The following is a 54,646-nucleotide window of genomic DNA, read 5'->3' on the forward strand; positions in this document are numbered from 1 at the left end:
CGGGGGGCGGCGGCGTCACAGGCGGCTGACCCCCCGCGGGCGGCGGCGTGTACGGCGCGGCCGGGGCTGCGGGCCCGGCGGGCGGCGCGGGCGGTGCCGAGTAGCCCGCGGGCGGCGGCTGGTAGCCGGCAGGGGGCGCGTAGCTGCCGGGAGCCGTCGCCGCGTTGGGCGGGAAGCCACCGGCGGGAACCTGGTTCGGGATGCCCGACCACGTCGTGTTGTCGGCGAGGAAGTTGCCCGCCCACGGAGCCGCCGGGATCGCCGTGTTCCAGCGCGACTTGTCGAAGGCGTTGATGCCGAGCCACACGATCGAGAGGAAGAAGTAGAGGATGAGCCAGACGGCTTCCTTCTGCAGCTTCAGGCCGACGCGCCACGCGGCGAGGAGGGTGTAGATGAAGGCGGCGAGACCGAAGAGCTGCCCGACCACCGGGATCCAGCTGAGGAACGCGGTCGCGCCCCACAGGATCAGCAGCCACCACGGGTTGAGGTCGCCGAGTTTGACGAAGATCAGGGTGTTGTACACCGGCACCCATGCGCGCCACTTGCCCTGCACGCCCGCCTTCTCGAAGATCTTCATCAGGAACCACGACGAGATCACGTAGGCCGCGATCGCGAGGATGAACAGCAGGGGCGCGAGGACCAGCCAGACGGCGATCAGCCCTCCGATCCCGTAGTCGTCGTCGTATGACATGAACGTCCTCTCCGGAACGATCGTCGATGCGCACGCACATCGAGCGAGGCGCCTCGCCCCGCGCGACACATGCTAGCGATGCCCGTGCGCGCATGTCAGCAGAAACCGGGCGTTTCGGGGGCTGACCCCCGGCGCGGCTGTCGATAGCCTGACAGGACCAGTCAGCGGAAGGATCACCATGACCGACCCCACTCCCCCCGTCCCGCCCCTCCCCGAGCAGCCTGCCGCAGACGCCGCGCGCTCCGCGGCGACGCCGGGCGAGGCATCCGCTCCCGCCTACGACCCCGCGACCGACCCCGACGACACGGGGGTGCCGCGGTCGCTCGACGACGACGTCGCCGCCGTCGGTCGCGGCTTCTTCGCGGCGCTCTTCGACATCAGCTTCCGCACGTTCATCACTCGCCGGCTCGCGAGCGTCTTCTACGTCGTGGGCCTCATCGCGATCGCGATCGGCTTCATCGTGTACCTCGTGAACGGGATCGTCGGCGGCGCGTCACTGCTGTGGATCAACGTGGGCGCCGGCGTCACCGCGATCATCGCGACGATCATCATCGTGCCGCTCGTCGCGTTCATCGCGGTCATCGCGCTGAGGTTCATCATCGAGGCCGTCGTGGCGCTCATCGCGATCGCCGAGAACACGGAGCGCACCGCTCAGCACACGCGGCGCTGACCGAACGAACCGGAGGGCCCGGCCGGCTCAGGCGAACAGCTCGAGCTCTCCAGGCTTTCCGGAGCGCACGCGCAGGCCCGCAGCATCCGCCCAGTTCACGAATCCCGCGAGCGAGTTCACACGCGGCCGGTCCTCGGCCAGGCGACGCACCAGCGCGCCCTTCGCGTGCTTGTTGAAGTGGTTGAGCGCCCGCACGGCGCCACCCTCGGACTCCGACACGACCCGCACGTACGCCGAGGGCAGCGGCGCCGGCACGGGCCCGAGTGCGACGTACGCCTCGGAGCGCAGGTCGAGCACGAACCGGGGGCGCTCCTCCGCCAGCGCCGCGGTGACGGCATCCGCCCACACCTTCTTCAGGGAGGCGAGACCCGGCAGGGTCGCCGACGCGCCGAGTCGGTAGGACGGGATCGGATCAAGAGCGCCCACCGGTCCGAACGGAGCCGAGTGCACGCGGACGTGCGCGCCCAGCCACCGACGGGAGACCGCGGGAAGGGATGCCGCGTCCAGCGCGTCGAAGAGGACACCGGTGTACCGGTCCACGGCGGGCATGGTCGGCGCCTCGCGCAGAGCCGCGTTGACCGCGACCTCGCCCAGCTGCGTGCGGCCGAGCTTCAGCACCCTCGCTGCTTCCGCCTCGTCGGCCGAGAGCGCGACCAGCGCGTCGACGATGGCCTCGCGCTGCGGGGCAAGCGAAGGAAGGGCGAGGGATGCCGCGTCCAGCGGCCGCCCGCGCCCTCCGGCGCGCTTGGTCTCCGACGGCGGGAGAAGGATCAGCATGGCCCTCCGGTCGTGGTTCGTTCGCTCCCCGGCTCGACGGGCGAGCGGAGGGAGACGAAACGCCCCGAGTCCGCGAACGGACTGGGGCGTTTCGGTCTGAGGTTCGTCAGGCGATGAGCGCCGCGTTGCCTGCGACGATCGTCAGGTTGTCGCCCTCCATGGAGAGGAAGCCGTCCTGCGCGTTCGCGACGATCTTGGTGCCCGAGGTCTGGGTGATGCGCACCTGACCCTCGGCCAGGATCGCCAGCACCGGCTCGTGGCCCGACATGAAGCCGATCTCGCCCTCGACGGTCTTGGCGACGACGAGCGACGCCTCTCCCGACCAGACCTCCGCGTCGGCGGAGACGAGACTCACGTTGAGCGGCATGATCAGCCGTTCTCCTTCTGGATACGCGCCCAGTTCTCCTCGACGTCGGAGATGCCGCCGACGTTGAAGAAGGCCTGCTCGGCGACGTGGTCGAAGTCACCCTTGACGATCGCGTCGAACGACTCGATGGTCTCCTTGATCGGGACGGTCGAGCCCTCGACACCGGTGAACTTCTTCGCCATGTAGGTGTTCTGCGAGAGGAACTGCTGGATGCGACGTGCGCGCGACACGACGATCTTGTCTTCCTCGGAGAGCTCGTCGACACCGAGGATGGCGATGATCTCCTGCAGCTCCTTGTTCTTCTGGAGGATCTGCTTCACGGCGGTGGCCACACGGTAGTGGTCGTCGCCGATGTAGCGCGGGTCGAGGATGCGGCTCGTCGACGTCAGCGGGTCGACGGCCGGGTACAGACCCTTCGACGCGATCTCACGCGAGAGCTCGGTCGTGGCGTCGAGGTGGGCGAACGTGGTCGCCGGAGCCGGGTCGGTGTAGTCGTCGGCCGGCACGTAGATCGCCTGCAGCGAGGTGATCGAGTGGCCACGCGTCGAGGTGATGCGCTCCTGGAGCACACCCATCTCGTCGGCGAGGTTGGGCTGGTAGCCCACCGCGGACGGCATGCGGCCGAGCAGCGTCGAGACCTCGGAACCGGCCTGCGTGAAGCGGAAGATGTTGTCGATGAAGAGGAGCACGTCCTGCTTCTGCACGTCGCGGAAATACTCCGCCATCGTCAGCGCCGACAGGGCCACGCGAAGACGCGTGCCCGGCGGCTCGTCCATCTGACCGAACACGAGGGCGGTCTTGTCGAAGACGCCGGCCTCTTCCATCTCGTGGATGAGGTCGTTGCCTTCGCGGGTGCGCTCGCCGACACCGGCGAACACCGACACGCCACCGTGGTCCTGCGCGACGCGCTGGATCATCTCCTGGATGAGGACGGTCTTGCCGACGCCGGCACCGCCGAAGAGGCCGATCTTCCCGCCCAGCACATAGGGGGTGAGAAGGTCGATGACCTTGATGCCGGTCTCGAACATCTGGGTCTTCGACTCCAGCTGGTCGAAGTTCGGGGCCTTGCGGTGGATCGGCCAGCGCTCGGTGACCTCGATGGTCTCGCCGGGCTCGGCGTTGAGGACCTCGCCGGTCACGTTGAAGACCTTGCCCTTGGTCACGTCGCCGACGGGCACGGTGATCTGCTCGCCGGTGTCGCGCACCTCCTGGCCGCGGACGACGCCGTCGGTGGGCTTCAGCGCGATCGCGCGGACGAGGTCGTCGCCCAGGTGCTGCGCGACCTCGAGCGTGATCTCGGTCGACTCGCCCTCGATGGTGATCGTGGTCTTGAGCGCGTTGTAGATGTCGGGGATCGCGTCGTGCGGGAACTCGATGTCGACGACGGGGCCGGTGACCCGCGCGACGCGGCCGACGACCGCGGTCTCGGTCTTCTCTGCGGTGAGGCTCATGGCTTCTTCTCTTTCGTGTGGTCTATTTGCCCGACGCCAGAGCGTCGGCGCCGCCGACGATCTCGGCGATCTGCTGCGTGATCTCGGCCTGGCGAGCGTTGTTGCGCAGGCGGGTGTAATCGGTGATGAGCTTGTCGGCGTTGTCGCTGGCGGACTTCATCGCCTTCTGCGTGGCGGCGTGCTTCGCGGCGGACGACTGCAGGAGGGCATTGAAGACGCGGCTCTGGATGTAGACCGGCAGGAGCGCGTCGAGCACGGTCTCAGCGTCGGGCTCGAACTCGTAGAGCGGGTACACCTGAGCGGATGCCGCTTCCTCCGCCTCGACGACCTCGAGCGGAAGCAGGCGCACCGTCTCGGGCGTCTGCGTCATCATGCTGACGAAGCGGTTGTAGACGAGGTTGATCTCGTCGACGCCGCCGTCTTCACCACCGCGGTCGTACGCGGAGAGCAGCGTCGCCGCGATCTCCTCGGCCGTGGTGAAGTGCGGGGTGTCGGTGTCGCCCGTCCACTCCGCAGCCGCCTCCATGCGACGGAACTGGAAGTATCCGACCGCCTTGCGGCCGATGAGGTAGAACACCGGCTCCTTGCCCTGCTGCCGCAGCAGCTCGGCCAGCTCGAGGCCCTCACGGAGGATCTGCGAGTTGAACGCGCCGGCGAGGCCGCGGTCGGAGGCGAAGATGACCACCGCTGAGCGGCGGATGACCTCGCGCTCCGTCGTGAGCGGGTGCTCCACGTTCGAGTGCGTCGCCACGGCGGAGACGGCTCGCGTCACGGCTCGCGCGAAGGGCGACGACGCGCGCACACGCGCCATCGCCTTCTGGATGCGCGAAGCCGCGATGAGCTCCATCGCCTTCGTGATCTTCTTGGTCGTCTGAGCAGTGCTGATCTTCTGCTTGTAGACCCGGAGTTGTGCGCCCATGGTGTCTGTCCGGTGTCGCCTTAGCGGCGGCCCTTGACGATCTTCTCCTGGTTCACGTCTTCGGCCTCTGCCGCCGCGACCTCTTCGTGGCCCGGCTTCGAGATCGTCTGGCCCTTGCCGGCCTGGAACTCGAGGATGAACTCGTCGGTCTTCTTGCCGAGCTCGGCGACGGTGTCGTCGTCGAGGACGTTGGTGTCGCGGAGCGTGTCGAGGATCGTCGTGTTGCGGCGCAGGTAGTCCAGCAGCTCGCGCTCGAAAGCCAGCACGTCCTCGACCTCGATCGAGTCGAGCTTGCCGTTGGTGCCGGCCCAGATCGAGACGACCTGCTCCTCCACCGGGTACGGCGAGTACTGGGGCTGCTTGAGCAGCTCGGTGAGGCGCGCGCCACGGGCCAGCTGGCGGCGGGACGCGGCATCCAGGTCGCTCGCGAACATCGCGAACGCCTCGAGCGAGCGGTACTGGGCCAACTCGAGCTTGAGCGTGCCGGAGACCTTCTTGATCGACTTCACCTGCGCGTCACCGCCGACTCGCGAGACCGAGATGCCGACATCGACCGCGGGACGCTGGTTGGCGTTGAACAGGTCGGACTGCAGGAAGATCTGGCCGTCGGTGATCGAGATCACGTTGGTCGGGATGTAGGCCGACACGTCGTTGGCCTTCGTCTCGATGATCGGCAGACCGGTCATCGAGCCCGCGCCGAGCTCGTCCGAGAGCTTGGCGCAGCGCTCGAGCAGACGCGAGTGCAGGTAGAAGACGTCACCGGGGTAGGCCTCGCGGCCCGGCGGGCGGCGGAGCAGCAGCGACACGGCGCGGTAGGCCTCGGCCTGCTTCGTCAGGTCGTCGAAGATGATGAGGACGTGCTTGCCGTCGTACATCCAGTGCTGGCCGATGGCCGAGCCGGTGTAGGGCGCCAGGTACTTGAAGCCGGCCGGGTCGGACGCGGGGGCCGCGACGATGGTCGTGTACTCCATGGCGCCGGCGTCCTCGAGCGCGCCCTTGACGGCGGCGATCGTGGAGCCCTTCTGGCCGATGGCCACGTAGATGCAGCGGACCTGCTTGTTGACGTCGCCGGAGTCCCAGTTGGCCTTCTGGTTGATGATGGTGTCGATCGCGATCGCGGTCTTGCCGGTCTGGCGATCGCCGATGATCAGCTGACGCTGACCGCGGCCGACGGGGATCATCGCGTCGATGGCCTTGATGCCGGTCTGCAGCGGCTCGTGCACCGACTTGCGCTGCATGACGCCGGGCGCCTGCAGCTCGAGCGCACGACGCCCCTCGATGTTCGTGATCTCGCCGAGACCGTCGATCGGGTTGCCGAGCGGGTCGACCACGCGGCCGAGGTAGCCCTCGCCGACGGGGACCGACAGCACCTCGCCGGTGCGCGTGACCGAGTTGCCGGCCTCGATGCCCGAGAACTCACCCAGGACGACGACGCCGATCTCGTGCTCGTCGAGGTTCTGCGCGAGGCCGAGAGTGCCGTCCTCGAACGTCACGAGCTCGTTCGCCATGACGCCGGGGAGCCCCTCGACGTGCGCGATGCCGTCGGCGGCGTCGATGACGGTGCCGACCTCGGTCGCCGCAGCCCCGGTGGGCTCGTAGGCGGCGACGAAATCCTTCAGCGCGTCACGGATGACGTCGGGGCTGATTGACAGTTCTGCCATGGTCTTCCCTTTGTTCCAAGTTCTGTGTGTGGGGCGGTGGGCCCCGAAGTCTCCGCCTGCGGCGGGAAGTCTGTGCTAGCCGGCCAGCCTCTGACGGAGATCCGCCAGCCGGGCCGACACGCTGGCGTCGATGACGTCGTCGGCGATCTGCACGCGCAGCCCGCCCACCACGGTCGGGTCGACCACGGTGTTGATCGACACCTGGGTGCCGTAGCGCTGCGAGAGCGCACCGGCGAGGCGGTCGGCCTGGGCCGCGCTCAGCGGCGACGCGGCGAACACCGTCGCGACCTTGCGGCCGCGCTGGTCGGCGACGAGGCGGGTGGCCCGCGAGAGCAGCCGGCGAACGCGGCGCTCGCGCGGCTGCTGGACGAGGGATGCCGCGATCAGCGTCGTCGCCTTGCTCGCGCGGCCGGCCAGCAGCGTGTCGATGAGCGTGCCCTTCGCCGAGGCATCCCCGAGGCGGCTGCCCAGAGCGAGCTCGAGCTCGGAGTTCTCAGCCACCGTGCGCGAGAAGCGGAAGAGCTCGTCCTCGACGTCGGCCGACGGCTCGGCCACCACCGCGGCGCGGATGGCGAGCTCTTCGATGGCGTCGACGAAGTCGGACGCCGACGACCAGCGCTGCTCGACGGCGGTCGTCAGCAGCGACACCGTCGTTGCCGAAACCGAGCCGCCGAACACGGCCGTGACGACCTGGCGACGGGCTTCGACCGGAGCTGAGGAGTCGGCGAGCGCGCCGCTCAGCTGCGACGAGTCGCCCACGGCGCGCGCCGCGGCGAAGAGCTCGCCGGCCACGTCGAGGTCGACGCCCGACGCGGCGTCGAGCGCCTTCGTCGTCGCCGCCAGTGCCTGAGTGGTCGCGCTGCCCATTACTTCGACGCCTTCTCTGCCTCGAGCTCGGCCAGGAAGCGGTCGACGACGGCCTGAGCCTTAGCGTCGTCGGACAGCGTCTCACCGATCACGCCGCCGGCGAGATCGAGGGCGAGCGTGCCCACCTCGCTCCGCAGCGACACGAGGGCCGTCTGGCGCTCGGCTTCGATCTGCGAGTGCGCAGTCGCGGTCAGGCGCGCGGCCTCTGCGGCAGCGGTGTCCTTCGCCTCGGCGACGATCTTCTTGCCGTCCTCACGGGCGGCGTCGCGGATCTCACCGGCCTCCTTGCGCGCGTCGGCGAGCTGGGCGGTGTACTCCTCGAGCGCCGCCTCGGCCTTGCGCTGGGCCTCGTCGGCCTTGGCGATGTTCCCCTCGATCGCGGCGGAACGCTCGTCGAGCAGCTTCTTCATCTTCGGAAGGGCGACCTTCCAGAAGACGAGAAGAATGACGATGAAGCACACCGACGACCAGATGATGTCGTACCACGCGGGAATGAGCGGGTTGGGTGCAGCACCCTCCTCCGCGGCGTACGCGACAAGAGCGTTCAGCATCCTGTCTCCTTAGGTCGAGAGTTGGCGATCAGAAGCCGAAGATGAAGCCGGTCGCGATGCCGATGAAGGCGAGCGCCTCGGTGAAGGCGATACCGATCCACATCAGGACCTGCAGACGGCCGGCCAGCTCGGGCTGACGGGCCACGCCCTCGATCGTCTTGCCGACGACGATGCCCACGCCGATGGCCGGGCCGATGGCGGCGAGACCGTAGCCGACGGTGGCGATGGAGCCGGAGACCTCGGCGAGAACCGTAGTTGCGTCCACGGGGGTGTTTCCTTTCGGTTGTGGGCGGCCTTCCGGCCGTCCCGTATCAGTGCTCTTCGGCGACCGCGAGCTGGATGTAGACCGCGGTGAGAAGGGCGAAGACGTAGGCCTGGAGGACAGCCACCAGGATCTCGAACAGGGTGAAGACGAAGCCGAACGCGAGGCTGCCGGCGCCGAGGACCGACCACCAGCCGCCCATGTCGACGATGAAGAACTGCGTGGCGGCGAAGAACAGCACCAGGAGGAGGTGGCCGACCATCATGTTCATCAGGAGTCGGAGCGTGAGCGTGACGGGGCGGATGACGAAGGTCGAGATGAGCTCGATCGGCGTGACGATGATGTAGATCGGCCACGGCACGCCCGACGGGAAGAGCGAGTTCTTGAAGAAGTTCTTGGGGCTCTTCTTGATGCCTGCGTAGATGAACGTGATATAGCTCACGATCGCGAGCGTCAGCGGCACCGCGATGATGCTCGTGCCGGCGATGTTCAGGAACGGGATGATGCCCGTGATGTTCATGAACAGGATCATGAAGAACATCGTCGTGAGGATCGGGAGGAACCTCTGGGCGTCCTTCTTCCCGAGGAGGTCCTCGCCGATGTTGACGCGGACGAAGTCGAGACCCATCTCGACGAGGCTCTGGAACCGGCCGGGCACGACGCGCATGCGGCGAGTGCCGAGCCAGAAGATCAGCACGACGGCGATCGTCGCCAGGAACTGGATCAGGTGGATCCGGTGGATCGGCACCCCCGCCAGCGTGAAGAGGATCTCAGGGAAGAACTCTTCGATCGAAGGGCCGTGGAACTCCGGCGGCGCGTCGGCGGCAAGGGGGGCGATCAGGGTCGCAGCATGAGTAAACAGCGCTGGCTCCAGCTTCGGGGCACCGGTCGAGAACCGTTGCGACGATGGTCGATGAGCGTCACTCCGCAAGTGCTCGCTAGGCGAGCAGGCGGGCGCAGGAAGAGCCTATCAAACTTGAGAGGTGCCTGAATCCGCCCCGGGGCGACCGCGCTCCCCCTCCTCGGCGTCATCGCGTCGGTCGCCGGCCTCGGGGTCGGTCGGCAGCGTGACGTCGCTCACGTGGGGCACGCGCATCCGGAGCAGCACGATGACGTCGACCATGAGCGAGGCGAGCACGCCCACGACGACGGCGAGGAAGAAGACCATCGGCTCGATCCACGGCTGACCCCGCAGCACCAGGAGCAGAACGATGAACAGGACGAACTTCAGGATCCAGCCGCCGAGCACGATCCCGAAGAACAGCGGCACGTAGAGCGGGTCGCCGTACCACCGGTTGGCGATCAGGATGCTCGCGACGGTGATGAGGAGGAAGGCGGCAGCGACCAGAACGCCGACGAGCGCGCTCCACAGCCCGTCCGTGCCGGCGACGAGGAACCCGATGAGCCCGCCGAGCACTGCCAGCGCGCCGGTGACGACCCCTCCCCACACCAGGACGGTGCGCAGGATCGGCGTGCTCGAGATGGGGTTGGTGGTCATTCGGCGTCCTCCAGGACGGTCTCGGGAGCCGGCGCAGGCCGGCGGGAAGGCAGCAGGGTCACCACGAGGCACGCGACGACCCCTACGAGCCCGAACGCCACGCCGAGGAGGTAGTCCCCCGGCCAGCCTTCGGACGTGCCGATGTACATGAGCAGGACCGACAGGCTGACGATCGTGGTCCAGGCGTAGAAGATGAGCACCGCACCGAGGTCGGAGTGCCCCATGTCGAGCATCCGGTGATGCAGATGCTTGCGGTCGGGCGAGAAGGGCGACTTGCCCTTGCTCATCCGCCGGATGACTGCCAGGCCGAAGTCGAGCAGCGGCAGCAGCACGATCACCACCGGCAGCAGGATCGGGATGAACGCACCGAGCAGCTGCGAGCGGCCGAACTCGTCGTTGTCGCCGACCATGGCCGGCGTGATGCTGCCCGTGACGGCGATCGCCGAGCAGGCCATGAGGAGGCCGAGCATCAGGGCGCCGGAGTCGCCCATGAAGAGCTTCGCCGGCCGCCAGTTGAGCGGCAGAAACCCGATGCACACGCCGATCAGCACGGCCGCGATGAACGACGCGAGGTTGAAGTAGCTGCTCTGGCCGGTGTCGCGCACCAGCATGTAGGAGTACGCGAAGAAGACACCGTTCGCGATGAGGCACACGCCGGCGACGAGTCCGTCGAGTCCGTCGATGAAGTTCACCGCGTTCATGACGACGACGATCGAGAACACCGTGAGCGTGAAGCTGACCCAGCTCGAGCCGACCGCCTGCCCGCCGATGGGCAGCGAGTAGATCTGCAGGTCGCCGAACCACGTGATGATGCCGGCGGCGAGGAACTGCGCGCCGAGCTTGATCATCCAGTCGAGGTCCCACAGGTCGTCGGCGACACCCACGACCACGATCAGGCACGTCGCCCCGAGGATCGCCCACACCTGCGCGGGCTCGTTCCACACGATGGCGAAGAAGGGATGCTGCGACGAGACCAGGAACGCGGCGACCACCCCCAGGAACATCGCGATGCCGCCGAGGCGCGGGGTGGGCGTCTTGTGCACGTCGCGTTCGCGGATGCCCGGATACAGCTTGTACTTCAGCCCGAGTCGCCAGACCGTCCACGACAGCGCGAAGGTGACCGCCGCGGTGAAGAGGATGGTGAAGACGTACTGCTTCACGGCCCGCCCGGCTCGTCGGGGTTCGCCGCGGGCTCGGGCTCGACTGCCTCGGGCTCGACTGCCTCGGGCCCGTCGGCCTCGGGGTCGGGCTCGAGCAGGTCGCCGAGCACCGAGCGCAGCTGCTCGCGGCTCACCGCGCCCTCACGCAGCACCCGGACGAGTGGCTCCGCTTGGCCGACGAGGCTGGTGGCGTCGATGATCGTCGACGAGATCCCCGTCGTGGACGGACCGTCGCTGAGGTACACCGCGACGCTGTCGCCCAGCATCCCCTCCGAGTCCTCCGCCGTGATGCCGGCCGCCTTGCCGGTGAGATTGGCGCTCGAGACCGCGAGCGGGCCGGTCTCCTCGAGCAGCTCGAGGGCGATGCGGTGTGCGGGCATGCGCACGGCGACGGTTCCCCGCGTCTCGCCGAGGTCCCAGGAGAGCGACGGCTGGGCCGGGAGGACGATCGTGAGCCCGCCGGGCCAGAACTCCTCGACGAGGCGCTCGATCTGCTCGGGAACGTCGGCGACGAGGGCGCGCAGCGTCGCGGTGCCGGCCACGAGCACGGGCGGCGGCATCTGCCGGGTGCGCCCCTTCGCGTCGAGCAGCTTCTGCACCGCCTTCGCGCTGAATGCGTCGGCGGCCACGCCGTAGACGGTGTCGGTGGGGATGACGACCAGGTCGCCGCGGCCGATGGCCTGGCGCGCTTGACGCATGCCGGAGAGAAGCTGTGCCTCATCGCGGCAATCGAAGATGGGGGACATGTCGCGCACAGTCTAATCAAGGGCGCCTGGGGATCCGCGGCGCGCGGGGAGCGGGTGTCAGGGGCGGATCGCGGTGGTGGCGCGGTCGCGCATCGTGAGATCGGGATGAGTGGATGCCGCGCGCCAGCCGTCGGCGGTGAGCAGGTCGCGGATCGCCTCGCCCTGCCACTCGCCGTGCTCGATGACGATCGTGCCGCCCGGGTGCGCCAGCCGCAGCCCCACAGCGCTGAGGATGCGCACCACGTCGAGGCCGTCCTCGCCGCCGTAGAGTGCGGCGGGCGGGTCGAAGAACCGCACCTCCGGATCGCGCGGGATCGCGGCATCCGGAACATACGGAGGATTCGACGCGACGACCGACACCGTGCCGTCGAGGTCGGGGAACGCGTGAGCCAGATCGATGAAGGCGAGCGTGGCATTGTCGGCCCCCGCACGCTCGAAGTTCTCCTTCGTCCAGACGAAGGCGTCGACCGAGTTCTCGGCCGCGAAGACCCGGGCGTGCGGAACCTCGGTGGCCATCGCGAGGGCGATAGCGCCACTTCCGGTGCCGAGATCGACGGCGATGGGAGAGGGGGATGCCGCGGCGGCGAGCGCGTCGATCGCCAGCTGCGCCACCATCTCGGTCTCGGGCCGGGGCACGAAGACGCCGGGTCCGACGCGCAGCTCGAGATGGCGGAAGGGGGCGAGACCGGTGATGTGCTGCAGCGGCTCACGCGTCGCGCGGCGCTCGACCAGCGTCTCGAGCTGCTGCGCCGCCCCGACGGGAAGGGCGTCTCCGCGGATGGCGGCGGCCTGCACTCCCCCGCGGCCGGTCTGCAGCGCGAATGCGGCGAGCAGCTCGACGTCGACGTCGGGGTCGGGCACGCCGGCGTGCGCCAGGCGCGCGGCGGCATCACGCAGCCAGGCGGCGACGGTCGGGGGTGTCTCGGGTGAAGCCATGGGCCTATCCAGCCTAAGCCCGGCAGAGTACTCGCCCGTGGCCAGGCCGCTGTCACACAAGGACTCACGGCGGGGGAGTCCCCATAGGCTTGTGCCCACCCGCAGACCACCGCTGAAAGGCCCGACATGACCGGCATCCACCCCGACATCACCTCCGCCTTCGGAAACACCCCCCTCGTGCGCCTCAACCGCACCGCGGAGGGCCTCGGCGGCAACGTGATCGCCAAGCTCGAGTTCTACAACCCGGCGTCGAGCGTCAAGGACCGCCTCGGCATCGCCATCGTCGACGCCGCTGAGAAGTCCGGCCAGCTGCAGCCCGGCGGCACGATCGTCGAGGCCACGAGCGGCAACACCGGCATCGCGCTCGCCATGGTCGGCGCCGCCCGCGGCTACCGCGTCGTGCTCGCGATGCCCTCGTCGATGTCGATCGAGCGTCGCCTGCTGCTCAAGGGCTACGGTGCCGAGCTCGTTCTCACCGACCCGGCCGGCGGCATGAAGGGGGCCGTCGCCAAGGCGGAGGAGCTCGTCGCCGAGATCCCCGGCGCCGTTCTCGCGCGCCAGTTCGAGAACGAGGCCAACCCGCGCGTCCACCGCGAGACCACAGCAGAGGAGATCCTCCGCGACACCGACGGCGCCGTCGACTACTTCGTCGCCGGCATCGGCACGGGCGGCACGATCACCGGCGTCGGTCAGGTGCTCAAGGAGCGCGTGCCCGGCGCGAAGGTCATCGCCGTCGAGCCCGCCGACTCGCCGCTGCTCACCAAGGGCACGCCCGGACCCCACAAGATCCAGGGCATCGGCCCGAACTTCGTGCCGGCGGTCCTCGACCAGGGAGTCATCGACGAGGTCGTCGACGTCGAGTTCGCGGACGCGATCGACACCGCGCGCGCGGTGGGCACCAAGGACGGCATCCTCGTCGGCATCTCGTCGGGCGCCGCGATCTGGGCCGCGCTGCAGATCGCCGCGCGCCCCGAGGCCGAGGGCAAGAACATCGTCGTCATCGTGCCCTCGTTCGGCGAGCGCTACCTGTCGACTGCGCTGTTCGAGAACCTGCGAGAGGATTGAGGCACACCGCTCCAGAAAGGCGCCCCGTGCCAGGGATCCATTCCGACATCACGACCGCGTTCGGCGAGACCCCGCTGGTGAGGCTCAACGCCCTCACGGAAGGTCTCCACGGCGAGGTCCTCGCCAAGCTCGAGTTCTACAACCCGGGCTCGAGTGTGAAGGACCGTCTGGGCTACGCGCTCATCAGCGCCGCGGAGGCGGCGGGCGAGCTGAAGCCCGGCGGCACCATCGTGGAGTCGACCAGCGGCAACACGGGCATCGCGCTGGCGCTGATCGGGGCGGCACGCGGCTACAAGGTGATCCTCACGATGCCCGCGTCGATGTCGAAGGAGCGGCGCACGCTGCTGAAGGCCTACGGCGCAGAGCTCGTGCTCACCGACCCGTACAAGGGCATGACCGAGGCCGTCGCGACCGCGGAGCGGATCGTCGCCGAGACACCGGGCGCCGTGCTGGCGCGACAGTTCGAGCACGAGGCCAACGCCGAGATCCACCGTCGCACGACGGCCGAGGAGATCTGGCGCGACACCGACGGCACGGTGGATTACTTCGTCGCGGGCTCGGGCACGGGCGGCACCATCACGGGCGTGGGCCAGGTGCTCAAGCAGCGCAACCCCGACGTGAACATCGCCATCGTCGAGCCGAAGGACTCCCCCATGCTGTCGGAGGGCCGCGCCGGCGGTCACCGCATCCAGGGCATCGGCCCGAACTTCGTGCCGCAGGTGCTCGACCGGTCGGTCATCGACGAGATCTTCGACGTCGAGTTCGACGACGCGATCCGCGTGGCACGGGACCTCGCCGTGCGCGAGGGCATCCTCGGAGGTATGTCGGCGGGCGCGGCGGTGTGGGCGGCGCTCGAGATCGCCGCGCGCCCGGAGGCCGCGGGCAAGCGCATCGTCGTGATCATCCCCGATTCGGGCGAGCGCTACCTGTCGACCGCGCTGTACGAGCACCTGCGCGAGCCCGAGAAGAGCGCGTCATGAGCCGCGGAGAGGGCTTCTTCGCCCGCATCCGCGAAGACGTCGTCGCGGCACGGCTGCGCGACCCCGCTGCTCGGTCCGGCGTCGAGATCGCGCTCCTCTATCCCGGCCTGCACGCGATCTGGGCGCACCGGGTGTGGCACGCGCTGTGGGTGCGCAAGGCGCGGTTCGTCGCCCGCGCCGGGTCGCAGGTCACGCGCTGGCTGACCGGGATCGAGATCCACCCCGGCGCGCAGATCGGCCGCCGCTTCTTCATCGACCACGGGATGGGCGTCGTCATCGGCGAGACCGCCGAGGTCGGCGACGACGTCATGCTGTACCACGGGGTGACGCTCGGCGGCCGTCAGCGCGAGGGCGGGAAGCGGCATCCCACGCTCGAGGACGGCGTCGCCGTCGGCGCCGGCGCGAAGATCCTCGGACCGATCACGATCGGCGCGGGATCGGTCGTCGGTGCGAACGCGGTGGTGACGAAGGATGCCCCGGCCGACAGCGTGCTCGTGGGCGTTCCCGCCAAGCCGCGCCAGCGTCGTGAGGGCGAGGACACCCGATCGATCCTGACCACGCCCGAGTATCCCGAGTACCACATCTGACGCGAGCGGCGCCTTCGTCGGTGCCAGGCCGTGCCGCCCCAGCTCGCGAGACTGCACCGGTGCACCGAGACTGCTGCTGCCGGGTGCTGTCTCGGTGCACGGATGCAGTCTCGGCGGAGTCGGCCGTGCGCAACCGCCGGTGGTGAGGGCTACTCTCGGCGGTCCTGAACGCGCTTCCTGATGAAGAGCGGCGGCAGCAGCCAGGTGGCGAGCGCCGTGACGAGCCACACGATGAGCGTGCCGATGATCCACGCCACGGGACCGTTGATGCCAATGCCCGCCGCCGGGATCAGCACCGCGATCAGCAGCGCGACGAACGTCGACAGCAGGCCGATTCCGCCGATCAGCGCGTTGGCGTGACGCCGCGTGATCGTGAACAGCCACGGCGCGAGGATGCTCTGCAGCACCGCGAAGATCACGACGGCCAGCAGGATGCCCCACCAGTCGTCCCAGTGCAGCGTGAAGCCGGGCAGGATCAGGTCGGCCGCGACGAGTCCGAGGAACGCCGAGACGAGGAAGATCGCCGCTCGGATGAGAAGGGTGAGCACGAGCCGAGCCTAGCGGCGCGGCATCCGCTCGCCCTGTCGCGCCACGGCCGCTGAGACCTGGGATCCGGGGCGGCGACGCGGGGCGGGCGGGCGACTCCGCGAGACCTGGGATTCGCGACGAGACCACGTGCGAGAGACGCCGTCTCGTCGCGAATGCCGGGTCTCGGCGAACGAAACGAAGGCGGGGCGTCAGTCGTCGGAGCCGAGTGCGGCGAGCCGGGCCTCTTCGTCTGCGGCGATCGCCGACTCGATGATGGGCTCGAGCGCGCCGTCCATGACCTGGTCGAGGTTGTACGCCTTGTAGCCGGTGCGGTGGTCGGCGATCCGGTTCTCGGGGAAGTTGTACGTGCGGATGCGCTCGGAACGGTCCATGCCGCGGATCTGGGACTTGCGGGCATCGGATGCCGCGGCCTCGAGCTCCTCCTGCTGCTTGGCCAGCAGGCGGGCCCGGAGCACCCGCATGCCGGCCTCGCGGTTCTGCAGCTGCGACTTCTCGTTCTGCATCGACACGACGATCCCGGTCGGCACGTGTGTGATGCGCACCGCCGAGTCGGTCGTGTTGACCGACTGCCCGCCGGGACCCGACGAGCGGAAGACGTCGATCTTCAGGTCGTTCGGGTCGATGTGGATCTCTTCGGGCTCGTCGACCTCGGGGAAGACGAGCACGCCCGTCGTCGAGGTGTGGATGCGCCCCTGCGACTCGGTGGCCGGCACGCGCTGCACGCGGTGCACGCCGCCCTCGTACTTGAGGTGCGCCCACACGCCCTGCGCGGGGTCGGACGACGAGCCCTTGATCGCGACCTGCACGTCCTTGTAGCCGCCCAGGTCGGACTCGTTGCGCTCGAGGAGCTCGGTCCTCCAGCCCTTCGATGCGGCGTACTGCAGATACATCCGCAGCAGATCGGCGGCGAACAGCGCCGACTCGGCGCCGCCCTCGCCCTGCTTGATCTCCATGATCACGTCACGCGCGTCGTCGGGGTCGCGCGGGATCAGCAGACGCCGCAGGCGCTCCTGCGCTTCGGCGAGCTTCGCCTCGAGGGCGGGAACCTCCTCGGCGAACGCGTCGTCCTCACGGGCGAGTTCGCGCGCGGCTTCCAGATCATCGGATGCCGCGACCCAGTCCTCGTTCGCCTTCACGATGCGAGACAGCTCGGCGTAGCGGCGGTTGACCCGCTTGGCGCGTGCCGCGTCGGCATGCACGGCGGGGTCGGAGAGCTCCTCCTGGACCGCCTTGTGCTCTTCGATCAGCGCCTTGACGGAGTCGAACACCCAGTTCCCTCCGAGACTCAGCGGATGCTGTTGTCGTCCGCGTGGCTGCGCCCACCGTGACCGGTCGACGGCGCCGGGATCGACTTCTGCATCTGCACGAGGAACTCGACGTTCGACTGCGTCTCCTTGAGCTTGCCGAGCACGACCTCGAGGGCCTGCTGGGGCTCGAGACCGGCCAGCGCGCGGCGGAGCTTCCAGGTGATCTTGACCTCGTCGGGCGACAGCAGCATCTCTTCGCGGCGGGTGCTCGACGCGTTCACGTCGACGGCCGGGAAGATGCGCTTGTCGGCGAGCTGGCGGTTCAGGCGCAGCTCGCTGTTGCCGGTGCCCTTGAACTCCTCGAAGATGACCTCGTCCATCTTGGAGCCGGTCTCCACGAGAGCCGTCGCGAGGATCGTGAGCGATCCGCCGTTCTCGATGTTGCGTGCCGCGCCGAAGAAGCGCTTCGGCGGGTACAGCGCCGACGCGTCGACGCCACCGGTGAGCACGCGGCCCGAGGTGGGCGCCGAGATGTTGTACGCGCGGCCGAGGCGGGTGATCGAGTCGAGCAGCACGACGACGTCGCGGCCGAGCTCGACCAGGCGCTTCGCCCGCTCGATGGCGAGCTCGGCGACCGTGGTGTGGTCCTCGGCGGGGCGGTCGAAGGTCGAGGCGATGACCTCGCCCTTCACCGTGCGCTGCATGTCGGTGACCTCTTCGGGGCGCTCGTCGACGAGCACGACCATGAGGTGGACCTCGGGGTTGTTGGTCGCGATGGCGTTGGCGATCTGCTGCAGCACGATCGTCTTGCCGGCCTTGGGCGGCGCGACGATGAGCCCGCGCTGGCCCTTGCCGATCGGCGCGACGAGGTCGATGATGCGCTGCGTCAGCTTCTCGGGGGCCGTCTCGAGGCGCAGGCGCTCCTGCGGGTAGAGCGGCGTGAGCTTGCCGAACTCGACGCGCGTGGCGGCATCATCGACCGAGAGGCCGTTGATCGCGTCGACCTTGACCAGCGCGTTGTACTTCTGGCGGCTCGACTGCTCACCCTCGCGCGGCTGCTTGATCGCGCCGACGACGGCGTCACCCTTGCGCAGGTTGTACTTCTTCACCTGGCCGAGCGAGACGTAGACGTCGCTGGTGCCGGGCAGGTAGCCCGACGTGCGCACGAAGGCGTAGTTGTCGAGGACGTCGAGGATGCCCGCGATCGGGATCAGGACGTCGTCCTCGCCGATCTCGGTCTCGAACTCGTCGCCCGACTGCGTGGCGCCACGGCGCTTGTTGCGCTGGCGGCCGCGCCCCGACCCCTGAGCCGGCTCTTCGTCGGACTCGGGCGTGGACGCGGGCGCGTTGTCCTTGCCGCCGTTCTGCTGCTGGCCGTTCTGCTGCTGGCCGCCCTTGTCGCCCTTGTCGTTCTGGTTGCGATTCCGGCTGCGGCTGCGGCTGCGGCTGCGGCTGCGCGACGGAGTCTCGTCGCCGGTCTCCTCGGCTGCGTCGCCTTCGGCGGGCTTCGCCTCGGCCTCGGCGGGCTTCGCGTCGGCGGATGCCTCGGCCTTCGCGTCGGCGGGCGCCTCGGCCTTCGCGTCGGCCTCGGCAGGCACGCCGGCGGAGGCGGCCTCCGCCGGAGCGTCGCCGGCAGCCGGCGCCTCGGCGGCGGGAGCGTCGGCGGAAGCTTCAGCCGGGGCGGCCTCGGCGGCCGGCGCGGCCTCCGCCGGCGCCTCGACCACGGGCTCGGGGGTGACGGCGTCCGCCGTCTTGGCGCGGCGCGGCGCACGCTTGCGCGGCGCCTTCACGGGCGCAGCAGCCTCGGGCTCCGCGGCCTCAGCCTCAGCGGCCGGAGCCTCGGGCTCAGCCGCAGGCGCGTCAGCCGGAGCGGCTTCGGCGGCGGCCTCGTGCTCAGCAGCCTCGGCGGCGGCCGGAGCCTCAGCCGCGGCATCCGCTTCAGCCTCAGGCTCAGCAGCCTGCGCGGTCGGCTCGGCGGCGGCCTCGGTGGTGGTGTCGACGTTCTCGACGGCCTCGGGCGCTTCCGTGCGCTCGTCGGCCGTTGCGTCGCTCTGGATCTCGGAGATGGACTCCACGAGTTCTCCCTTGTCAAACGAATGGAAATGCACGTCCGCACGAGGCGCGCTGGTAAGCAGGCGTCTTGCCCGACCCTTCGACGTTCAAGGCCCTGAGATGGACTCGAGAACCGCGATGGCGCTCAGAGACCGTCAGCAGGATGTGGGGGGTCGTGCGGGGTTTCGCAGAATGCGAACGGAGGCCAGATTCACGATTTACGTGGAACCCTCCGCGTACTCCCTCACTGTACCACCCTTGAAGTCGACGGCGAGCATGAGCGCCTCCCACGGGGTGTCGGATGCCGACGACGCGAGGGCGGCGGCCTCGAGGCGGCGTCCCGGCCCGTCGGCGAGCACGAGCACGCTCGGTCCGGCGCCCGAGACGACGGCGGCGAACCCCTTGGCGCGCAGCATGCGCACGAGGTTGTCAGTGGCCGGCATCGCGCTCGCGCGGTAGTTCTGGTGCAGCTTGTCTTCGGTCGCGGCCTGCAGCAGCTCCGGGCTCTGGGTGAGCGCAGCGATCAGCAGCGCCGAGCGCGACACGTTGAACACGGCGTCCTCGCGCGGCACCTGCAGGGGCTGCAGGCTGCGGGCGACCTCGGTCGACATGGTGAACTCGGGCACGAACACCAGGGGCGAGACACCGCGGTGCACGAGCAGCTTCTTGTGCTGCGGACCGTGCTCGTCGACCCACGCGATCGTCAGGCCGCCGAAGAGCGCCGGCGCGACGTTGTCGGGGTGCCCCTCGAGCTCGGTCGCGAGCCGCAGCAGGGTGTCGGGCCCGAGCTCGATGTCACCCTCGAGCAGCCCCTTGGCCGCGAGGATGCCCGACACCACCGCGGCACCCGACGATCCGAGGCCGCGGCCGTGCGGGATCACGTTGTGCGCGTGCAGCCGCAGGCCCGGCATGCGGCGCCCGACCGACTCGTACGTGTATGCGATCGCGCGCACGACGAGATGCGAGGCGTCGCGCGGCACGTCGGCCGCACCCTGGCCGGTGACCTCGATCTCGAGCTCCCCGGGCGGCAGGGCCGTGACGTCGAGCTCGTCGTAGACGCTCAGCGCGAGGCCGAGCGTGTCGAAGCCGGGTCCGAGGTTGGCGCTCGTCGCGGGCACCCGCACGAGCACACGACGCCCCGGAGCCGGGACGACGGCTGCGTTCACGCGGTCGCCGCCGCAGGCGCGAGATCGAGGACGGATGCCACTTCCGACGTCGTGGCGTCCACCACGGTCGGCTCGACCTGGCTGCCATCGGCGTTGCGCAGCGCCCACTGCGGGTCCTTGAGTCCGTGGCCCGTGACGGTGAGCACGACGCGCGCGCCCTGCGGCACGACGCCGGCCTCGACGCGGTCGAGGAGACCCGCGACGCTGATCGCGGACGCAGGCTCGACGAAGATGCCCACCTCGCCCGCCAGCAGCTTCTGCGCGGCGAGGATGCGCTGGTCGTCGATGGCGCCGAAGTAGCCGTCGGTCGCCTGGCGCGCCTCGAGGGCGAGCTCCCACGAGGCAGGGTTGCCGATGCGGATGGCGCTGGCCACGGTCTCGGGGTTCTTCACGACCTCGCCGCGCACGAGCGGCGCGGAGCCCTCGGCCTGGAAGCCGAACATGCGCGGCACGCGCGTGGACACGCCACCCTCGGCCTCCTCGCGGTAGCCGCGGGTGTAGGCGGTGTAGTTGCCCGCGTTGCCGACGGGGATGAAGTGGAAGTCGGGCGCGTCGCCGAGCTGCGCGACGACCTCGTAGGCGGCGGTCTTCTGGCCGTCGATGCGGTCGGGGTTGACCGAGTTGACGAGGTGCACCGGGTAGTTGTCGGCGAGCTCGCGCGCGATCTCGAGGCAGTCATCGAAGTTGCCGCGGATCTGGATGAGCTGGCCGTTGTGCGCGACGGCCTGGCTGAGCTTGCCCATCGCGATCTTGCCCTCGGGCACGAGCACCGCCGCGGTGATGCCGGCGTGCGCCGCGTAGGCCGCGGCCGACGCCGACGTGTTGCCCGTCGACGCGCAGATGACGGCCTTCGCACCGTGCTCGATCGCGCGGGAGACGGCGACGGTCATGCCGCGGTCCTTGAACGACCCGGTGGGGTTCATGCCCTCGAACTTGACCCACACGTCGGTGCCGGTGCGGCGCGACAGCGAGGGTGCGGGCAGGAGCGGAGTGCCGCCCTCGCCGAGGGTGACGACGGTCGAGGCATCCGTGACGCCCAGACGATCCCCATATTCGCGCAGGACTCCGCGCCAGACGTGTGCCATGTCAGTCTCCTTCCACACGCAGGACCGAGACGACGCGCTCGACGACGCCGCTCGCGGCGAGACGGTCGACCGTCTCGCTGAGGTCCTGCTCCAAAGCCTTATGCGTGCCGATCACCAGGCGCGCGGTGCGGGCGTCTTCGCCCGCGACGGTCTGCTCGACGTTCGCGATCGACACGCGCCCGTCGCTGAGGATGCCGGCGACCGTGGCGAGCACGCCGGGCTGGTCGTCGACCTCGAGGGTGATCTGGTAGCGGGTGGTGACGCGGCCGATCGGCACGATCGGGAGGTTCGCGAGGGTGGACTCCCCTACGCCGACGCCGCCCGCGATGTGGCGGCGCGCGGCCGAGACGACGTCGCCGAGCACGGCCGACGCGGTCTGCACGCCGCCGGCGCCCGCGCCGTAGAACATGAGGTTGCCCGCGGCCTCGGCCTGGACGAACACGGCGTTGTTCGCGCCGTGCACGCTCGCGAGGGGGTGGGCGCGGTCGACGAGCGCCGGGTACACCCGCACCGAGATGGATTCGTCGGCGCCGCCGTTCAGCCGCTCGCACACCGCGAGGAGCTTGATGACGTAGCCGGCGTGGCGCGCGGCATCCATCATCGACTTGTCGATCGCCGTGATGCCCTCGCGGTGGACCGACTCGAGCGGCACCGTGGTGTGGAAGGCGAGGCTCGCGAGGATGGCCGCCTTCTGAGCGGCGTCGTAGCCCTCGACGTCGGCCGTCGGGTCGGCCTCGGCGTAGCCCAGGCGCTGGGCGTCGGCGAGCACGTCGGCGAACTCGGCGCCCTCGGTGTCCATGCGGTCGAGGATGTAGTTCGTCGTCCCGTTGACGATGCCCATGATTCGCTGCACGCGGTCGCCGGCGAGCGAGTCGCGCAGCGGACGGATGATCGGGATCGCCCCGGCCGCAGCGGCCTCGTAGTAGACCTCGGCGCCCACCTGGTCGGCGGCGTCGAAGATCTCGGGGCCATGCGTGGCGAGCAGCGCCTTGTTGGCGGTGACGACGTCGGCGCCGGAGTTGATCGCGGCCAGCAAGTGCGTGCGCGCGGGCTCGATGCCGCCCATGAGCTCGATGACGATGTCGGCGCCCACGATGAGCGACTCGGCGTCGGTCGTGAGGAGCTCGCGGGGCAGGTCGACCTCGCGCGGGGCGTCGACGTCGCGCACGGCGATGCCGATCAGCTCGAGTCGCGCTCCGGCGCGGTCGGCGAGCTCGTCGGCGTGCTGACGCAGCAGCGACGCGACCTGCGAGCCGACGGCTCCGGCCCCCAGCAGCGCAACGCGAAGACGGCGGTAGTCGGTCACTTGTCCTCGCTCCGGTCGCTCAGTACAGGCATGTCGATCCCTTTCTCGGGGTGGCCGGTGAGACCCGCGTCGCGCGAGAGCAGATCGTCGATCGACTCGCCCCGCACGATGACGCGCGCCTCTCCCCCGCGCAGCGCCACGACGGGCGGGCGGGGGACGTAGTTGTAGTTGCTCGCGAGCGAGAAGCAGTAGGCGCCGGTGGCCGGGACGGCGAGGAGATCACCGGGAGCCACGTCGCCCGGCAGGTACTCCGCGTCGACGACGACGTCGCCCGACTCGCAGTGCTTGCCGACCACGCGCACCAGCACCGGCTCGGAGTCGCTCGCGCGCGACGCGATGCGCGCAGAGAACTCCGCCCCGTACAGCGCCGGGCGCGGGTTGTCGCTCATGCCGCCGTCGACGCTCACGTAGAGGCGCTCGCCGCCGTCGACCTCGACCGGCTTGGTCGTGCCGACCTCGTAGAGGGTGACCCCCGCGCGCCCGACGATCGCGCGTCCGGGCTCGAAGGCCAGATTCGGGATCGGGATGCCCCGCACCTCGCACTGCCGTGCGACGGCGTCGGCGATGCCCATCGCCAGCTCCTCGATCGGGGTCGGATCGTCGACCGATGTGTAGGCGATGCCGAAGCCGCCCCCGAGGTTCAGCACCGGCAGCTCTCCGCCCGCGAGGAGCTCGGCGTGCAGCTCGACGATGCGCGCCGCGGACTCCTCGAACCCGGCGGTGCCGAAGATCTGCGAGCCGATGTGGCAGTGCAAGCCGACGAGTTCGAGCCCCGGGAGCTCACGGATGCGGGATGCCGCGGCCGCGGCATCCGTCAGCGTGAAACCGAACTTCTGGTCTTCGTGCGCCGTCGCGAGGAAGTCGTGCGTCTCGGCGTGCACGCCGCTGTTCACGCGCAGCAGCACCGACTGGCGGACTCCGCGGCGGTCGACGATCGCGGCGAGGCGCTCGATCTCGATGAGGCTGTCGATGACGATCGAGCCGATGCCGGCGCCGACGGCCGCCTCGAGCTCGGTGACGCTCTTGTTGTTTCCGTGGAAGCCCAGCCGGGCGGGATCGACGCCCGCGGCGAGCGCGACGGCGAGCTCACCGCCGGTGCACACGTCGACGGCGAGACCCTCGTCGGTCACCCAGCGCGCGACCTCGACGCTCAGGAACGCCTTGCCTGCGTAGTACACGCGCGCCTGCACGCCATGCAGGGCCGCCGCCGCGCGGAAGGCGTCGAGAGTGCGGCGTGCGGTCGCGCGCACCTCGTCTTCGTCGAGCACCCATAGGGGCGTGCCGAAGTGCTCGCGCAGCGCGGTCGCCGGGATGCCGCCGAGCCGCAGCACTCCCTCGTCGTCGCGCGTCGCCGCCGTCGGCCACACGAGCGGCGCGAGAGCGTTGGCGTCGTCCGGCTCGGCCAGCCATGCCGGTGCCAGGGAGCGGGACTGCGAAGGGGCGGACACGGAGAGGACCAATCGGTTCGGGCTTCGGCGCGGGATCGTCCGGTGGACCGGATCGGCGCGAATCAGCTCGGCGGACGCGCCGGCCGCGCACTCGATCCGGCGGCCGCGTTCACCCGTGAGTTCCCGCGCCGGACGGTCCTTGCAGTCTAGGGCACAGCCCATGCCGGGCCCGTGATGTGTGACGCCCTGCGAGGGTCAGTCGCAGGTCCCGGCGGCCTGCAGCGCGGGGTCGTTGACGATCGCGCCGTCGACGTCGGCATCGGCGACGAGCACGTCCCCATCGACCTGAACGTCGGTGAGCGTCACACCGGCCGGGATGTACTCGGCGAGGCAGAACGTCCAGTCGCGCACGACGATGTCCGCGAGCTGCCCGAACTGATCCGAGAGTCGCGAGGCGTCGATCTGGGCGCCCGCGAGTTCGAACGACGTCGGGGTCAGCACGATGTCGCCGTCGGCCACCGAGGGGGCGAGCGTCACCCCGACCGGGAAGCCGGCACCGAACAGCTGCAGCTCGGTGGCCACCCTGATGTCGGGTTCAGCGAGGCTGACGGTGTCTGCGGGGAAGTCCTCCACCGCGGAGAGAAGGCCGCGCAGCTGCTCTTCGTCGAGGGCCACCGTCGCGGTGGCGCCGCCCATATCGGCGCCCTGCTGGATGGGCACATCGGTCGCCCTGACGGTGACGTCGCCCTCGTACTCGCCGACGGGCACATCGTCGGACGACACGGTGATCTCGTCGAGGCTGCCGCCGATGAGCTGCGGGATGAGCACGCCCGGCACGGTCACGTCGATCGGGTGATCGGCGGGCAACGAGAGCCGTTCGCGGATCTCCTGCTTGACGGTCTGCTGCACGAGGTCGCGGGCGATCGCCTCGGCGACGAACCAGGCGACGACGGCGAGCCCGACGACGATGATCAGGGCGATGATCCACGGCCACGCACGGCGTCGGCGACGGGGCGCCGGCGCCTGCTCCCACTCGGGCAGCGGCTGAGTGGGATGCGCGTCGGCGGCCGTCATCGTGTCACATCCGTTCCGGCGCACCCACGCCGAGCAGGTCGAGGCCGTTGCGCAGCACCTGGCCGGTGGCGTCGTTGAGCCACAGGCGTGTGCGGTGCACCGGCTCCACGGGGTTGTCGCCGAGCGGGATCACGCGGCAGTTGTCATACCAGCGGTGGTAGAGGCCGGCGAGCTCCTCGAGGTATCGCGCGATGCGGTGCGGCTCGCGCACCTCGGCCGCGTAGGCGACGATGCGCGGGAACTCCTGCAGGGCACCGAGGAGCGCCGACTCGGTCTCGTGCGACAGCAGTTCGGGGGCGAACTCCGAGCGGTCGACGCCGGAGTTCGCGGCGTTGCGGGCCACGTTGTGGGTGCGCGCATGGGCGTACTGCACGTAGAAGACCGGGTTGTCGTTGGTGCGCTTCTGCAGCACGTCGAGGTCGACATCGAGATTCGAGTCGGTCGAGCTGCGTACGAGCGCGTAGCGCGCAGCATCCTTCCCCACGATCTCGACGAGGTCTTCGAGGGTCACCACCGTGCCGGCGCGCTTCGACATGCGCATCGGCTGGCCGTCCTTGACGAGGTTGACCATCTGACCGATGAGGATCTGCAGGTTGACGCCCGGCTCGTCGCCGAAGGCCGCGCACATGGCCATGAGGCGCTGCACGTAGCCGTGGTGGTCGGCGCCGAGCATGATGATGCAGCGGTTGAAGCCGCGCTCGCGCTTGTCGAGGTAGTAGGCGAGGTCGCCCGAGATGTAGGCGGGCGTGCCGTTGGAGCGGATGACGACACGGTCGCGATCGTCGCCGAAGGTCGTGGAGCGCAGCCAGACGGCGCCGTCGTCCTCGAAGATGTGACCCAGTTCGTCGAGCCGCTTCACCGCGCGCTCGACGGCGCCGGACTCGTGCAGGTCGTTCTCGTGGAAGTACACGTCGAAGTCGACGCCGAAGTCGTGGAGGCTCTTCTTGATCTCGTCGAACATGAAGCCGACGCCGAGCGCACGGAACGCCTCCTGCTTCGCGTCGGCGTCGAGCGCGTCGATGTCGCCCTCGTAAGCCAGCGCCACGCGGCGGGCGATGTCGACGATGTAGCCGCCGCCGTAGCCGTCCTCGGGGGTCGGAAGACCCTCGTGCGCGGCGACGAGGCTGCGGGCGAACCGGTCGATCTGCGCGCCGTGGTCGTTGAAGTAGTACTCGCGCGTCACGGCCGCGCCCTGCGACGCCAGGATGCGGGCGAGCGAGTCGCCCACCGCCGCCCAGCGGGTGCCGCCGAGGTGGATGGGTCCGGTCGGGTTCGCCGAGACGAATTCGAGATTGATGACCTCGTCGGCGCGGCTGGTGTTGGTGCCGAAGGCGGAGCCCGCGTCGACGATCGTCTTCGCGAGGGCGCCCGCGGCCGCGGCATCCAGTCGGATGTTGATGAAGCCGGGTCCGGCGACCTCGACCTCGGCGATGCCGTCGACCTCGGCGAGGCCCGCGGCGATCTCGGCCGCGAACTCACGCGGGTTCGCGCCGATGCCCTTCGCGAGCTTGAGCGCCGCGTTCGAGGCCCAGTCGCCGTGCTCGCGGTTCTTCGGCCGGTCGAGCACGAGGTCTGCCGCGCTCAGCCCTTCTGCCGCGCCGGGTCGTCGCGCCTCCGCGAGCGGTGCGATGACGGCGAGCAGGGCGGCGGAGAGCGCTTCGGGATTCATAGCCCGCCAATTCTACGGGCGTATGCCTGCGTGCCCGCTTCGCGCTCGTCGCCGGCGGTCGTCCCCGCCGATCGTTGATCGAGTGAAGCGAGGCGAAAGCTTCGTGGCCGCCGAGGAGCCTCTTACGCCAGCTGCACCAGTTCGACGAAGTCGTCCGCCGACGGATCCGCGGCCTCGACTTCGATCCGCGCCGCTCCCTCGACCCCTTCGACGTCGTCGGGCACGACCCATGCGTCGACCCGCATGCGCTGCAGTCCGACGTACCCGCCGTGGTAGCTGAGGAAGGCGCAGTCCGCGGCATCCCTCCCCGTCGCGATGCGGACGAGCGACCGGCGGTTTGCCAGACGTGTGCCGTCGATCACGTACCAGGCGCCGTCGAGATAGGCCTCGGCCACCGCGTGGAAGTCCATGGGCTGGAGACCCGGCGCGAAGCAGGCGGCATAGCGGGCGGGCATGTCCATGGCACGCAGGAGCGCGATGACGACGTGGGCGTAGTCGCGGCAGACGCCCTGGCCGGTCATGAGGGTCGTGACGGCGCTGTCGGTGCCGTGGCTGAGGCCCGGGGTGTAGGTGGTGCTCGTCGCGACGAAGTCGGACACGGCGGCGATGAGGTCGTGCCCCTGGAGGCCCTTGAACTGCCGGCGCGCCTGCTGGAAGACCTCGTCCGACTGGCAGTAGCGGCTCGGACGCAGATAGGTGATGGCCTCGAGGTCGCTCGTGCGGCTCGTGGCGGCCTGGCCATCGACGGTGGCTTCGTAGCGCACTTCGAGTCGCCCGGACTCGCCCATCAGGCGGTGCAGGCGGCTGCCGGACTGGTCGACGATCTCGGTCGGCGTGTAGACGCGGTCGCCCTGAGTGAAGGTCAGATGCTCGCTGACGAGAGGCACCGCCTGCGCCGCCGTGATCTGGAAGATGAGGTCGACGGACGACCCCAGATCGAGGTCCAGTTCGGCGGTCACGACGCGTTGCACCGAAGTATCCTCGCATGCCCGGAAGGGTGCTTCCTGCGCTTGTGCACAGAGCCCAGGTGCGGGTGCTCATCGGCCCGATCGCTCAGGATTCGCGCGACGTTTCCCCACCTTTCCGGCCGGTGGTCAGCGGGCCCCGAAACGTGACGTACCCTCGGTGCATGCACGCGCCCGGACGCCTCCGCGGACGGCGTCCGTGGCTGCCGATCATCGGCGCCGCGCTCGCCGTCGCTGCGGTCTGCGCGCTCGGCATGTGGCGTCCGTGGGTCGTTGCGTCGGCGCCGGTCGCGGTCGAGGCGGAGTCGGTCGCCGTGGCCTCGGGCGCCGCTCCGCTGTCGCTGCCCGACGCACCGCGGGTGCTGGTGTTCGGCGACTCGTGGGTCTACGGCTCGGCGGCGATCGTGCCGAGCCTCGGCTTCGCGTACCGCCTCGCCGACCACCTCGGCGGCGAGACGATCGCCGACGGCGTGCGCGGCAGCGGCTACCTCAAACCGGGACTCGATGGCGGCTCGTACGGCGAGCGCGTCGCGATGCTCGACCCGGCGCTCGATCCCGACCTCGTGATCATCGAGGGCTCGATCAACGACCGCCGGCTGTATCCGAGCGGGTATCGGGATGCTGTTCTGGGGGTGTGGGATGCACTGGCGGCGCTGTATCCCGAGGCGGCGATCGTCGTGCTGGGTCCCGCGCCACAGGTGCTCCCGGTCGAGCCGGCGACCGCGCGCATCGACGGCGACCTCGCCGCCCTCGCAGCCGAGCGCGGCTGGTGGTACATCTCCCCCATCGCCGAGAGCTGGATCACGCCCGACAACTACCTCGAGGTCATCGACACGAGCGACACCGGCCGCGATCACCCGTCGAGCGCCGGCCATGCCTACCTTGCAGAGAAGGTGGCGGACGCGATCGCGGGCATGACAGAGGCGACGGATGTCGTGGCCGACGCCCCGCTCGATGCGGACGTCGTGACCCCCTGACTGGCGCGGAACCGGGGTTCGCGGATGGTAACCTCGATCGGCACGCCTCCGTAGCTCAGGGGATAGAGCGTTGGTTTCCGGTACCAAAGGTCGCAGGTTCGATTCCTGTCGGGGGCACCACAACACACACACCGAAAGAGACCGACCCCGACGGGTCGGTCTCTTCTGTTTCCCGCCGATGAGGAAAGGGCGCTCGAAGGGCCCCGACTGCAGCGAGCGCTGACCGCTGAGGAGCCAGTCCCACACGACCGCGCTCGACGGAACCGCTGGGTTGGGCCGCCCTCGTCCGTCCTTCCCGGCGCAAGTGCCCGGCTCGGATGGCCGGCCGCCAGCGAGCAAGTCATCCGACGGCTCCTACGCACGTCGCGGCCCCGCGACACGGTATGTTCTCTTGCGTCTTGCACCAGTCGAGTCCACGTGCGAAGGCCGGCCCGCAGGGGGACCGGCTTTAGCGCGGAGATCGAGCGCCCAACGACCCTCGGGCAACAGCGTTGGCCTTGCAGCCGGGACGTTGGTGTCAGCGTTGCGCCCGGAATGTCTCACCGATCGCGTGGAATGTCTGCGGCAGCGAGATTGCTTCAACACATGTGAACAACGATGTCACCACCGCTCTGCACCGAAGTCAGCTCATCGACCTGACGACGACCGGTCGCCGTAGCGGGCTACCTCGTCGAATCGAGATCTTCCTGCACGATGAGGACGGCGTGCTGTTCATCACTGGGATGCCGCGCCGAGATCGCACCAGGGACTGGATACACAACATCACCGCGGACCCCCACGTCGTCGTGCATCTGAAGAAGGGCATCCACGCGGACGTTCCTGCCACGGCGCGGGTCATCACCGATCCCCACGAAGCTCGGCCGCTCATCGAGGCCGCCGCACGCCGATGGCGCAGAGACGATGTCGACGAGATGATCGCGCACAGTCCACTCATCGTGTTGACTCCGGCCACTGCGCCCGCCGCCCCCAGCACCCCCAACGAACGCTGAGCGACCGATGGCGTGCAACGGTCTGCGCGCAATGTGGCCGCCGAGGGCGAAGCGGTGTCAGTATCGAGCGTGACCATTCGGGATGCTGATCGACCGCCCATTCATGGCCGGAGGATGGCGGCGATTGAGTGGCTGCAGAGGCCTGAGTACCGCGTAGCCGGACTCAGCGGCGAGGTTGCGTTCAGCGTCGCGTACACGGAACAGTCCTTCGATCCGGGGCCGGCTGAACTACAAGATCTTTTCTGGCCCACCGGATCTGAAGTGTCGTGGCTGGGTGGCCCGGCTGGTGGAGTCACCGAGGACGATTGGCCACGGCGTGCTGACGGCAGACCCCTGGCGCACGTGGCGACTTTCGATCTCGCCGACGCTTACAACACCATCGACGCGGAGAGCCGCTCGGACTGGCCGCCCGGCCAGGAAGGTCTCCCACATCATGGGGTCCTACAGATCTTCCACGATCTCACTGATACGTACGGCTACGAGCCGGACGATCGCCTCACCCGAGGCTGGAGAGTGCTGTGGGACCCCCAGCCAGACCGAAGCCTGCTCACCACCGGACCCGCGGATCTGGAGCTGCCGACCGACGCGTGTCAAGTCATCCTCCCGCTGGCGACCTTCACGGTGCCGTCCGCTGCCGACGCGATCGGCGCGCCGACCGCGGTGTTCGAAGCAACCGATGCGGCCAATGACCAGCTCCAGCGCATGTGGGCCTGGCAGCGCACACTGAACCGCGCAGCCGAACCTATTCCATTTACCCACCTCTACGGGCACGCCCAGAACGGCAACCGCCACGCCGCACTGAATGTCCTGCCCACCTGCCTTCCCCTCACCATTCCGGGCGACCGGTACCGACTGGTCGCGGAAATCGAGGGCCAGACAACCCTCGAAGGCTGGTTCGGAGACGGCTCCCCGCTCGAAGTATGGATGCGCGACAGCGACCTGCGGGCACGCGCATTCGACGCCGCTTGGTGCATCATCCGGAGCGACTGATCAGCCTCAGCCACGAAGGCAGACGACTACCACGCGGCTAGCCCCTCAACAGCGGCGCGGTGAAGGATCGAGGTGGGCGCCACACTGTACTGCTCGAGTCGGTTGTCAAAGCCCGCGTCGCTGACTAGATTCGCTATCCCGAGGGAAGGACACAGACTATGAGCCGCGATCACTGAGATACCCAAACGAGCCCCCGCCCGACCTTGTCGCGCGGGGGCTTCGTATTGTCAGTGGGCCAGCCCTCCGGCGACCCCCATCGCGCGCTCGGCCCGAACGTGATCGTCCAGATCCGGGCAGCCCGCAGAGAAGGATCCGCATCGAGTGCGGCATCCTGCCTTCACCAACTGATCAAGACCTGACGTCCCAGCGCGACGCCCTGTTGCGCATGGGAGTTCGCGACGTGGACATCTACGTCGACCGCGGGCTGACCGGCACGAACCGTGCAAGCCAGGACTGCGAGAGGCCTTCGCCGCTGTGCGCGAAGGCGACACGCTCGTCGTCACAAAGCTCGGACCGGCTTGCCCGTTCGCTGCGTGACGCGCGCGACATCGCCGAGGAGCTGACCGCGATGGGTGTGGCCCGGGAACTGCAGAGGCGCCGGACGGCGTTCCTGTCTGTTTGCGAGGCACACATCTTCTGATCGATCGTCGGCCTTCATGCCCCCGCCGGAGCGTACCCCGCGCCCCAGCGCAGCATCCAGGCCCCGGCGTCGCTGATGCGCTGGAATCCGAACTGCTCGTACAGGCCGTGCGCGTCCTCGGTGAACAGCGCCGTGCGCTTCAGCCCGAGTGGCTCGAGGTCGGCGACGACTCCGGCCATGATGCGCTTGCCGACGCCGCGTCCACGCGCCTCGGAGGCGACGAAGACGTCGGCGATCCAGGCGAAGGTCGCGCCGTCGGTGATCGCCCGGGCGTAGCCGAGCTGCTCGCCGCTGGCGGCGTCGAACACGCCGTAGTTGCGTGAGCCCGCCATCGCGGCCTCGTGGGCCTCGCGCGTGCGACCGCCCGCCCAGTACGACTCCTCCGCCAGCCACCGATGCACGCGCTCGACATCCATCGCGGCGGCATCGGTCGAGAACACCAGACCATCCGACATCCCTCGATCCAAGCATCCGCTGGACTTCCGCAGACGGGGCCGCTCGTGCAGAAGTGGACCGGCGCAACCGCGCGCGAACCCGACGGACCCGCTGCGAAGAACACACCCCCGTCGCGGCATCCGTCGCTCGATTACCCGGCGAAGTGCGCCAGCATCCTCGCGACGACCTCTGCACGGGCGGCGTCCGACTCGAGCTGCTCGAGACCGAAACCGAAGAGCAGCGTGTCGGGAGTCGCGGTGACCGCCAGCACCTCACCAAGGCCGTCGGCGATCTCGAAGTCGCTCACGTTCTCCGGACTTCCGTCGGGGGCGCCGAGCACCGACCGGGCTCCGAAGTCGGCTTCGAAGCCCTCCGCCTGGGTCGGTGCTCCCCCAACGAATCGGGCCGGCCGTCGTCGGGATCGCATACTCGTTCGCATTTCTCGGTGAGCGGATGCCGCAGCCAGTGCACACTGGGCGTCATGACACTCTCCGCCGTCGAGACTCAGCTGCTTCGTCAGGCGCTCGCGCTCGCGACACACGCTCGCGAGGGCGGCAATCCGCCGTTCGGGTCGCTGCTCGCCGACGCGAACGGCGCGGTCCTCCGGGAGGAGACCAATTCCACCCTGACCGACGGCGACATCACCGCCCACCCCGAGCTCAAGCTCGCACGATGGGCGGCGAGTGCGCTCTCACACGAGGAGCTCGAGGGAGTCACGATGTACACGAGCTGCGAGCCGTGTTCGATGTGCGGTGGCGCGATCGCGCGATCCGGCATCCCACGAGTCGTCTTCGCGCTCTCGTCGGCGCAGCTCAACGATCTCAAGGCGGCGAGTGCGATTCCTACCGTGTCCGAGTGGACGTCGGACGGCCCGCACCTGCACCCCGACAGCACTGCGCCCGTCGCCGGCTACTACGCCTGACCGCCGCCGCGACGACACCCGAAGCGGCCCCCGGTCGCCGCGAGTTGACTTCCTGTGGAAGCGGGCTATGGTCATGGGTTCACCCGCCAGCCGTCAGAAGGGGAAGCGAGTCCATGTCTGGAAAGTCGCCGCAATCGCGCGGAGCCAAGAAGGTCGCACAGCTCTCGATCAAGGAGAAGCGCGCAGCCAAGCGCGCCAAGCAAGAGCCGACCGCGTTCATCAAGCCCCGCAAGGGCGCGAACGCCTGATCCGCAGCCGCCCGGTCCCTGGCTCGCCAGCGGACCGGGCGGCGTCCAGCGCGCATCGGCGTCGGACCCGCAGCGCGTTCGATCCTGGGTGGGATCGCCTCCCGGCACGCCAGGTCAATCAATCCGACACTGTGTCGGTAAGATACCGACCATGGAGATTCTCAAGAACCTGATCCTCGCCCTGCACATCATCGGAGTCGTCGCGCTGCTCGGCGGCGTGATCTACCAGATCAAGCCGATGCGCGAGGGCAAGGGCCGGATACTTCCCGCGATGATGCACGGCGCGTGGACCATACTCGTCACCGGATTCCTGCTCGTTGGCTTGCAGTACCCGCTGGGGAACGACGTCAACAACGTCAAGATCTCCGTGAAGCTCGTCGTGCTCATCGCGATCATCGTCATCGCCCTCTTCAACCGAAAGCGCGACGCGGTCGCAGGTTGGGTGCTCCCGACCATCGGCGGACTGACGGTGCTCAACGTCGTGCTGGCGACCGTCTGGAGATAGTGTGACGGCGCCGGCCGAACCCGCCGGCGCCCCATCGCGGAGACAGCATGATCGAGAACGACCTGCTCTGGCTGAACCTCGTGGCGATCGTGCCCATCACGATCATCGGATCGCTCCTGCACTTCGCCTACGACTGGTCGCGCCACAACCGGGTCGTCGCCGTGTTCGCCGCTGTCAACGAGAGCTACTGGGAGGACATCAAGATCGCGTACTGGCCGGTGCTGGTCTGGTTCGCCGTGCAGTTCGCGCTCGGCGGCTGGACAGTCCCCGGATTCGTGCCCGCGGCAACCATCGCGCTGTATGCGATCCCGGTGACGATGATCGCGGTGGTGTTCGGCTACAAGCAGCTCATCCGGCGCAATCTGCTCTGGATCGACATCCTCGCGTTCTTCCTCACCGTCGCCGTCTCGCTCGCCGTCTTCGCACTCATCGCGACCGAGCTCGCGGCGAGCGGCTGGACGATCGGCCTGAGCGGGCTCTTCCTGCTGGTGCTCGGCGTCGCGTTCACCCGCTACACGCTCTCGCCGCCCGAAGAGCCCGACGTCTTCGTCGACCCGCTCAATAAGCGATACGGCTTGCATGCTCACCCCGACAACTGACGGCGAAGGACACCCACCACCTCATCTCGACGAAGCAGCCGAAGTCACGCGTCGCATTTGCTGAGGTCGGTCTCGGCGAGCGGCTCGCCCTCGGGGATGACGTAGGTCACCCACAGCACGACGTCGACATCACCCTCGTTGACGCCTCGTGGATGTAACCCGACTCGGGCACGAGCGCTTCACGGTCGTGGGCCACGACCGCGGCAGCTACGTCGGCCTGCGCCTCGCACTCGACCATGCACACCGCCTCGATCGCGCGGTGCTCATCGGCGATCAGGCACCGGGCAACGGCTGACGCCTGTCAACCCGTGGCCTCGACCCGTCGCGGCTCGATAGCCTGCGGCATCCGATCATGAAAGGAAGCACGCCATGAGCGACGGCATGACCGACGAGGAGAAGCGCCGCGACCAGCTGCTGGCCGCGCCCGACGCCGTCGAGGAAGACGCGGCGCCCCGCATCGACGTGACCCAGCGCGAGGGCAACGTGACGCGCATCGACATCCGCGACGACGCGCCCGTGCGTCCCGGCAACCCCGAGGAACAGCCGGCCGACGACTGAGCCTCCGCGCTCACTCCTCGACGAGCTCCTCGAGCAGCGCGAGCGCGGCATCCACCGTCTGCTCGAGCACCTCTTCGGGTGAGCCGGAGAAGGCGTGGAACCGGTGACCCGAATCGTCGGCGGTCGCCCAGCCGAGGTACACGGTGCCTGCCGGGTGGCCGTCCTGCGGGTCGGGCCCGCCGACACCGGTCGTGGACACGGCGATGTCGACGCCGAGCACGCGCTTCACACCCTGCGCGATCTCGACGGCGCACTGCGATGAGCAGGTGTCGATGCCGGGCGTCATCCCGAGCACGGACTCTTTCACCTCCGTGCGATACGCGACGACGCCGCCGGCGAACCAGGCCTCGGCATCGCTCCCCGCGCCGATCGTGCTCGAGAGCAGGCCGCAGGTGAGCGACTCGGCCACCCCGACCTGCAGGTCGCGGTCCTTCGCCGCCTGCGCGATGCGCTCCGCCCGGTCGACCATCAGCCGCGCTCCACGTGACGCGCCAGCCCCGCCAGTTCGTCGCCGGTGAGGCGCTGCGTCGTCCACTCGTCCATCGGCGCCGCGCCGAGCGAGCGGTAGAACGACAGCGCCGGAGCATTCCAGTCGAGCACCGTCCACTCCAGCCGCGAGTACCCGCGCTCGACGCACTCCGCAGCGAGCGACGCGATCAGCGCCTTGCCGTACCCCTGCCCGCGCTCGGCGTCGTCGACGTAGAGATCCTCGAGCCAGATGCCGTGCGTGCCGGTCCACGTCGAATAGGTCACGAACCACATCGCGATCCCGACGATCGTCCCCTCACGCTCGACGACGTGCGTGAAGACGCGCGGCTCGGGCCCGAACAGGCTCGCTGTGAGCGCGTCGACGGTGTTCTGAACAGCGTCGGGCTCGCGCTCGTACACGGCCAGCCCGTGGATCATCGCGAGAATGCCCGCTTCATCGCCGGGGCGCGCTGCGCGCAGCGTCGCTCCATCTGCAAGGTCGATAGGTGTCACGGGTCCGAGCCTACGGGGCGCCCACCAAACGTCCTGCGCGAACCCATGTCGCTGAGGGGTGAGAGAGTGGGGGGATGGATGCCGCCCCCGACGTGATCGTCGCGGGCGCGGGCCCGAGCGGCCTCATGGCCGCGACCTGCCTCGCCCGCCTGGGCGCACGCGTCGTCGTGCTCGACGGGAAAGCCGGCCCGACGCGGGAGTCGCGCGCGCTCGGCCTGCAGGCGCGGTCGATCGAGATCTACGACCAGCTCGGGTTGGCCGAGCCCGTGCTCGCGCAGGCGACGCGCGCGACGACGGTGAACCCGGGCTACGGGCACACCGTGTTCGGCGCGGTACCGCTCACCCAGCTGGGGCGCACGGTCACGCCGTACCCCGGCGTGTTCATCCTCGAGCAGAGCCGCAACGAGCAGATCCTCAGTGACGCATTCCTAACGCTCGGCGGCACCATCCTGTGGGAGCACGCGCTCGTCTCCATCGAGGGCGGGCGCGGCGGAGCGCCGGTGACGGTCACGGCCGACGGGCCCGACGGCCCGGTCACGCTGCGCGCGCCGTGGCTCATCGCGGCGGACGGCGCGTCCTCGACGGTGCGCAGGGCACGCGGCATCCCGTTCGAAGGCTCCACCAGCCCGCTCTCGTACTTCGTCACCGACGCGCTCGACGCAGAGGGCGTCGTCGAGGGCGGAGTCAACCTGCGCATCGAGGGCGACGACCTGATGCTCGGGTTCCCCATGGGCGGCGAGGGCCACCATCGCCTGCTCGGCATCGCCGAGTACGTCGAGGGCGAGACCGACGCGCAAGTCGAGGCGCGGGTGCAGCGCATGCTCTCCGAGAAGTTCGGCGTCGAGTACACGCAGTCGTCCTGGTTCTCTCGCTACCGCACGCACCACCGCCTCGCGGCGCGGTTCCGAGACGGTGCGGTGTTCCTCGTCGGCGACGCAGCGCACGTCCACTCCCCCGTCGGCGCGCAGGGCATGAATACGGGGCTGCAGGATGCCCACAACCTGGCCTGCAAGCTCGCGCAGGTGATCTCGGGCGGCGCGCTGCCCGAGATCCTCGACGAGTACGAGGCCGAGCGGCGCCCGGTAGCCGAGCGCCTCGTGCGCACGACCGACGCGCTCTTCTCGCGGATCACCTCGCGCGGCGGGTGGGCGCGGTTCGTGCGGACCAGGATCGTCCCGGCGGTCGGACCGGCGGCGGTGCGGATCGTCCCGCGCGCGGCTCGCGGCGAGCGCGTCTACGGCTACCTGTCGCAGACGCGCATCCGCTACCGGATGCCCGGGGCCCGCGGCCGCGAGCACGTGCTGGGTCGCCGGCTGCCGTGGACCGGCGACAACTTCGACTCGCTGCGCGACTTCACGTGGCAGCTCCATGGGTACGGCGTCGACCGGCCGGTGGTCGAGCGCATCGCGCGAGCCCTCGACGTGGAGCCCGTCGCGCATGCGCGCGACCCGCACGGTCGCCTGGCCGCCGACCGCGTCTACCTCGTGCGCCCCGACGGATTCGTGGCGGGCGTCGCCCCGCCGGATGTCGCGGTGGCCGCCCTGCACGACGCGGTGCGGGCGATCACGCGCGTCCCGGTCTGATCCGACCCGCAAGCCCCGCGAAACTCCTGCTGGCACAACGAAGATCGCCCCGGGGCCGAAGCCTCGGGGCGATCATCATGCGATGTGCGGTTCCTGTTTCCGTCTCCCTTTCGGGTTCCTTCGTTTCCGTTTTCTCTTCGCAGGACCGAATGTACTCACTCACCCCGGGTGGGCGTCAAGAGCTCTCGATCAAGTCATATCGACCTGAGGTTGAAGGTGAAATCCGGCGTCACTCGTTGCCGACGAGCTTGAGCCCGACGACGCAGCCGACGAGCCCCACGATGAGCAGCATCTTGACGATCGAGAACGCCTCGTCGCCCGTGATCATCGCGTACGCGACGGTCAGCGATGCGCCGATGCCCACCCATACCGCGTACGCGGTGCCGGTGGAGATGTCGCGCATCGCCCACGCCAGCCCGCCCATGCTCAGGACGAGCGCGACGCCGAAGACCACGGTCGGCCAGAGCTTGGTGAAGCCCTCGGTCTTGCCGAGCGCTGTCGCCCAGACGGCCTCGAGGATGCCGGAAACGATGAGGATGACCCACGCCATGACTGTGCTCCTGGCCAGTCTTGTCGCTCACCGGGTACTGATCCGTCGTCCGGGGATCCGGTCGGGATCCACGAGCCAGTCTAGCGATCCGGCCTGGGCACCCCCTGGGCAGCCCGCGCCAAGGGGCGAGAACCACTCAGACCAGGAAGAGCCAGTCCATCGGACCGGGGTTGTGCGCGTGGACGAGCACCGCGAACACGACCGCATCGAACAGCAGGTGCACGGTCACGACGTACGCGAGCGAGCGCGTCTTCATGAAGATGTAGCCCATCAGCAGAGCGAACGGGATCGTCAGCACCGGACCCCACGCCCGGTAGCCCAGCTCCCACAGGAACGAGACGAAAACGATCATCTGGAGCAGGTTCGCCTGCCAGAACGGGAAGTGCCGGCGCAGCAGCGCGAAGCACGTGCAGATGAAGAACAGCTCGTCCCAGATGCCCACCGCGCCGACGCCGACGAACAGGCGCGCGATGAGGTCGGGGGTGTCGACGACGGGCCAGTTGAGGTAGACGCCCGAGGTGATGAAGTAGAACGGCAGGATCAGCCAGCCGAGCACCAGCACCGCCGCCAGCCACGTCCACTGGAACGCCGTCCACCGCCCGCCGCCACGCCATGGGAACCGGATCGCGTAGTCGCGGTAGGCCCACCGTGAGATGACGTACGGCACGGCGACCGCGCCGCCCAGTGCGAGCCCGAACCGCAGGAACGCGACGTTGTCGAGCTCGGCCTCGAGCGGGATCGCGCTGACGATGAGCATTCCGACCGCGATGAGAGACAGGTCGCGAAGGATGCTCGGGCACCGCGCCCCGGACTCTGGGACGTCATCACCGGGGCCGCGGGTCGCAGCATCCGACCGCTCCATCATCAGCGCCACCGCGAGGCCGGCCGCCAGCAGCACCCAGCCCACCCACGGCACGCGCAGCACGAAGAACGCCGGCGCGGCGAGGCACACCAGGAGCGCGGGCGCGAGATGCCACGACCAGGCGGGCAGCGTGGCGACGGGGGCGGCGGCAGGAGAGGCGGGCATCAGTGATCCAGGGGGTGGGCGATCTCGTCCTGCGGCATGCGCGCGGCGAAGATCGCGATGAGTCCGAACAGCAGCGGCAGGATGCCGGCCACGATGAAGATCGTCTGCAGCGAGACGACCTCCGACAGGGGGCCGGCGACGGCCATCGACAGAGGCATGAGGGCGAGGGAGACGAAGAAGTCCAGGCTCGACACCCGGCCGAGCATGTGGCGCGGCACCCGGCGCTGCAGCAGCGTTCCCCAGATGACGTTGCCGTAGCTGAATCCGAATCCGATGATGAACATCGAGAGGAGCATGAGCCAGTACTGATGGGTGAGGCCGACGATCACGAACGGCAGGGTGCTGACGCCCCACACGACGTTCATCACCGTGAGGTACCGGCGCGGCAGCTTCATCGACGAGACGACGATCGACCCGACCACGCCGCCGAAGCCGTAGACCGCGAGCAGGAAGCCGAACCACCGCGGGTCGGTGCCGATGCGCTCGCGCAGCAGGAAGGGCAGCAGCACCTCCTCGGGACCGACGAACACCAGCACCCACCCCGTCGCGAACAGCAGGGTGGCGAAGAGCCAGGGGGTGCGGACGGTGAAGACCACGGCCTCCTTGAGATCGTGGAAGACGGATGCCGCACGCTCGGGCTCGTCGTGCGGCGCAGGTGGCTCCGCCCGCAGGAACAGCAGGCCGACGAACGCGAGCCCGTAGGCGACCGAGATGACGACGGCGGCATGGCTCGGGATGAGCGCGGCCAGCAGCATTCCCGCCGCGGCCGGCCCTGCCGCCTGCTGCAGCGCCGGACGGATCGCGCCCTCGAGCCCGTTGGCTGCCAGCAACTGACCCTGGGGCAGGATGCGGGGCAGGATCGCGCTGTACGCGGGGAAGAAGAACCCTGCCCCCGCGCCGAGCACGAACGCGACGATCGTCAGGTGCGGGATGGTGACGGTGCCGACCATGCCGGCGACCACGATCGTCGTGATGGCGACGAAGTTCGTGAACTCCACGACGCGCACGATCGTACGGCGCGAGACGCGATCGGCCACGATGCCGCCCGGGATCGCGCAGAGCAGCAGGCCCGTGGCGTTGGCTCCGGCGACGAGCGACAGCCCGAGCGGACCGCCGCCCGCGTCGATGACGGCGTACACCATGACGACCGCCCACATGCCGGCGGCGAAGATCGACAGCACGACCGCGCCGAACAGCACCCGAAAGTCGCGGTGGCTGAGCGGGCGCACCACCCGCCAGCGGTCGCGGGTCGCGGCATCCGCTCGCTCCGTTCCCGGGGCAGGCGGCGTCGCCGGCGGCTCGGAGGGCTGGGTCACGGCCTCGGCCTTCGCCGATACGCCAGGTCGCGGATGTCGCGGCCGACCCGCGCGCCCTTGCGCTCGAACGCCGTGAGAACGCGGCCGTCGAATCGCGGCGCCCACTCCCCCTCGAACGCCGGCTCGAAGTCGGCGGCGTCGCCGAGCACCGCGCGCATCTGGAGGGCGTAGTCCTCCCAGTCGGTGGCGAGCCGCAGCATGCCGCCGTCCTTCAGCGCATGCGCAGCGAGCGCGGCGAACGCGGGGGTGACCAGGCGGCGCTTGGTGTGCTTCTTCTTGTGCCACGGGTCGGGGAAGAAGACCCAGAGCTCGGAGACGGATGCCTCGGGCAGCAGGTGCTCGAGCACCTCGGGGGCGTTCGCCTCGACGAGGCGCAGGTTGCGCGCGCCGGCCTTGTCGGCGTCGAGCATCGTGCGGGCGAGTCCCGCGCGGAAGACCTCGATCGCGAGGAAGTCGTCGTCGGGGCGGGATGCCGCGGCATGCACGATCGCGTGCCCCTGGCCTGACCCGATCTCGACGATCAGCGGCGCCTCGCGACCCCAGACGTGGGCGGGGTCGATGGCGGAGCCGGGGCGGATGCTCGTCGCCGCGAGGTCGCGCGGCGATTCGACGACGTACGTGCCGGCGAGCTCGGACCAGGCGCGCTCCTGCGCGTCGGACATGCGCCCGCTGCGCCGCACGAACGAGACCGGACGCTCCCGGAAGGTGCGGGGCGGGTCGTCGGCGGGAGGAGCAGTGTCGGACACCCTCCCAGGCTATTCGAGACCCGTCCCGCGCTTCGCCCGCAGGTTGACTGGCGCCAGCGCCGTCTCGAAACCCCCAGCACCCATGGGTGTCAAACGGCCGGGAGAAACGCCGCCGAAGTCCGCCGTCCCCGGCGTGTCGGGGCAAGATCTCCCGACGGTTCGACCGTCCGGCGCTGTCCCGCCGGTTGAGTGGGCGCCAGCGCCGTCTCGAAACCCCCGGGGCCAGCGAGGGAGGCGCTTCGCGCGCACTCGATCGGCGGGAGGGCAGGCCGCGCCCGCTCGGTCAGCCGCGAGGAGCCGAGAGGTCAGCGGGCCTCGCTCGGCCACACAACGTCGCCGGCGACGAACACGATCCGGTCACCGCGAGCACCGCGGACGGGAACGGCCCACGCGAGGCGGTCGGGAACCCCATCGAAGGACAGCGACGGTTCCCCGGCGATCTCGTCCGCCGCGAGAGCGGTCGCCGCGCGAGTGCGGATGACCACCGGATCGAGCCACGACGATGCCGTCGGCGCGTCCGCGAACCATGACGTCCGGCGGTGGGTGAGGTCGGGCAGGATTTCGACGAATCCCGCCAGGCTCGCGCCGGCCAGGATCGGCACGAACCAGGACGTCAGCGCGCCCCCAGCATCCTTCACCGCAATCGGCGTGCCGAGCAGAGCCGGGTCATCGACGAACGACTCGGCTCTGCTTCGCACCAGCTCCAGATCGGCCATGTCTAGATCATCGTCACCCGTGCCGTGTAGGCGTACTGGTACGTCTGGGTGGCGAAGTTCTCCCACTTGGTGATCACGCCCGCGTTCGGCGGCCAGGGATCGTAGACGAGCAGTCCTCGATTGGGTCCGCTGTACAGCACGGGGATCCTCGTCTCGGTGAAGCCGGCAACAGTGCGCGAGTGACCGGGCACGAAGCTGATGAGCGGCCGATTCGCGCGGATCTCGGTGCGGAAGGTCGCGAACGTCGGATTGGTGATCATCGTCACATCCAGGCCGTCGCCGGTGAGTGCCTCCAGCGCCGTGACCACGTGCCCGACCTGGCTGTATGGCAGGCCGTTCGGATTGGCCTTCGTGCCGAGTCCGAGCTCCTGTGCGAGTCGGTCCTGCGTGTACTCGTAGCGGTAGAAGTCCAGCAGCATCTGCGAGCTCGCCCCGACGCACCACACGTTCGTCTCCTGCCCCCGCAGCTCGTAGCACGGCGTGTGATGACTCGTTCGCAGCGAGTAGCGGATTTCGCGCGTCTCCACCAGCGAGAACACGAGGATGTCGCGCCACAGGTCGGGGTTGACCTCGTACGCGTTGCGGTGCAGCTTGAGTTCGCCCAGGTTGCGATGACGCTCGTTGAAGCGCTTCGCCCGCGTGCGCCGAGCCGCCGCTGGCGTCTCTTCGACGAGGCTCCACCGCTCGAAGTTCTCGGGCTCAAGCGGCTTGCGGTCGGCCCGCTTCGCAGCCCGGCCGACCGTCGCTCCGGCAGGCGGCACGGGCTCCCACGTGAACAGCTCGAGCAGGACGATCTCTTCGCCGCCGCGCAGGAACTGCACTCCGAGCTTGGGGTAGCTGTACGCGACGAACCGCACCTCGTCTGCCGCATAGACCTCGTATCCTCGATGGGCACCGGCTTCGCGCGCCTCGCCGATGAGGGCGTCGGGATTCCACGTCATCCCGTCCGAGTAGGCCACCAGGACATCGCCCAGCACGGCATCGGCGGCGATGTCGACGGCCCCCAGCCGCTCACGTCCACGGTCGACCGGCAGCCGGTAGAACAGGACGACGCCGGTGATGTCGTACACGGGTGTCGCATCCGGAGCCACCTCGGCCCCGTCGAGCCGCTCTTTCGGGAACACCCCGGCGATCGCGAGGGCATTCAGTTCGACGCCCGCCAGTACGCGGGCATCCTTCGGATCGATGTCGGCCATTGCCGCTCCTTCGCTCAGGGACAGCAGGCTCGCCGCCCACCTGCAAGGAGCGCCAGGAAGAGCTCTCCGATACATCCGCCGCCCGGACAGCGGCGGCGCCCTCCCGCCGGTCGAGCGGTCGCAGAATCGGAGATCGCGACCGACACGCCGGGGGGACGGATGCCGCGCCCCGGCGTGTCTGGAGCGATCTCCGACACGCCGGGCGACGGATGCCGCGCCCCGGCGTGTCGCCCGGATCTCCGACGTTGCGACAGCCGAACCGGCCTCGGTCGACCGAGAGCCTGCGTCAGTCGAGGGTTACGAAGTCGATGAGCTCTTCCACACGACCCAGCAGGGCGGGCTCGAGGTCGCGGTAGCTGTGCACCGACCCGAGGATGCGCTGCCACGCCCGCGCGATGTCGGCCTGATCGCGGGCGGGCCAGCCCAGCGCGCGGCAGACTCCGACTTTGAACTCGGTGCCGCGCGGCACCTCGGGCCACCTTTCGATGCCCATCGCCCGGGGCGTGACGCACTGCCACACGTCGATCCACGGGTGCCCGACGATGCGGATGTGGGCTCCGTGCCGGCCGCGCTCGAGCGCCTGCGCGATGCGCGACTCCTTCGAATTCGGCACGAGGTGGTCGACCAGCACGCCGTACCGTCGGGTGGCCGACGGCGGCTCCTCGTCGAGCACCGCCTCGAGCAGATCGATGCCCTGCAGATACTCGACCACGACGCCCTCCGCGCGCAGGTCGTCTCCCCACACCTTCTCGACGAGCTCGGCGTCGTGACGTCCCTCCACGAAGATGCGGCTCGCCCGCGCCACGCGCGCCCGCGACCCGTCGGCCGCGAACGACCCCGACGCGGTGCGCTTCGGACCGGTCGATGCCGGCACGGTGGTCGGCGCGACCAGCACGACATCGGCGCCGTCGACCAAGAAGCCCGGGCCGAGCGGGAACAGCCGGCGGCGGGCGTGGCGATCCTCGAGCTCCACCATGCCCGACGCGATTCCGACGACGGCACCGCAGAAGCCGTCGTCGGCGACCTCCACGACGAGATCGCGGGATGCCTCGACCCGCGCCAGTCGCGTGGCCGAGCGCGCGCGCCAGCCGTCGGCCAGCACGTCGGTGCCGTAGCGATCGTCCATGTCTCCTCCGAATCGGAGAGGCTACCCGCGATCACGCTGCGAACGGGGCAGCGACCCGCGCCAAGGGCCGGACGTCCGCCAGGCTTTCGCGTGTCGCCCGCGCCTGCATAGACTCGCGGAGGGGCTGGATTCCGCGTCCCGGAGGGGGAATCGATGCGTGGGCGATGGGCGGCGATGCTCACGGCGACTCTGGTGGTCGCCCTGACGGCGATCGGGGGCGGCGCGATGGCGACCGACCCCGTGCGACTGGGCTCGGCGTACGTCCTCGACGAGGCCGGAGCGCTCGGCGGCGGTGAGCTGGCGGCCGCCGAGACGGAGCTCAGCGAGCTCGCATCGACCACCGAGGCCGATCTCTACGTCGTGTTCGTCGACGAGTTCACCAACCCGTCCAACAGCGAGCAGTGGGCCAACACGGTCGCCCAGCAGAACGGACTCGGTCCGTCGCAGTACCTGCTCGCCGTCTCGACCGAAGGACGCCAGTACTACCTGTCGGCAGACTCCGAGGGTCCGCTCTCCGAGGAGCAGGTGGTCGCCGCGGAGGCCGCTGCCCAGCCGCACCTGCGCGACGAGGACTACGGCGGCGCGATCACCGCCACCGCGGACTCCATCAGATCGTCGCTCGGCGGCGGGGGCGGCGCTGGGGGCACCGGCGGCTTCCCGTCGGGCATCGTCTGGGTCGTCGTCATCGCCGGTGTCGTGCTGCTGGTGATCTGGCTGGTCCTGCGAGCGCGCCGCAAGAAGTCCGGCACAGTGGCCGGCGGCGGGCCCGCGGTCGAGCAGCTTCCTCTCGACGAGCTCGAGCGGCGCGCCGCATCCGCTCTCGTCCAGACCGATGACGCGATCAAGACGAGCGCACAGGAGCTCGGCTTCGCGAAGGCGCAGTTCGGCGATGCGGCGACGGCCGAGTTCGAAGAGGCGTTGGCGACCGCGAAGGCGAACCTCGACGAGGCGTTCACCCTCAAGCAGCAGCTCGACGACGCCACGCCCGACTCCGAGCAGGACACCCGCGCCTGGAACGAGCGCATCATCGCGCTGTGCGAGCAGTCCAACGCGATGCTCGACGACAAGGCCGCCGACTTCGACGAGCTGCGCAAGCTCGAGCAGAACGCCCCCGAGGCGCTCGCCCGCGTGCAGGGTGAGAAGGCGAAGGCCGAGGCATCGCTCGACAGCGCCGCCGCCGCCCTGCAGACCCTGCGCTCCGCCTACGCGCCCGAGGCGCTCGCGACCATCGCCGACAACCCCGAGCAGGCCCGCCAGCGCCTCGCCTTCGCCGGCGAGCAGCTCGTCGCCGCCGAGGCGGCCATCGGCGCGGGCAAGGGCGGCGAGGCGGCCGTCGGCATCCGAGCGGCCGAAGAGGCGGTCGGTCAGGCCGAGCTGCTCGAAGACGCCATCGGCAAGCTCGCCTCCGACCTCGCTGCCGGCGAGCGCAACGCCGTCGAGCTGATCGCCGAGCTGGAGCAGGACGTCGTCACCGCCGGCACACTCCCCGATCCGGACGGACGCGTCGCCGCCACCATCGCCGCGACCACCCAGCAGATCGACGCGGCCAAGGCGAACCTCGCGAGTTCCGCGAAGCGCCCGCTCGTCACCTTGAAGAGCCTGGAGAGCGCCAACGAGCAGATCGACGCGCTCGTGAAGGGGATTCGGGATGCCGAGGCCCAGGCGCAGCGCGCACGTCAGATGGTCGGTCAGCTGATCATGCAGGCGCAGGCCCAGGTGTCGACCGCCGAGGACTACATCACCGCACGCCGCGGCGCCGTCGGAGCGCAGGCGCGCACGCGGCTCGCCGAGGCGGGGGCGTCGCTGGTCCGCGCGCAGCAGCTGCAGACGAGCGATCCCGAGCAGGCGATGCAGCACGCGCAGCGCGCCGACCAGCTCGCCGGGCAGGCGATCCAGCTCGCACAGTCCGACGTCGGCTCGTTCGAAGGCGGCGGCATGGGCGGCATGTTCGGCGGCGGCCAGCAGCAGGGCGGCGGGGGCAACGTGCTCGGCGCCGTGCTGGGCGGCATCCTCATCAACTCGATGATGGGCGGCGGCCGGTCGTCGGGCGGAAGCCTGGGCGGAGGAAGCCTGGGCGGCATGTTCGGCGGCGGAGGCTCCGGCGGCGGCATCCGCCCCGGCAGCTTCGGCGGGGGCGGCACGCGCGCCCGCCGTGGAGGTGGTCGATTCTGATCGCGTCCGCGCCGCACCCGCGGCATCCCACCCCTGAACCTGACCACACCCGATCTGTCCGATAGGAAGGAAAAACGATGGCGAAGCAGTCCATCTTCGGTCGAATCTCGACCCTCATGAAGGCGAACATCAACGCGCTCCTCGACTCTGCCGAGGACCCGCAGAAGATGCTCGACCAGCTCGTGCGCGACTACACGAACAGCATCGCCGACGCCGAGGCGGCCATCGCCGAGACGATCGGCAACCTGCGGCTGCTCGAGCGCGACCACCAGGAAGACGTGCAGGCCGCCTCCGAGTGGGGCAACAAGGCCCTCGCCGCGAGCCGCAAGGCCGACGAGCTGCGCAGCGCCGGCAACACGGCCGACGCCGACAAGTTCGACAACCTCGCCAAGATCGCGCTCCAGCGCCAGATCAGCGAGGAGAACGAGGCGAAGGCAGTCGAGCCCACGATCGCGTCGCAGACCGAGGTCGTCGCCAAGCTCAAGGACGGCCTCAACGGCATGAAGCAGAAGCTGGAGCAGCTGAAGTCGAAGCGCTCCGAGCTGCTCGCGCGCGCCAAGACCGCCGAGGCCCAGAACAAGGTGCACGACGCGGTCAAGTCGATCGATGTCCTCGACCCGACCAGCGAGCTCGGCCGCTTCGAAGACAAGGTCCGCCGCCAGGAGGCCCTCGCCGCCGGCAAGCAGGAGCTCGCGGCATCCACTCTCGATGCTCAGTTCGAGAGCCTCGAGGACGTGGGCGAGCTCACCGAGGTCGAGGCGCGCCTCGCCGCCCTGAAGTCGGGGCAGGCCCCGGCGCAGGCGGCCATCGACGCGCCCAGCGCCCCGTACACGCCGTAACCCGGTCGCTCGAAGGGGCGTCGCTCCGCACGGGGCGGCGCCCTTCGGCGTGTTCGCGCACGGCGTGCGCCTCGGCCTGCGCGGGCGGGTCGGGCTGCGAGAGGATGAGGGGATGACGCGCTACCTCGTTGTGCCGCAATGGCAGGGAAGCCCCTCCTCACGGGCGATGCAGCTCATCGACGGCGCGTACGCGATCGCCGGCGACCTGCCTCGCGCGGCGACCACGATCCTCGACGTGCCCATGGAGGCCGGCGAGGCCCTCGGCACCGGCGTGCATCGGCTGAGCAGCCTGCAGCGCGTGCGCGAGCTGATCGCGGCGGCACTCGACTCGTCGGCGGAGCCGGTGTTGACCGTGGGCGGCGACTGCGGCGTGGCCGTCGAGCCCATCGCCCACGCTGCGCGCCGCGTTCCGCGGCTGGCGGTGGTGTGGATGGATGCTCACCCCGACCTGAACTCCCCCGAGACCTCTCCCTCCGGGGCGTTCGCCGGAATGGCGCTGCGTGCGGTGCTCGGCGAAGGAGCGCCGCAGCTGGCCCTCCCCGAGGGTGCGGTCGCACCCGAGCGCACGTTCGTCGTGGGCGCGCGGTCGTACGACGATGCCGAGATCGAGGCGGTGACGGCGCTCGGCGTGACCGCGCTCGACGTCGACGCGCTGCGCGACCCGGCCGCGCTCGCTGCCGCGGTGCGCGGCAGCGGGGCGGACGCCGTGTACATCCATGTCGACGTCGACGTGCTCGATCCCGCCGAGATCGCGGGCAACGCCCACCCCGAGCCGTTCGGACTGGCGGTGGCGGAGCTCACCGCGGCGATCGCGGCCGTGCGCGCGGAGCTGCCGCTCGCCGGCGCCTCCCTTGCGGGCTACTCCCCGGCATCGGCGGCATCGGCCACCGACGATCTCGGGGCCATCCTGCGCGTCGTCGGGGCGCTCGCGTGAGTCCGATCACGACACCCCCTCGGGGGTGGCGCGCACGCGCCGACCTCGCCGTCGAGCGGGGGCGACGCATCGACCGAGTCATCCCGGCGTTTCTGCTGGACTCCCCCATCAGCCTCGTCGGCTACGCCTACGGCACCGCCGTCGGCTGGGTGTGGGGCACGCTGTGGAGCACGGGCCGGATCGAGCGTCGCGAGGGCCTGTGGGTGTTCCGCGGCATGCCGGCGTGGACGTTCGCGAGGGGCGGGGTGTGCGTGGGCGGCTGCTTCCTCACCGGCGACGGCCGGGTGAGCGACAACCTGCTGCGGCACGAAGCGGTGCACAAGGCGCAATGGCGACGGTACGGACTCCTCATGCCGTTCCTCTACCTCTTGGCCGGCCGCGATCCGCTGCGCAACCGGTTCGAGATCCTCGCCGGCCTCGAGGACGGCAACTACGTGCCCCGCGGCGCGGCCTGACGCCACCGCAGACCGGGCGCGGACGTCAGCGCGAGGTCGTGAGGCCGTACTCGGCGGGCGTGTGGATCGACGTCGGCGCGATGCCCATGCCCGTGAGGTGATCGACGATGTCGGCGGTGCCGAGGTAGCCGCCGAGCAGGTGGATGCGGGTCTGGTCGTCTTCGGCGCACAGCATCTCGTCTGCCCACCCGTTCACCGCGCGGGCGAGCGCCTCGCCGGGGGCACAGCCTCGGCTCGTGCCGGGGGCGCCCGACCGGCGCGAGCGGTCGAGCCAGGTCAGGACCATGCGACTGGGAACCGTGATGTGGGCCTGCCACGAGGCATCCGGAATCTCCACGAACACACGGCCCGTCGAGCAGATCGGCAGCGTGGCGAGCACGACCTGCAGCTCGGCGAGCGAGGACTCGTCGGCCGTGATCAGGTGCTGGACGCGCGTGTGCCGTGAAGAACGGCAGGCCGCGACGCTGTGCTCGGTGGTGTGGCTCATGACACCCCCACTATACCCGCTATGAAGGGTTGCCTAACCTCACACGCAACATGCGGTCACCGCGGGCGCAGCAGCACCTGCTGCAGCTCGGCGATCTCGTCGTCGGCGAATCCGTGCGCGCGCAGGTAGTCGGCCGGCGAGCCGAAACGCGTCGTGACGTCGTCGAGCAGGGCCTGCATCACCGGGGCGGGCGACCGCGTGGCGAGGTCTTCGAGGTGCGTCGCCTCGGGGTGCATCGCACGCAGCAGCTGCACGACCCGGCGGTTGCGCCACTCGGGCAGCAGAACCTCGGTGCGCGCGTAGTCGGCGACGACGGCGTCGAGGTCGACGCCCGCGGCCGCGAGGGTCAGCGCGACGGTGACGCCGGTGCGGTCCTTCCCCACCGTGCAATGCACGAGCACCGGCTGGTCGGTCACGATCCCGCGCACGACGTCGACCACGCCCGCCGACGAGTCGTCCACGAGCTGCCGGTACATCTCGTCGAGGCTGATGTCGTCGGCGAAGAAGGACTCGACCGAGCCGAGGAACAGCGGCACGCGCTGCGTGACGATCTCGAGGCCGTCGATGCGACTGGGCGCGTGCGCCACCTCGTCGTCGGCGCGCAGGTCGATGATGCGACGCAGCCCGAGCCCACCGAGAGCGGCGGTGCCGTGCTCGTCGAGCTGGGCGAGGTTGCCCGAGCGGAAGAGCACGCCGTGCCGCGTGATCGACGCACCTGCGGGCAGACCGCCCACGTCGCGGAGGTTGACCGCCCCCGAGACGACCGGATCGTCGGGGTCCGTCACCATGCAGCGCCCGAGGCGGCGTCGCGGTCCTCGCCGGCGAGGTCGTCCCGCGGCGGCACGCTGTACCTGCCCGCGATCGCGACCCGGTTGAACGCGTTGATAGACACCAGGATCCAGCTGAGCGCCACGTACTCCTGCTCGGTCAGGATCGCGCCGACACGGTCGTAGACGTCATCCGGGATGCCATCCTCGTGGATGAATGCGAACGCTTCGGCGAGTTCGAGTCCCGCCCGCTCGCGGTCGCTGAAGACCCCCGAGTCGCGCCAGACCGCGATCTGGGTGAGCACGTCGGGACTGACGCCCGCCGCCACCGCCCGCTCGACGTGGACCCGCACGCAATAGGCGCAGCCGTTGAGCTGCGAGGTGTGGATCTGGACGAGCTCCTTCAGCCGGTCGTCGAGCCCGCTCTCAGCGGAGATCCCTCCCACGGTCTTCGAGAACGCGGCGAGCGCCTGGTATGCCGGCGGCGCCGAGCGGGAGAGGTGGACGCGCCGTTCTTCGGTCATGCCGCCAGCCTACCCACGCCGGATCGCCCGGGCCCGGTCCTCGGCGGCGCCGCATCGACCGCGCGCCGCGGCGAACGAGAGGCCTCAGCGATCGGGCGCCGCGGCGAACGGGGCGACTCATCCACCCCGGGAACGATTAACGCTTCTGTTGCGTTCCGGGTAACGAGGTCCTCGCCTACGGATTCCGTTGAATAGGCTTGTGATCCGGCGCGTCGGTCCAACCAATCCGGGCTGACCCCGGCACCGCACACCGTGCGGATCCCCCTCCGAAAGGATCTCCATGCTTCGTCGCACTGCGATCGCCGCGACTTCGCTCCTCGCCGCCGGCGCTCTTCTGCTCAGCGCCTGCACGGCCGGCTCCTCCCCGACCCCGAGCGCGACCGCAGCGCCCGACCCCGATGCGTCCGTGGCGATCCGCCTGGTGCTCGAGCCCGAGAACCTCGACATCCGCCAGACCGCCGGTGCCGCGCTCGACCAGATCCTCATCGACAACGTCTACGAGGGGCTCGTGGCCCGCACGCCCGAGCAGGAGATCGTGCCCTCGCTCGCGAGTGACTGGAGCGTCTCCCCCGACGGCCTGACCTACACCTTCACGCTGCGCGAGGGCGTGCTCTTCCACGACGGCCAGGCGCTCACGCCCCAGGACGTCGTGTGGTCGCTCACCACACGCAAGGCGACGCCCGAGTGGCGCGACTCGGCGCGACTGGCCAACGTGACGGCCATCACCGCCGAGGGGCAGGACATCACCCTCACCCTGGCCCAGCCCGACTCCAGCCTGCTGTGGAACCTGACCGGGCGCGCCGGTCTCGTCTTCAAGGAAGGCGACACGGTCGACTACAACACCGCCGCCAACGGCACCGGTCCCTTCCGCCTCGACAGCTGGCGTCAGGGCGCGAGCATCACCTTCACGCGCAACGACGAGTACTGGGGCGACCAGGCGCACGTGGCCGAGGTCGTGTTCGACTACATCCCCGACAACCAGGCCGCGCTCAATGCGGCGCTCGCCGGCGAGGTCGATGTCGTGACCGGCTACGACGCGAACCTCAAGGACCAGATCGAGGCGAACGGCGACTTCGCGCTCGTGCTCGGCCAGTCCACCGACAAGGGCACCCTGGCGTTCAACCAGCAGCCCGGCAGCCCGCTGGCCGACAAGCGCGTGCGTCAGGCGATCCGTCAGGCGATCAACCACGACGCGTTCATCGAGGCGCTGGCGTCCGGCGAGACGCAGTACGGTCCCATCCCGTCGCTCGACCCGGGCTACGAAGACCTCTCCGACGTAGCCCCGTTCGACCCCGAGGCCGCCCGCGCCCTCCTCGAGGACGCCGGCGCCGACGACCTCGAGCTCACGCTGAAGATCCCGAACTTCTACTCCACGACGATCCCGCAGATCCTGGTGTCCAACCTCAACGACGTGGGCATCACCCTCGAGGTCGACTCGGTGGACTTCTCGACGTGGCTCAACGACGTGTACATCAACAAGGACTACGACCTCAGCTTCGTGCTGCACACCGAGGCGCGCGACTTCGAGAACTGGGCGAACCCCGACTACTACTTCACCTACGACAACGCCGAGGTGCAGGAGCTGTTCGCCGAGTCGCTCGCGGCGACCGACGAGGACGAGGCGGCCGGGCTGCTCGCCGAGGCCGCGCGCATCGTCTCCGAAGACGCAGCGGCCGACTGGCTGTACAACGGCGCGTCGGTGGTCGCCGTCGGCACTAACATCACGGGTATGCCGTCGATCAACGTGAACGAGCGGCTCGACCTCGGCGAGCTGGCCAAGAGCAACGGGTGATCCGATACACGCTGACGCGTCTTGCCCTGCTTCTGCTCGGCTTGCTCGTCGCCAGCGTGCTCATCTTCCTCTCGCTGCGCGTCCTCCCCGGTGACGTCGCCCAGCTGATCGCCGGGGTCAACAGCAGCCCCGGCCAGGTGGAGGCGATCCGCGAGCGGCTCGGCCTCGACCAGCCCGTGCCGACGCAGTACCTCGACTGGATCGGCGGCGTCCTCCGCGGCGACCTGGGCAGCTCGCTGCTCACGGGCACCGCCGTCGCCGACGAACTCGTACAGAAGGCGCAGGTGACGGTGCCGCTCGGCATCATGTCCCTCACGATCGCCGTCGTCTTCAGCGTGCCGCTGGGCGTGCTGTCGGCGATGCGCCGCGGTCGTCCCGACGGCACCGCGCTGAGCGTCGGCGCGCAGACCCTCGCCGCGGTGCCGGTGGTGTGGGCCGGCATGATGCTCGTCGTCGTCTTCGCCGTGTGGCTCGGCTGGCTGCCCGCCCAGGGCTTCCCCCGCGCGGGCTGGCAGGATCCGTGGGCGGCGTTCCGCGCGCTGCTCCTGCCCGCGCTCACGATCGGCATCGTCGAGGGCGCCATGCTCATGCGCTTCGTGCGCAGCGCGACGCTGCAGGCCGTCGGCCAGGACCACGTCCGCACCGGTGCCGCAAAGGGCCTCACCCGCAACGCCGCACTCATCCGCCACGGCCTCCCCGACGTAGGCCTGTCGGTGATCACCGTCCTCGGCCTGCAGGTCGCCGGCATCATCGTCGGCGCGGTGATCATCGAGCAGCTGTTCACCCTCCCCGGCATCGGCCGTATGCTCGTCGCCGACGTGAGCGCCCGCGATCTGCCCAAGGTGCAGGGCGAGCTCCTCGTGCTCACCGGCTTCGTGCTGATCATCGGCTTCGTCGTCGACCTCACCCACCGTCTCATCGATCCGAGGCAGCGGGAGGCGACATGAGCGGTCTGCTGAAGAAAGCGGAGACGGATGCCGCGGCCGACGCCGCGCCGTCGCGGTGGGCGTGGCTCGGCCGGCTGTGGCGCCTCTCGACGGGCCGCTTCGGCCTGATCGTCGTGATCGTCGTCGTCACGGCGGCGGTCGTCGCCCGGTTCTGGACGCCGTTCGACCCCCAGCAGGTCGACATCTCATCGCGGTGGCTGCCGCCGGGCTGGCCGCACGTGCTCGGCACCGATGCGGCGGGTCGCGACATCCTGAGCCTGCTCATGGCCGGCGCACGCACCACGATCCTCGTCGCCGTCGGAGCGGGGATCGTCGCGACGATCATCGGCATCGCGCTCGCCTCGCTCGGCGCGCTCACCGCGCGATGGGTGCGCGAGTCGGTGGCGGTGTTCGTCGACATCCTCATCGCGTTCCCGGTGCTGATCATCGCCATGATGATCTCGGCCGTGTGGGGCGGCTCGTTGTGGGTCGTGATCTGGGCGGTGGGTATCGGCTTCGGCGTGAACATCGCCCGGGTGACGAGACCCGAGCTGCGCCGCGTGCTGCACAGCGACTTCGTCGTCGCCGGCCGCGCCTCGGGGCTCACTCCCGCACAGAACCTCATCCGCCATCTGCTGCCGAACGTCGCTCCGGTGTTCATCGTGCAGCTGTCGTGGGGCATGGCCGTCGCCGTGCTCGCCGAGGCGGGCCTGTCGTACCTGGGCTTCGGCGCCCCCGTGACCGAGCCCTCGTGGGGCCTGCTGCTGGCCGAGCTGCAGCAGTTCATCACGGTGCACCCGCTGTCGGTGGTGTGGCCTGGCCTCGCGATCACGCTGACGGTCCTGGGGCTCAACCTGCTGGGTGACGGGCTCCGCGAGGCGACCGATCCGACGCTGGCGCATGCGCGCGGGGCTGGACGCGTCGCGCGCACCCATGTGCCGGAGGTGGTCGCGTGAGCCTCGAGGTGCAGGACCTCACGATCGAGATCGGCGGCCGGCGAGTCGTCGACGGGGTCGGCTTCGCGGTGCCCGACGGCGCGCGCGTCGGGCTCATCGGCGAGTCCGGGTCGGGCAAGTCGCTGACGGCGCTCGCGATCCTCGGGCTGCTGCCCGACGGCGCGACCGCGACCGGCAGTATCCGCTGGAACGGCCGCGAGCTCGTGGGTCTCCCCGACCGCGAGCTCGCCGCGCTGCGCGGCGACGAGATCGGCATCGTCTTCCAGGAGCCCCGCACGGCGCTCAATCCGATCCGCACCGTGGGCCGTCAGATCGCCGAGTCGATCCGCATCCACGAGAAGGCAACGAGACGGGATGCCGCGGCCCGCGCTGTGGCCGAGGCCTCCCGTGTCGCCCTCCCCGACCCGGAGCGCATCGTCTCGCGCTACCCGCACCAGCTGTCAGGCGGCCAGCGCCAGCGCGTGGCGATAGCGATGGCGCTCGCGTGCCGGCCGCGCCTGCTCATCGCCGACGAGCCGACGACGGCGCTCGACGTGACGATCCAGGCCGAGATACTCGAACTGCTGCTCTCGCTCGTGCGCGACGACGGCATGTCGCTCGTCTTCATCACCCACGATCTGGCGGTGCTCTCTCAGATCGCCACACACGGGGTGGTGCTCGAAGACGGCCGCGTGGTGGAGGACGCGCCGGTGTCGCAGCTGCTCACCGCGCCCTCCTCGCCGGTCACCCAGGGCCTGCTGCGCGATGCGACGGCGACGTTGTGGCGCCCCGGTGGCGCACCCGCGGGAGGTGCCGCATGAGCGAGTTCCTGGTGCGTGCGCGGGGTCTCACCCGCCGCTACCAGACTCCTAAGAGCCGGCTGTTCGGGCCGCGCGCGTACACGACGGGGCTGGAGGATGCCGACCTCGACGTGCGCGTCGGCTCGGCCGTCGGCATCATCGGCGAGTCGGGCTCGGGCAAGTCGACGCTCGTGCGCCTGCTGCTCGCGCTCGACACGCCCA

The 54,646-nt window shown here is 69.8% G+C and carries 61 protein-coding genes, 1 tRNA gene, 1 pseudogene and 1 riboswitch (1 of these 64 cut by a window edge); of the genes and pseudogenes, 25 read left to right on the plus strand and 38 right to left on the minus strand.

Annotated elements, in window-relative coordinates; genetic code table 11:
- A partial coding sequence (locus tag MK786_RS10700; RefSeq protein ID WP_241112227.1) for a DUF5684 domain-containing protein occupies positions 1 to 691 on the minus strand: 691 nt, incomplete at its 3' end.
- Between the two features lie 178 nt (positions 692 to 869).
- Between MK786_RS10700 and MK786_RS10705 the strand changes: the two genes are divergently transcribed.
- A complete protein-coding gene (locus MK786_RS10705) occupies positions 870 to 1,361 on the plus strand; it encodes a DUF4282 domain-containing protein (RefSeq protein WP_241112228.1) in 492 nt (163 codons plus the stop codon).
- A gap of 27 nt (positions 1,362 to 1,388) precedes the next feature.
- On the opposite strand, the gene MK786_RS10710 is transcribed toward MK786_RS10705, so the two are convergent.
- From MK786_RS10710 to prmC, 13 genes are all read right to left on the minus strand, one after another.
- Positions 1,389 to 2,138 carry a YaaA family protein gene (locus tag MK786_RS10710; RefSeq protein WP_241112229.1) on the minus strand — a complete coding sequence of 250 codons (750 nt, stop codon included), beginning with the start codon at positions 2,136 to 2,138 and terminating at the stop codon, positions 1,389 to 1,391.
- 106 nt (positions 2,139 to 2,244) lie between these two features.
- Complete coding sequence (locus MK786_RS10715) at positions 2,245 to 2,505, minus strand: F0F1 ATP synthase subunit epsilon (protein ID WP_241112230.1); 261 nt, start codon at positions 2,503 to 2,505, stop codon at positions 2,245 to 2,247.
- Between the two features lie 2 nt (positions 2,506 to 2,507).
- Positions 2,508 to 3,956 carry a F0F1 ATP synthase subunit beta gene (gene atpD / locus MK786_RS10720; protein WP_241112231.1) on the minus strand — a complete coding sequence of 483 codons (1,449 nt, stop codon included), beginning with the start codon at positions 3,954 to 3,956 and terminating at the stop codon, positions 2,508 to 2,510.
- 22 nt (positions 3,957 to 3,978) lie between these two features.
- Complete coding sequence (locus MK786_RS10725) at positions 3,979 to 4,875, minus strand: F0F1 ATP synthase subunit gamma (protein ID WP_191763280.1); 897 nt, start codon at positions 4,873 to 4,875, stop codon at positions 3,979 to 3,981.
- Positions 4,876 to 4,895: 20 nt separating this feature from the next.
- Complete coding sequence (atpA, locus tag MK786_RS10730) at positions 4,896 to 6,536, minus strand: F0F1 ATP synthase subunit alpha (RefSeq protein WP_241112232.1); 1,641 nt, start codon at positions 6,534 to 6,536, stop codon at positions 4,896 to 4,898.
- Positions 6,537 to 6,611: 75 nt separating this feature from the next.
- Positions 6,612 to 7,403 (minus strand): F0F1 ATP synthase subunit delta, encoded by a 792-nt coding sequence (locus tag MK786_RS10735; RefSeq protein WP_241112233.1) that lies wholly within the window; start codon positions 7,401 to 7,403, stop codon positions 6,612 to 6,614.
- On the minus strand, positions 7,403 to 7,954 hold the full coding sequence (locus tag MK786_RS10740) for a F0F1 ATP synthase subunit B (protein WP_241112234.1): 552 nt from the start codon (positions 7,952 to 7,954) through the stop codon (positions 7,403 to 7,405). The genes MK786_RS10735 and MK786_RS10740 overlap by 1 nt, the downstream gene beginning before the upstream one ends.
- A 28-nt stretch (positions 7,955 to 7,982) precedes the next feature.
- The gene (gene atpE, locus MK786_RS10745; protein ID WP_159845304.1) at positions 7,983 to 8,219 is read right to left on the minus strand and encodes an ATP synthase F0 subunit C; all 237 of its coding nucleotides are present in this window, start codon (positions 8,217 to 8,219) and stop codon (positions 7,983 to 7,985) included.
- 46 nt (positions 8,220 to 8,265) lie between these two features.
- Entirely contained in the window at positions 8,266 to 9,057 is a 792-nt protein-coding gene (atpB, locus tag MK786_RS10750) for a F0F1 ATP synthase subunit A (RefSeq protein WP_241112468.1), read from the minus strand.
- A gap of 129 nt (positions 9,058 to 9,186) precedes the next feature.
- Positions 9,187 to 9,714: a hypothetical protein gene (locus MK786_RS10755; protein WP_241112235.1), complete on the minus strand. Its 528-nt coding sequence runs from the start codon at positions 9,712 to 9,714 to the stop codon at positions 9,187 to 9,189.
- A complete protein-coding gene (locus MK786_RS10760) occupies positions 9,711 to 10,874 on the minus strand; it encodes an MraY family glycosyltransferase (protein WP_241112236.1) in 1,164 nt (387 codons plus the stop codon). The genes MK786_RS10755 and MK786_RS10760 overlap by 4 nt, the downstream gene beginning before the upstream one ends.
- The gene (locus tag MK786_RS10765) at positions 10,871 to 11,620 is read right to left on the minus strand and encodes an L-threonylcarbamoyladenylate synthase (protein WP_241112237.1); all 750 of its coding nucleotides are present in this window, start codon (positions 11,618 to 11,620) and stop codon (positions 10,871 to 10,873) included. The genes MK786_RS10760 and MK786_RS10765 overlap by 4 nt, the downstream gene beginning before the upstream one ends.
- 57 nt (positions 11,621 to 11,677) lie before the next feature.
- Positions 11,678 to 12,556 (minus strand): peptide chain release factor N(5)-glutamine methyltransferase, encoded by an 879-nt coding sequence (gene prmC / locus MK786_RS10770; RefSeq protein WP_241112238.1) that lies wholly within the window; start codon positions 12,554 to 12,556, stop codon positions 11,678 to 11,680.
- Positions 12,557 to 12,682: 126 nt separating this feature from the next.
- Between prmC and cysK (MK786_RS10775) the strand changes: the two genes are divergently transcribed.
- Genes cysK (MK786_RS10775) through epsC form a run of 3 tightly spaced genes read left to right on the plus strand, consistent with a single transcriptional unit; the run spans position 12,683 to position 15,188 of the window.
- Positions 12,683 to 13,621: a cysteine synthase A gene (gene cysK / locus MK786_RS10775; RefSeq protein WP_241112239.1), complete on the plus strand. Its 939-nt coding sequence runs from the start codon at positions 12,683 to 12,685 to the stop codon at positions 13,619 to 13,621.
- Positions 13,622 to 13,647: 26 nt separating this feature from the next.
- On the plus strand, positions 13,648 to 14,601 hold the full coding sequence (gene cysK / locus MK786_RS10780) for a cysteine synthase A (protein ID WP_241112240.1): 954 nt from the start codon (positions 13,648 to 13,650) through the stop codon (positions 14,599 to 14,601).
- Positions 14,598 to 15,188: a serine O-acetyltransferase EpsC gene (gene epsC, locus MK786_RS10785; protein ID WP_241112241.1), complete on the plus strand. Its 591-nt coding sequence runs from the start codon at positions 14,598 to 14,600 to the stop codon at positions 15,186 to 15,188. Before cysK (MK786_RS10780) ends, epsC begins: the two co-directional genes overlap by 4 nt.
- A 149-nt stretch (positions 15,189 to 15,337) precedes the next feature.
- Here the strand turns inward: epsC and MK786_RS10790 are convergent, their stop codons facing one another.
- The 10 genes from MK786_RS10790 to MK786_RS10835 form a co-directional block, all read right to left on the minus strand.
- A complete protein-coding gene (locus MK786_RS10790; protein ID WP_241112242.1) occupies positions 15,338 to 15,736 on the minus strand; it encodes a hypothetical protein in 399 nt (132 codons plus the stop codon).
- 189 nt (positions 15,737 to 15,925) lie between these two features.
- Positions 15,926 to 17,005, minus strand: a complete 1,080-nt coding sequence (gene prfA / locus MK786_RS10795; RefSeq protein WP_241112243.1) for a peptide chain release factor 1 — start codon at positions 17,003 to 17,005, stop codon at positions 15,926 to 15,928.
- Between the two features lie 17 nt (positions 17,006 to 17,022).
- Positions 17,023 to 19,059, minus strand: coding sequence for a transcription termination factor Rho (gene rho / locus MK786_RS10800; protein ID WP_241112244.1), 2,037 nt, complete (start codon positions 19,057 to 19,059; stop codon positions 17,023 to 17,025).
- A 195-nt stretch (positions 19,060 to 19,254) separates the two neighbouring features.
- Positions 19,255 to 20,202, minus strand: a complete 948-nt coding sequence (thrB, locus tag MK786_RS10805) for a homoserine kinase (RefSeq protein ID WP_241112245.1) — start codon at positions 20,200 to 20,202, stop codon at positions 19,255 to 19,257.
- Positions 20,199 to 21,287: a threonine synthase gene (gene thrC / locus MK786_RS10810; protein WP_241112246.1), complete on the minus strand. Its 1,089-nt coding sequence runs from the start codon at positions 21,285 to 21,287 to the stop codon at positions 20,199 to 20,201. The genes thrB and thrC overlap by 4 nt, the downstream gene beginning before the upstream one ends.
- Position 21,288: 1 nt before the next feature.
- Positions 21,289 to 22,593: a homoserine dehydrogenase gene (locus tag MK786_RS10815; protein WP_241112247.1), complete on the minus strand. Its 1,305-nt coding sequence runs from the start codon at positions 22,591 to 22,593 to the stop codon at positions 21,289 to 21,291.
- Positions 22,590 to 24,041 carry a diaminopimelate decarboxylase gene (gene lysA / locus MK786_RS10820; RefSeq protein WP_241112248.1) on the minus strand — a complete coding sequence of 484 codons (1,452 nt, stop codon included), beginning with the start codon at positions 24,039 to 24,041 and terminating at the stop codon, positions 22,590 to 22,592. The genes MK786_RS10815 and lysA overlap by 4 nt, the downstream gene beginning before the upstream one ends.
- A gap of 195 nt (positions 24,042 to 24,236) precedes the next feature.
- Positions 24,237 to 25,055 (minus strand): DUF2993 domain-containing protein, encoded by an 819-nt coding sequence (locus tag MK786_RS10825; RefSeq protein WP_241112249.1) that lies wholly within the window; start codon positions 25,053 to 25,055, stop codon positions 24,237 to 24,239.
- A 4-nt stretch (positions 25,056 to 25,059) separates the two neighbouring features.
- Entirely contained in the window at positions 25,060 to 26,724 is a 1,665-nt protein-coding gene (gene argS / locus MK786_RS10830; protein ID WP_241112250.1) for an arginine--tRNA ligase, read from the minus strand.
- A 122-nt stretch (positions 26,725 to 26,846) separates the two neighbouring features.
- Complete coding sequence (locus MK786_RS10835) at positions 26,847 to 27,695, minus strand: transglutaminase family protein (RefSeq protein ID WP_241112251.1); 849 nt, start codon at positions 27,693 to 27,695, stop codon at positions 26,847 to 26,849.
- A 158-nt stretch (positions 27,696 to 27,853) separates the two neighbouring features.
- Here MK786_RS10835 and MK786_RS10840 point away from each other — a divergent pair, with 158 nt between their 5' ends.
- The 5 genes from MK786_RS10840 to MK786_RS10860 all read left to right on the plus strand — a co-directional run bounded on the left by MK786_RS10840 (position 27,854) and on the right by MK786_RS10860 (position 31,285).
- Positions 27,854 to 28,666 (plus strand): SGNH/GDSL hydrolase family protein, encoded by an 813-nt coding sequence (locus MK786_RS10840; RefSeq protein ID WP_241112252.1) that lies wholly within the window; start codon positions 27,854 to 27,856, stop codon positions 28,664 to 28,666.
- Positions 28,667 to 28,710: 44 nt separating this feature from the next.
- Positions 28,711 to 28,786, plus strand: a tRNA-Arg gene (locus tag MK786_RS10845).
- Positions 28,787 to 29,253: 467 nt separating this feature from the next.
- Entirely contained in the window at positions 29,254 to 29,655 is a 402-nt protein-coding gene (locus tag MK786_RS10850; protein ID WP_241112253.1) for a nitroreductase family deazaflavin-dependent oxidoreductase, read from the plus strand.
- 69 nt (positions 29,656 to 29,724) lie between these two features.
- Positions 29,725 to 30,645 (plus strand): DUF1963 domain-containing protein, encoded by a 921-nt coding sequence (locus MK786_RS10855; protein ID WP_241112254.1) that lies wholly within the window; start codon positions 29,725 to 29,727, stop codon positions 30,643 to 30,645.
- Positions 30,646 to 30,976: 331 nt separating this feature from the next.
- Complete coding sequence (locus MK786_RS10860) at positions 30,977 to 31,285, plus strand: recombinase family protein (protein ID WP_277397512.1); 309 nt, start codon at positions 30,977 to 30,979, stop codon at positions 31,283 to 31,285.
- Positions 31,286 to 31,299: 14 nt separating this feature from the next.
- Here MK786_RS10860 and MK786_RS10865 read toward each other — a convergent pair whose 3' ends face one another.
- The gene (locus tag MK786_RS10865; RefSeq protein WP_241112256.1) at positions 31,300 to 31,740 is read right to left on the minus strand and encodes a GNAT family N-acetyltransferase; all 441 of its coding nucleotides are present in this window, start codon (positions 31,738 to 31,740) and stop codon (positions 31,300 to 31,302) included.
- A gap of 131 nt (positions 31,741 to 31,871) precedes the next feature.
- The gene (locus MK786_RS10870; RefSeq protein ID WP_241112257.1) at positions 31,872 to 32,027 is read right to left on the minus strand and encodes a hypothetical protein; all 156 of its coding nucleotides are present in this window, start codon (positions 32,025 to 32,027) and stop codon (positions 31,872 to 31,874) included.
- Positions 32,028 to 32,201: 174 nt separating this feature from the next.
- On the opposite strand from MK786_RS10870, the gene MK786_RS10875 reads away from it, so the two are divergent.
- The 6 genes from MK786_RS10875 to MK786_RS10895 all read left to right on the plus strand — a co-directional run bounded on the left by MK786_RS10875 (position 32,202) and on the right by MK786_RS10895 (position 34,552).
- Positions 32,202 to 32,642, plus strand: a complete 441-nt coding sequence (locus MK786_RS10875; RefSeq protein ID WP_241112258.1) for a nucleoside deaminase — start codon at positions 32,202 to 32,204, stop codon at positions 32,640 to 32,642.
- 113 nt (positions 32,643 to 32,755) lie between these two features.
- On the plus strand, positions 32,756 to 32,890 hold the full coding sequence (locus tag MK786_RS16340) for a hypothetical protein (protein ID WP_277397498.1): 135 nt from the start codon (positions 32,756 to 32,758) through the stop codon (positions 32,888 to 32,890).
- Between the two features lie 151 nt (positions 32,891 to 33,041).
- A complete protein-coding gene (locus MK786_RS10880) occupies positions 33,042 to 33,395 on the plus strand; it encodes a hypothetical protein (protein ID WP_241112259.1) in 354 nt (117 codons plus the stop codon).
- A gap of 47 nt (positions 33,396 to 33,442) precedes the next feature.
- The gene (locus tag MK786_RS10885; protein ID WP_241112260.1) at positions 33,443 to 33,994 is read left to right on the plus strand and encodes a DUF6512 family protein; all 552 of its coding nucleotides are present in this window, start codon (positions 33,443 to 33,445) and stop codon (positions 33,992 to 33,994) included.
- 148 nt (positions 33,995 to 34,142) lie between these two features.
- Positions 34,143 to 34,289 carry an alpha/beta hydrolase gene (locus tag MK786_RS10890; protein WP_241112261.1) on the plus strand — a complete coding sequence of 49 codons (147 nt, stop codon included), beginning with the start codon at positions 34,143 to 34,145 and terminating at the stop codon, positions 34,287 to 34,289.
- Between the two features lie 74 nt (positions 34,290 to 34,363).
- Positions 34,364 to 34,552, plus strand: coding sequence for a hypothetical protein (locus MK786_RS10895; protein ID WP_241112262.1), 189 nt, complete (start codon positions 34,364 to 34,366; stop codon positions 34,550 to 34,552).
- A 10-nt stretch (positions 34,553 to 34,562) separates the two neighbouring features.
- Here the strand turns inward: MK786_RS10895 and MK786_RS10900 are convergent, their stop codons facing one another.
- Both MK786_RS10900 and MK786_RS10905 read right to left on the minus strand, forming a co-directional pair.
- Positions 34,563 to 35,021: a CinA family protein gene (locus MK786_RS10900; protein WP_241112263.1), complete on the minus strand. Its 459-nt coding sequence runs from the start codon at positions 35,019 to 35,021 to the stop codon at positions 34,563 to 34,565.
- A complete protein-coding gene (locus MK786_RS10905; protein WP_241112469.1) occupies positions 35,021 to 35,458 on the minus strand; it encodes a GNAT family N-acetyltransferase in 438 nt (145 codons plus the stop codon). The genes MK786_RS10900 and MK786_RS10905 overlap by 1 nt, the downstream gene beginning before the upstream one ends.
- A 149-nt stretch (positions 35,459 to 35,607) precedes the next feature.
- On the opposite strand from MK786_RS10905, the gene MK786_RS10910 reads away from it, so the two are divergent.
- Positions 35,608 to 37,116, plus strand: a complete 1,509-nt coding sequence (locus MK786_RS10910; RefSeq protein WP_241112264.1) for an FAD-dependent monooxygenase — start codon at positions 35,608 to 35,610, stop codon at positions 37,114 to 37,116.
- A gap of 229 nt (positions 37,117 to 37,345) precedes the next feature.
- Here MK786_RS10910 and MK786_RS10915 read toward each other — a convergent pair whose 3' ends face one another.
- The 7 genes and pseudogenes from MK786_RS10915 to MK786_RS10945 form a co-directional block, all read right to left on the minus strand.
- The gene (locus MK786_RS10915) at positions 37,346 to 37,666 is read right to left on the minus strand and encodes a multidrug efflux SMR transporter (RefSeq protein ID WP_241112265.1); all 321 of its coding nucleotides are present in this window, start codon (positions 37,664 to 37,666) and stop codon (positions 37,346 to 37,348) included.
- A 9-nt stretch (positions 37,667 to 37,675) separates the two neighbouring features.
- Positions 37,676 to 37,740: riboswitch (guanidine-III (ykkC-III) riboswitch) on the minus strand.
- A 62-nt stretch (positions 37,741 to 37,802) separates the two neighbouring features.
- The gene (locus tag MK786_RS10920) at positions 37,803 to 38,693 is read right to left on the minus strand and encodes a CPBP family intramembrane metalloprotease (RefSeq protein WP_241112266.1); all 891 of its coding nucleotides are present in this window, start codon (positions 38,691 to 38,693) and stop codon (positions 37,803 to 37,805) included.
- A pseudogene (locus tag MK786_RS10925) lies at positions 38,693 to 39,951 on the minus strand (MFS transporter). The gene MK786_RS10920 and the pseudogene MK786_RS10925 overlap by 1 nt, the downstream one beginning before the upstream one ends.
- A gap of 54 nt (positions 39,952 to 40,005) precedes the next feature.
- On the minus strand, positions 40,006 to 40,671 hold the full coding sequence (gene trmB, locus MK786_RS10930) for a tRNA (guanosine(46)-N7)-methyltransferase TrmB (RefSeq protein ID WP_241112471.1): 666 nt from the start codon (positions 40,669 to 40,671) through the stop codon (positions 40,006 to 40,008).
- 389 nt (positions 40,672 to 41,060) lie between these two features.
- A complete protein-coding gene (locus tag MK786_RS10935; protein ID WP_241112267.1) occupies positions 41,061 to 41,471 on the minus strand; it encodes a hypothetical protein in 411 nt (136 codons plus the stop codon).
- A gap of 2 nt (positions 41,472 to 41,473) precedes the next feature.
- Positions 41,474 to 42,667 (minus strand): C39 family peptidase, encoded by a 1,194-nt coding sequence (locus MK786_RS10940; protein ID WP_241112268.1) that lies wholly within the window; start codon positions 42,665 to 42,667, stop codon positions 41,474 to 41,476.
- Positions 42,668 to 42,953: 286 nt separating this feature from the next.
- The gene (locus MK786_RS10945) at positions 42,954 to 43,793 is read right to left on the minus strand and encodes a DUF3097 domain-containing protein (protein WP_241112269.1); all 840 of its coding nucleotides are present in this window, start codon (positions 43,791 to 43,793) and stop codon (positions 42,954 to 42,956) included.
- Positions 43,794 to 43,946: 153 nt separating this feature from the next.
- On the opposite strand from MK786_RS10945, the gene MK786_RS16345 reads away from it, so the two are divergent.
- The 4 genes from MK786_RS16345 to MK786_RS10965 all read left to right on the plus strand — a co-directional run bounded on the left by MK786_RS16345 (position 43,947) and on the right by MK786_RS10965 (position 48,193).
- Positions 43,947 to 45,965, plus strand: a complete 2,019-nt coding sequence (locus tag MK786_RS16345) for a TPM domain-containing protein (protein WP_277397499.1) — start codon at positions 43,947 to 43,949, stop codon at positions 45,963 to 45,965.
- A gap of 77 nt (positions 45,966 to 46,042) precedes the next feature.
- Complete coding sequence (locus MK786_RS10955) at positions 46,043 to 46,804, plus strand: PspA/IM30 family protein (RefSeq protein ID WP_241112270.1); 762 nt, start codon at positions 46,043 to 46,045, stop codon at positions 46,802 to 46,804.
- 112 nt (positions 46,805 to 46,916) lie between these two features.
- Positions 46,917 to 47,738: an arginase family protein gene (locus MK786_RS10960; protein WP_241112271.1), complete on the plus strand. Its 822-nt coding sequence runs from the start codon at positions 46,917 to 46,919 to the stop codon at positions 47,736 to 47,738.
- Positions 47,735 to 48,193 (plus strand): Fe-S oxidoreductase, encoded by a 459-nt coding sequence (locus tag MK786_RS10965; RefSeq protein WP_241112272.1) that lies wholly within the window; start codon positions 47,735 to 47,737, stop codon positions 48,191 to 48,193. The genes MK786_RS10960 and MK786_RS10965 overlap by 4 nt, the downstream gene beginning before the upstream one ends.
- A 25-nt stretch (positions 48,194 to 48,218) precedes the next feature.
- Here the strand turns inward: MK786_RS10965 and MK786_RS10970 are convergent, their stop codons facing one another.
- From MK786_RS10970 to MK786_RS10980, 3 genes are read right to left on the minus strand one after another with little or no spacing between them, the layout of a single operon-like run.
- Entirely contained in the window at positions 48,219 to 48,680 is a 462-nt protein-coding gene (locus tag MK786_RS10970; protein ID WP_241112273.1) for an SIP domain-containing protein, read from the minus strand.
- Between the two features lie 56 nt (positions 48,681 to 48,736).
- Positions 48,737 to 49,468 carry a tyrosine-protein phosphatase gene (locus MK786_RS10975; protein WP_241112274.1) on the minus strand — a complete coding sequence of 244 codons (732 nt, stop codon included), beginning with the start codon at positions 49,466 to 49,468 and terminating at the stop codon, positions 48,737 to 48,739.
- Positions 49,462 to 49,971: a carboxymuconolactone decarboxylase family protein gene (locus tag MK786_RS10980; protein WP_241112275.1), complete on the minus strand. Its 510-nt coding sequence runs from the start codon at positions 49,969 to 49,971 to the stop codon at positions 49,462 to 49,464. Before MK786_RS10980 ends, MK786_RS10975 begins: the two co-directional genes overlap by 7 nt.
- A 280-nt stretch (positions 49,972 to 50,251) precedes the next feature.
- Between MK786_RS10980 and MK786_RS10985 the strand changes: the two genes are divergently transcribed.
- The 5 genes in view from MK786_RS10985 to MK786_RS11005 are tightly spaced (each overlapping or abutting the next) and all read left to right on the plus strand, a layout consistent with a single transcriptional unit that may run on beyond the window.
- The gene (locus tag MK786_RS10985) at positions 50,252 to 51,763 is read left to right on the plus strand and encodes an ABC transporter substrate-binding protein (RefSeq protein WP_241112276.1); all 1,512 of its coding nucleotides are present in this window, start codon (positions 50,252 to 50,254) and stop codon (positions 51,761 to 51,763) included.
- Positions 51,760 to 52,710: an ABC transporter permease gene (locus MK786_RS10990; RefSeq protein WP_241112277.1), complete on the plus strand. Its 951-nt coding sequence runs from the start codon at positions 51,760 to 51,762 to the stop codon at positions 52,708 to 52,710. The genes MK786_RS10985 and MK786_RS10990 overlap by 4 nt, the downstream gene beginning before the upstream one ends.
- Positions 52,707 to 53,645, plus strand: a complete 939-nt coding sequence (locus MK786_RS10995; protein WP_241112278.1) for an ABC transporter permease — start codon at positions 52,707 to 52,709, stop codon at positions 53,643 to 53,645. The genes MK786_RS10990 and MK786_RS10995 overlap by 4 nt, the downstream gene beginning before the upstream one ends.
- Positions 53,642 to 54,445, plus strand: a complete 804-nt coding sequence (locus tag MK786_RS11000) for an ABC transporter ATP-binding protein (protein ID WP_241112279.1) — start codon at positions 53,642 to 53,644, stop codon at positions 54,443 to 54,445. The genes MK786_RS10995 and MK786_RS11000 overlap by 4 nt, the downstream gene beginning before the upstream one ends.
- Positions 54,442 to 54,646, plus strand: partial view of an ATP-binding cassette domain-containing protein gene (locus MK786_RS11005; protein ID WP_241112280.1) — the 5' portion only. The gene runs 596 nt beyond the window's last position; 205 of the gene's 801 nt are visible here — the first part of the coding sequence; it begins with the start codon at positions 54,442 to 54,444; its stop codon lies beyond the right edge, outside the window. Before MK786_RS11000 ends, MK786_RS11005 begins: the two co-directional genes overlap by 4 nt.

The organism is Microbacterium sp. CFH 31415 (assembly GCF_022538185.1).
In the GTDB taxonomy this organism is placed as follows: domain Bacteria; phylum Actinomycetota; class Actinomycetes; order Actinomycetales; family Microbacteriaceae; genus Microbacterium.

What these genes read in the sequence shown, in the direction of transcription:
- MK786_RS10705 (WP_241112228.1), top strand. Translation starts at nt 870, where the DNA reads ATGACCGACCCCACTCCCCCCGTCCCGCCCCTCCCCGAGCAGCCTGCC.
- MK786_RS10710 (WP_241112229.1), bottom strand. Translation starts at nt 2,138, where the DNA reads ATGCTGATCCTTCTCCCGCCGTCGGAGACCAAGCGCGCCGGAGGGCGC.
- MK786_RS10715 (WP_241112230.1), bottom strand. Translation starts at nt 2,505, where the DNA reads ATGCCGCTCAACGTGAGTCTCGTCTCCGCCGACGCGGAGGTCTGGTCG.
- atpD (WP_241112231.1), bottom strand. Translation starts at nt 3,956, where the DNA reads ATGAGCCTCACCGCAGAGAAGACCGAGACCGCGGTCGTCGGCCGCGTC.
- MK786_RS10725 (WP_191763280.1), bottom strand. Translation starts at nt 4,875, where the DNA reads ATGGGCGCACAACTCCGGGTCTACAAGCAGAAGATCAGCACTGCTCAG.
- atpA (WP_241112232.1), bottom strand. Translation starts at nt 6,536, where the DNA reads ATGGCAGAACTGTCAATCAGCCCCGACGTCATCCGTGACGCGCTGAAG.
- MK786_RS10735 (WP_241112233.1), bottom strand. Translation starts at nt 7,403, where the DNA reads ATGGGCAGCGCGACCACTCAGGCACTGGCGGCGACGACGAAGGCGCTC.
- MK786_RS10740 (WP_241112234.1), bottom strand. Translation starts at nt 7,954, where the DNA reads ATGCTGAACGCTCTTGTCGCGTACGCCGCGGAGGAGGGTGCTGCACCC.
- MK786_RS10755 (WP_241112235.1), bottom strand. Translation starts at nt 9,714, where the DNA reads ATGACCACCAACCCCATCTCGAGCACGCCGATCCTGCGCACCGTCCTG.
- MK786_RS10765 (WP_241112237.1), bottom strand. Translation starts at nt 11,620, where the DNA reads ATGTCCCCCATCTTCGATTGCCGCGATGAGGCACAGCTTCTCTCCGGC.
- prmC (WP_241112238.1), bottom strand. Translation starts at nt 12,556, where the DNA reads ATGGCTTCACCCGAGACACCCCCGACCGTCGCCGCCTGGCTGCGTGAT.
- cysK (WP_241112239.1), top strand. Translation starts at nt 12,683, where the DNA reads ATGACCGGCATCCACCCCGACATCACCTCCGCCTTCGGAAACACCCCC.
- epsC (WP_241112241.1), top strand. Translation starts at nt 14,598, where the DNA reads ATGAGCCGCGGAGAGGGCTTCTTCGCCCGCATCCGCGAAGACGTCGTC.
- thrC (WP_241112246.1), bottom strand. Translation starts at nt 21,287, where the DNA reads ATGGCACACGTCTGGCGCGGAGTCCTGCGCGAATATGGGGATCGTCTG.
- MK786_RS10825 (WP_241112249.1), bottom strand. Translation starts at nt 25,055, where the DNA reads ATGACGGCCGCCGACGCGCATCCCACTCAGCCGCTGCCCGAGTGGGAG.
- argS (WP_241112250.1), bottom strand. Translation starts at nt 26,724, where the DNA reads ATGAATCCCGAAGCGCTCTCCGCCGCCCTGCTCGCCGTCATCGCACCG.
- MK786_RS10840 (WP_241112252.1), top strand. Translation starts at nt 27,854, where the DNA reads ATGCACGCGCCCGGACGCCTCCGCGGACGGCGTCCGTGGCTGCCGATC.
- MK786_RS10865 (WP_241112256.1), bottom strand. Translation starts at nt 31,740, where the DNA reads ATGTCGGATGGTCTGGTGTTCTCGACCGATGCCGCCGCGATGGATGTC.
- MK786_RS10875 (WP_241112258.1), top strand. Translation starts at nt 32,202, where the DNA reads ATGACACTCTCCGCCGTCGAGACTCAGCTGCTTCGTCAGGCGCTCGCG.
- MK786_RS16340 (WP_277397498.1), top strand. Translation starts at nt 32,756, where the DNA reads ATGTCTGGAAAGTCGCCGCAATCGCGCGGAGCCAAGAAGGTCGCACAG.
- MK786_RS10880 (WP_241112259.1), top strand. Translation starts at nt 33,042, where the DNA reads ATGGAGATTCTCAAGAACCTGATCCTCGCCCTGCACATCATCGGAGTC.
- MK786_RS10885 (WP_241112260.1), top strand. Translation starts at nt 33,443, where the DNA reads ATGATCGAGAACGACCTGCTCTGGCTGAACCTCGTGGCGATCGTGCCC.
- MK786_RS10895 (WP_241112262.1), top strand. Translation starts at nt 34,364, where the DNA reads ATGAGCGACGGCATGACCGACGAGGAGAAGCGCCGCGACCAGCTGCTG.
- MK786_RS10900 (WP_241112263.1), bottom strand. Translation starts at nt 35,021, where the DNA reads ATGGTCGACCGGGCGGAGCGCATCGCGCAGGCGGCGAAGGACCGCGAC.
- MK786_RS10905 (WP_241112469.1), bottom strand. Translation starts at nt 35,458, where the DNA reads ATGATCCACGGGCTGGCCGTGTACGAGCGCGAGCCCGACGCTGTTCAG.
- MK786_RS10910 (WP_241112264.1), top strand. Translation starts at nt 35,608, where the DNA reads ATGGATGCCGCCCCCGACGTGATCGTCGCGGGCGCGGGCCCGAGCGGC.
- MK786_RS10915 (WP_241112265.1), bottom strand. Translation starts at nt 37,666, where the DNA reads ATGGCGTGGGTCATCCTCATCGTTTCCGGCATCCTCGAGGCCGTCTGG.
- MK786_RS10920 (WP_241112266.1), bottom strand. Translation starts at nt 38,693, where the DNA reads ATGCCCGCCTCTCCTGCCGCCGCCCCCGTCGCCACGCTGCCCGCCTGG.
- trmB (WP_241112471.1), bottom strand. Translation starts at nt 40,671, where the DNA reads ATGTCCGACGCGCAGGAGCGCGCCTGGTCCGAGCTCGCCGGCACGTAC.
- MK786_RS10935 (WP_241112267.1), bottom strand. Translation starts at nt 41,471, where the DNA reads ATGGCCGATCTGGAGCTGGTGCGAAGCAGAGCCGAGTCGTTCGTCGAT.
- MK786_RS10940 (WP_241112268.1), bottom strand. Translation starts at nt 42,667, where the DNA reads ATGGCCGACATCGATCCGAAGGATGCCCGCGTACTGGCGGGCGTCGAA.
- MK786_RS10945 (WP_241112269.1), bottom strand. Translation starts at nt 43,793, where the DNA reads ATGGACGATCGCTACGGCACCGACGTGCTGGCCGACGGCTGGCGCGCG.
- MK786_RS16345 (WP_277397499.1), top strand. Translation starts at nt 43,947, where the DNA reads ATGCGTGGGCGATGGGCGGCGATGCTCACGGCGACTCTGGTGGTCGCC.
- MK786_RS10955 (WP_241112270.1), top strand. Translation starts at nt 46,043, where the DNA reads ATGGCGAAGCAGTCCATCTTCGGTCGAATCTCGACCCTCATGAAGGCG.
- MK786_RS10960 (WP_241112271.1), top strand. Translation starts at nt 46,917, where the DNA reads ATGACGCGCTACCTCGTTGTGCCGCAATGGCAGGGAAGCCCCTCCTCA.
- MK786_RS10970 (WP_241112273.1), bottom strand. Translation starts at nt 48,680, where the DNA reads ATGAGCCACACCACCGAGCACAGCGTCGCGGCCTGCCGTTCTTCACGG.
- MK786_RS10975 (WP_241112274.1), bottom strand. Translation starts at nt 49,468, where the DNA reads ATGGTGACGGACCCCGACGATCCGGTCGTCTCGGGGGCGGTCAACCTC.
- MK786_RS10980 (WP_241112275.1), bottom strand. Translation starts at nt 49,971, where the DNA reads ATGACCGAAGAACGGCGCGTCCACCTCTCCCGCTCGGCGCCGCCGGCA.
- MK786_RS10985 (WP_241112276.1), top strand. Translation starts at nt 50,252, where the DNA reads ATGCTTCGTCGCACTGCGATCGCCGCGACTTCGCTCCTCGCCGCCGGC.
- MK786_RS10995 (WP_241112278.1), top strand. Translation starts at nt 52,707, where the DNA reads ATGAGCGGTCTGCTGAAGAAAGCGGAGACGGATGCCGCGGCCGACGCC.